Raw genomic sequence first — 57,671 nt, forward strand, 5'->3', positions numbered from 1 at the left:
AGTCCCAAGATTTATTCCTGACCGATCACACTTTTTAAATTATTTCCACTCTAGGTATAAGCATTCTAAACAACGTGAATCAGGTATTGTAATAGTAGGGATTCATACTGACAAGAACGGGGAAGTAACTAAGATTGAGTGTCTCAATTACGGAGAAGCTCCAAATTATATGGCAAAGGAAGTCTTAGCTATTTTCAATTCCTATGATTTCAAATTCGAGCCTGCTCTTGACATTAAAGGCAATCCAAAATCATCGATTTTGCGATATCCAATTCGGATTAACTACAATTGAGAAATTTTGACTTCTCCATTAAAGGAAACGCAAAACCCGCCAGAAATTGCGGGTTTTGCTTATATGATTAGATCCAGAACTAAAACGAGGTAAGTCAACTTCAACGGAAGGTCACTTCGGTCTTCCAGCTCATGAATCCTTCAGGAAATCCCTTAGTACGTAATTCAAAATCCCCCCATGCTTATAGTAAGCAATCTCTACCTCAGAATCCAGTCTGGAAAGCACCTCGATTTTCTTCTCCTGAGCTTCTGATTTCACGATCACCTCAAATTTCTGGGAAGGCCATAAGCCTGCTTCAATTCCTAGAATGCTGAATTCTTCTTTTCCGGTAAGGCCAAGGCTTTCCGCATTTTCACCAGGTAAATACTGAAGAGGGAGTACACCCATGCCCACCAGATTGCTTCTGTGAATACGCTCGTAGCTTTCAGCAATCACTGCTTTGATACCCAATAAATTGGTGCCTTTTGCAGCCCAGTCACGGGAAGATCCCGATCCATACTCTTTCCCTGCCAGAACTACGAGCGGTACGTTTGCAGCTTGATATTTCTCAGAAGCTTCAAACACACTCATTTCCTCATTGCCAGGAATATAAGTCGTAAAACCTCCCTCCTGTGTACTGAGTTGGTTTTTAATACGGACATTGGCGAAGGTACCTCTCACCATCACCTCATCATTTCCCCGTCGTGAACCGTATGAGTTGAAGTTTGGTCGCTCCACTCCTCTTCCGTTCAGGTACTTTCCGGCTGGGGTATCAGGTCTGAATGATCCAGCTGGAGATATATGGTCTGTAGTAATAGAATCCCCCAGTTTCAACAATACCCGGGCATTTACAATATCCCGTGCCTCTGGCACTTCAATGGAGATTCCCTTGAAAAATGGTGCCTCTTTGATATATGTACTGCTGTCATCCCAAGGATAAATTTCTCCTTCGCCAGACTGGAGTTCTTTCCAGATTTCATTTCCTTCGAAAATCTCTCCGTAATTCTTCTGATAATCACCGGGGGAAAGTACTTTTCTGGAAATTTCAGCAATTTCTTCCTGTGTTGGCCATATATCTTTCATGTAAACAGGCTCCAGATTGGGATCATACCCGATTGGCTCATTATACAAATCCACATCCACACGACCAACAAGAGCATACACAACCACGAGCATTGGTGACATCAGGTAATTCATTTTCACCTGTGGATGTACTCTTGCCTCAAAATTCCTATTTCCGGAAAGTACCGATGCTACCACCAGGTCATTATCCTCCACAGCCTGCGCAATATGTCTGGGAAGAGGCCCAGAATTACCGATGCAGGAAGTACAGCCATAACCAACTGTGTGAAATTTCAATGCTTCCAGATCTTCCAATAAATTGGATTTCTCAAGATAGTCCGTTACTACTTTTGATCCCGGAGCCAGGGAAGTTTTCACCCATGGCTTTACATCCAAACCTCTTTCTCTGGCTTTGCGGGCAACTAACCCAGCACCTAACATTACAGATGGATTGGAAGTATTGGTACAGGAAGTAATCGCTGCGATGACAACCGAGCCATCGTAAAGTTCAAATTTCTCATTGTGCAGTTTTACCGAAACAGTCTTTAAACCATTCTTGATCTTGGTTTTGATCTCTGTCTCAGCAGGGGCTTTCACATCAGACTGATCTTCCGTCTGCCCGCCGCCCTCTTCTACGAAGCGGGAAATTTCCTCCCTTTTATCAATTGGAATATATTCTCTACCATGAACAGAATGGAGCAGTTGCTCAAATTTGGGTTTGAAATCTTTCACCAAAATCTTATCCTGCGGCCTCTTCGGACCAGAGACCGTTGCTTCCACTGTTCCAAGATCAAGCTCAACCACTGAACTATATTGGATCAATTCCTCATCTTTCCTCCACAGCAAGTTCGCTTTGCAGTACTTCTCTACCAAACTAATCTGATCCTGAGATCGATTGGTTTTGGCCATATAGTCCAACGTACGGGCGTCAATTGGGAAATAGGACACGGTACAGCCAAACTCCGGGGACATATTGGAAATCGTAGCACGATCGGGCACAGACAAGTGATCCAGCCCCGGACCATATACCTCCACGAACTTTCCTACCACTCCATGACTTCTCAGCAATTCAGTAATTGTCAAAACCATATCTGTCGCTGTAGTGCCAGCCGGCAGTTCTCCGGTAAGTTTCAAGCCGACTACCTCCGGCATGATAAAGTAAATCGGTTGCCCGAGCAGAGCAGCCTCGGCCTCGATTCCACCGACTCCCCATCCGAGTACGCCAATTCCGTTTACCATAGGTGTATGCGAATCCGTTCCTACCAAGGTATCAGGAAAGACCAGCCCATCTCTTTCGATCACTCCATGGGCTAAATACTCTAGGTTTACCTGATGGCAAATCCCCATTCCAGGCGGCACTACAGAGAAATTATCGAAGGTTTTTTGTGCCCACTTCAGAAACTTGTAGCGCTCAGAGTTTCGTTCATACTCCACTTCTACGTTCTTCTGATAGCTATAATTTGTTCCAAAGTAATCAACCTGTACTGAATGGTCAATCACTAAATCAACCGGAATCAATGGATTGATTGCGCTGGGGTTCTTTCCTTTCCGTTTGGCTTCGGATCTCAGGGAGGCTATATCCACTACTGCGGGTACCCCCGTAAAATCCTGCATCAATACACGGGCAGGTTTGAATGGAATATCTTTATCCGATGCTTGCGGCGACCAATTCAGTAACGTATCCAAATGCGCTCTGGTAATCGCAAAGTCATCGAAATTCCTTAAGGCATTTTCCAATAAGATCCTGATAGAAAAGGGTAAATGCTTAATTGGGTGACCACTTGCTTCAAGTTTTTCCAAACTCCAATAGGTGTGCTCTCCAGTTGAAGTTTGCAAAGATGTTTTAATCTGGAATGGGTCTGGACTCATGTTTTATATGGGCTTTGGTTAAAAAAGGATTCATGCTAATAACCCGAAACGGGCAATTGAAATTCCATTAAGTACTAATAGAAGTCCAAAGTCTTGCCAAAAATCAGCTTATTTGCACATCTTTAAGTTAACACAAGAAATCAATTTTTCATGGAAATCATAGCGTTACGCGTTTTCAGTGCCTTCTTTATTTTGGCTACATTTTTTCCTCTGATCAAATTAGACTATTGGTGGATAAGGATTTTTGACTATCCCCGGCTGCAGAAAATGGTTATTATTCTGGTTTTGGGGCTATTGTGGCTAATTCCCTTTAATCATTCTTTGGGAAGGGAAGCGTATATCTGGGCCATTTGTCTCACTGTCTGCGCCGTTTATCTGGCGGGTAAAGTGCTCCCATTCACGCTGTTGGGCAAAAAAATGATCGATACGGTGCCTTATCACGAATCCAATGGAATTCACATTTTGGTGGGAAATGTCTATCAATACAATACCAATTATCAAAAAGCAGTAGAGTTGGTAAGGAAAACAAATCCGGATGTGGTATTCTTTGTGGAAACAGATAAAACCTGGGAAAGCAACCTAACTGAAATTGAGAAAAGCTATCCTTTCCAGATCAAAATCCCCTTGGATAACACCTACGGATTACTGTTCTATTCGAGATTGGAAATTATCAGACAGGAGATCAATTACCTTATCGATGAGGAAATCCCCTCTTTGGAATTGGATTTGAAGTTGCGAAATGGGGAAATCATTACTGTATATGCGATTCACCCCACACCTCCGGTGCCTGGCGAAAACCCAGAAAGTACAGACCGGGATGCGGAAATACTCCTTGTAGGAAAGAAGTCAAAGGAAAACAAGCGCCCAACATTAGTCATCGGGGACCTCAACGATGTCGCCTGGAGCTATACCACTGAGTTGTTCCTGAAAAACTCTGAAATGGCTGATCCACGTCGTGGCCGGGGGCTTTTCAATACTTTCCATGCTGACGTCCCTTTGTTCCGCTGGCCATTGGATCATATTTTTCTCAGTAAGCACTTTGGTTTGGCCTCACTGAAAGTAGAAAAGGGTATTGGTTCGGATCACTTCCCTATTTCCATGAGAGCTGTGCTGACAAAACAAGACAATACCAACATCATGAAGGCAAATGGGGAGGAGAAAAAAGAAGCCCGCGAAAAGATTTCCCGCGGGCTAAGTGACGATGATTAGCAGTGACTAGTTGTTTACTTTTTCTTCGGCCTTTTTCTTACGCTTGAAGCCTTTATTGAATGGCCAGGTATACTCCAAAGCTTCCATACCACGGTTCAGGTTATAAGTAGCTGAGTCGGCATTTTCCATAGTGCTTTTAAGGGTCTCGGCAAATTCAGGATCGTTCAGAAGCATTCCCATGGAATTACTGGAATCGTTAAACTTATCTGTAATAGCGCTTAACTTTTGAGTCATTTCTTCTGAGTTAGCCGCAGCTTCTTTCAGGCTTTCCATGGATTGTCTCAGATCGGTGGCCATCGTAGTATCTGTGACAAGATCATTGAAGAGATTGCCTTTCTGATTCAATTTGGAAGTGAAGCTGTTCAATTCATTGATCATGCGATTACTATTGATGGAAGCCTGATCAAGGTTTCTTACAATGGCACGAAAACTTTCTGCAAGCAGTGAATCAGTAAGTGCCGCACCCACCATTCCTTCTCCTTCAGCCAGTTTACTGGTCAGATTTTTAAGATTTCCGGTTATTTCTACCAGGTTTTCATTGTTTACCTGAAGCGTCTCCATCATCTGGTCGGTATCCAGAGGCATTACCGATTCCAATCTATCCCCGTCTTCCACAGGTGGTGCCACCGTAGTCCCACCGTAGATCACAATAATCTTATTTCCGATCAACCCATCTGAGCTGATGGTAGCTTTAGAATCTTTCCGGATAAAATCCACTACTTTCTCTTCCACATTCATTTCTATCTCGACCTGTGAATCTCCGTAGAAGTTGATTTTGCGGACTGTACCGATTTTCACGCCGGAAAACCAGACGTTGTTCCCAGTCTGTAAGCCCCCGATGTCATCGAATACGGCTTTGAGGTGGATTGCCTTTACAAATTTTTTCTGTTGACCTCCCAGGGTCAGAATTCCTGCCACCAGGATAGCTATGCCTACAAAGACAAATATCCCTACTATGACTGATCTTTTATTTTCGCCTCTCATGAGTTGATGAAATTATAATCGTAAAATGATTTTATACGTTGATCTTCCGCATTTGGAAAAACCTCTTCAAATGTCCCTACTGCGTCAAACTGTCCATCCAAAAGAACTGCCATTCGATCTCCGGTCACTTTGGCGCAGGTCAGATCGTGCGTGATCACAATGGATGAGGTATTATATTCTTCGCGTACCTGAACGATCAGGTTGTTGATATCCATACAAGTGATGGGGTCAAGTCCTGCAGTAGGTTCATCGTAAAGCATTATTTCAGGTTCAAGTATTAAAGTCCTCGCTACACCGATCCGTTTCTTCTGTCCTCCTGATAGCTCAGAAGGCATTTGATTGATAGATTGTGGTAAGCCTACACTTTCCAAAAGTCCTTCTATTTTTTTGTCCTTCTCTTTTCTTGTCAGATTCTTAATATTTCTGACTAATGGAAATTCCAGATTTTCCTTCACGGTCATGCTGTCATAAAGTGCAGAGTTTTGAAAAGAAAAACCAATTTTCAACCGCAACTCATTCAACTCCTTTGTACCCAAATTAGCGACTTCCTTTCCCAAGACTTTCAATGTCCCTTCATCTTGTTTTAAGAGCCCTACCATGATTTTGATCAGAACAGACTTACCTGAGCCTGATTTTCCCAAAACTACTAAGTTCTCCCCTTTGTATAGATCCAGATCCACTCCTTTGAGCACATCCAAATCTCCAAATGACTTTATTAATCCCCGTATTTCTACTACTTTTTCTTCCATGGCTTACATCATTCGGATTGCGTTCACAATCTGAAGAACCAAAAGCTCTTCAATAAATATCAAGAACATCGCCATTACTACAGCGGCATTTGCGGCACGACCTACCCCCTCAGTTCCTTTGGAAGAATTATACCCTTTATAACAGCCTACAATACCAATAGTAAAGCCAAAGAGCAAGGCTTTCAGTACTGAGGAAATTATATCAAGAAAACTAATCGCTTCGAAAACCTGCACAAAGAAAGTTGTCAAACTCACGCTTTCATTTGCATTTACGCTCAAAAATGATCCCATTAGCGCAACAAAATCCGTGAACATCACCAGTACAGGGATCATAAATGTGGTCGCCAGTACACGGGTAACTACTAAGAATTTGAATGGATTGGTAGCTGACACCTCCATGGCATCAATTTGCTCTGTCACTTTCATAGACCCGATCTCCGCTCCTATACTCGACCCCACCTTACCGGCAGCGATCAATGCCGTCACCAAAGGCCCCATAGCCCGAACAACCGCAATGGAAATAAGGGAAGGCAGCCATGAGGTAGCACCAAACTCAGACAGTGAAGGTCTGGATTGGTTGGTAAACACGATCCCGACGATGAAGCCAGTCAATGCGATCAACGGAAGAGATTCCACACCTATGCGGTAACACTGATGAACCACTTCCTTAAATTCATAGGGAGGGATAAATACCTCTTTGAAGAATCGCCTTACAAAGTTCCAAGCGTTCGCCAGTCCAGTAAAAAACTTATCTATTTTCTTTGAAAGCAGGGGCTTTCTGTCTTCTGCTTTTTCAGTCATACAATCTTTCTGATGGCTCGAAATTAATTAATTTATTCTAAAGGATCATTTTAAATACTTCAAAGTCCAAGGATTGAAATCAAGTCAGATTCACTCAATGGTTTTTCAAAAATTTTACTGATCCTTTTATCGGAAATTGCTCTATGAAACTCCTCAGTCTCTACGGATCCTGACTGTAAAATTACCATTGAATCTGGACTTACCTTCTCTGCTTCATTTATAAATTCCCATCCGCTCATTTCAGGTAAATTCAAATCCACCAACAACAAGTCCACAGACTCACTTTTCAGATACATCAGGGCCTTGCTGGGAGTATCGAAATAAACAAATTCAATTCCCGGATTGATTCTCATAAGTCTTTTCTCAACCAGAATTTTCTGGATCTTATCGTCGTCAATTAAAAGGATTTTTTTAATACCGAAAGGTTTCATTCTGCAAATCGAAAGGAGGTGGTTTAAATGATTTGGTAATGCTAAGATTAAAAAATCTGGTCGGAATATTAACTCTTAAACGAATGCTCTTCTGAAAATCACAGTTCGTTCATGTGCAGACATAGCACCTCGTTTCATCGACAGCGAATGAAAAGTCCTACAAAGGAAATTACTTGGTTTTCTTGCTCAGTCAATATTTTTAGACATGGCTAATTTTTTTAGCCACGGCAAATTATGTGTTACCTAAATCATATTTAAACCACAAATAATCAGTCAGTTACATTAATATTGATTAAGAAAAACTTACTGACTGTAGCTACGTTTTAGAATCAGGCTGAGACAAGGGAAATTTCATCCTCTAACCGACAGCCATAGAAAATTCTGTAAATAATTAACCCGTATCTATCCCAATTACGGGGTGAATTTTACTTATTTTGTCAAGATTTATTTTTAGAAAAAGTATGGAAGAAGCTAAACCAAGAAAAAAACGAAGTAATCAGTTTATCAGATTTCTACTTTATATCAAAGATAGATTTGATCTTCAGGAAGGCAAAGAAGACGAGCTGGAGACCATAGAATATATCAGCAAAAATGTGGAATTCAAGGGGGCAAATCTTTGGATTTTGATCTTCGCAATATTTGTAGCCTCGGTAGGATTGAATGTAAATTCTACGGCAGTGGTCATTGGAGCTATGCTCATTTCGCCCCTGATGGGTCCCATTATGGGGATCGGGATGGCAGCGGGGATCAACGATTTTGACCTGCTCAAACGCTCCCTTCGCAACCTCGGGGTGGCTGTATTTATTGCAATTTTAACCTCTTCAATTTACTTCACTTTTACCCCGCTGGATGATGCCCAGTCGGAGCTTCTCGCCCGCACCGAACCCACGATTTGGGATGTGCTGATTGCACTCTTCGGAGGACTCGCCGGGATCATTGCCGGCTCCCGAAAAGAGAAGAGCAATGCCATACCCGGAGTGGCTATAGCCACGGCATTGATGCCTCCGCTTTGCACCGCTGGATATGGACTCGCCACCATGAATCTTTACTACTTCATCGGTGCCTTTTATCTCTTTTTTATCAACTCGGTTTTCATCTCCTTATCGACTTACCTGATCGTACGGTTTATGAAATATCCCAAGAAGGAGTTTCTGGATGAGAAGAAGGAAAAGCGGGTTCAGACATACATCACAGTTTTCACCATTCTGACAATTGTACCGAGCGTCTATCTTGCCTATGGGATTGTAGTCCGATCAATTTGGGAAGAGCAAGCAAAGACCTTTATCCAGAATGAATTTGTATATCCAAAAACCCAGGTATTGAGTTCTGAATATTTTTATAATGAAGAGCCAAAAACCATCCAAATCAACTTGATTGGTGAACGGCTTCCTGATTCGGAAATCACCAAACTTCAGGAACAGGCGAAAGCTCAGGGTTTTGAAGGTACTGAGCTAAAAATCAATCAAAGCGGGAGTGGACAGACAGATATGAACTTACTGAGATCAGATATCCTCAAAGATCTCTATGAGCGAAATGAGCGATTGATTCAGAATAAAGATGAAAGGATAGCGCTGCTTGAAAATGAGGTGGCCAATTATGGGCAGGTGCGGGTACTGGGCAATGAAATAGCCAAAGAAGCCAAAATCAACCATCCAGGCTTACGAAAGTTCACACTGAACCGCTCTATGGTAAATGACCTGGAAAAGGAAACTACAGATACCCTACTGGTAGCCTATGCTGAATTTACAAAAAAGCCTTCTTTAGAAGAAACCAATAAATTAACCGAATGGCTAAAGCTCAGAACCAAATCTGATACTGTGGCAGTAATTCTGCATTGAAAATACGCATCTAAAAAGCCAGTCAATACGAGGATCTCCCTATTAGCTGGCTTTTCATATTAATTGTCACATTGCTTTCATCTTTTGGATTTTTTCCAATTTCTACTGTTGAAACCATAGCCAGCAAAGACACCCAAATAACTCCCTCTTGTAACTTCCGTGACTGTCCCTACCTTACTTGAATCATAAATCAGTGGATTAGTGTAACGGTTCATCTCTGTCAGTCCCTGCTGATACCTCAGTCCCAACACAAAGTAATTATCATTCTTGGTCATAAACTTAGTGCCTACATCCACCCTAAAAGCTACTGCCACCTTATTTGTCTGCTCAAGCAAAGAAGATCCTGCGGGATTATTGAATTCATTAGCCGTACCCAGAGAAGTGCTGGTTGAAAGTACCAAACCAGGCTGAATGAAGAAGGGCTGATTCTTAACTTCGAAATTATACCTGGTCCCTAAGGAAAATGAAGGTAACACCGAAGGGATCTGAGCCGGACGAGGATAATACACACCAAAATCAGTTTTCGAAGTTTTAACACCATTTCGAAGTGCGTTTGGATAAAACCCCACTTCCGAATACAATTGCCAATTTTCAGAAAGTGGAAACAAAAAACTTAAGCCGGCATTCATACCGATATTGGATTGCATCGGTATATTGCCACCATCAACCGAGCTGGTTGCTTTGGAGAAGGAGCTTGCTGCACCTGCGGTAACTTCTATGGAAAATTTTTGTTGTGCCATCACTGCGGCTGAGAGGCAAAAGAAAAAGGCGAGAAATAGACCTGCTTTCATAATCAGAGGGATAAAGTTAAAACAGAAAGAACTAATAGATCAAAAATAACTAAGAGAGTCTTGGAGCGATAAATCCGTATCTAAATTTTTATTAATCAGATAGTTAAAAAATCTTATTCCGGATTCTGGTAATTATACATACTTTCGTATACATCTATAATTTCCAGATTTATGAAATCGAGCATGTCGAAAACGACACACACTGGGATGACTATAATTCATGCGAGATTCCATATGTCCCTTAAAAGACAAATTATAATCATATGAAAAAGCTAATTCTTTCCTTAGTTACTCTTTTTGCCATGATTTCGCTTAGTCAGGCACAAAACGACTTATATGACCCAGAACTGGCAGCAGAAGTCGGAGCTGACAAATACGGCATGAAAAAGTATGTGATCGCCTTTTTACACCGAGGTGACCGCGTGAGTGAATATACCGAACAACAACGAAGCGATATTCAGGCAGGACATATGGCAAATATCAACCGGATGTCTGAAGAAGGTCAACTCGTCATGGCAGGTCCTTTCTTCGGGAATGAGGATCTGAGAGGTCTTTACATATTTGCGGTGGAAACGCTGGAGGAAGCTGAAGAACTTACCTCCAGCGATCCTGCGATCAAGGCAGGCGTACTCAAAATGGAACTGAAAGAATGGTATGGCTCTGCCGCATTGATGCTGATGACTGAGCTTCATATGAAAGTCGCAGAAGAGGTCATTTAGGTCAATTACCATTATGACAAGAGGTTTCCCATCCTCAGTTTAAAAGAATGCGCAATCAGGGGTGTTTGAAGCCAATCGCTTTTAAAATAAAGAGAAGGCCAGTTTATCCGTTAAAAGCTCCAAAGCCCGAATAGATTTAACAGAGTTCCCTTTGGCATTCAGCTCAGGACTCCAGACAGCGATACTAAATTTATGTGGCATGACAGCTGCCACTCCTCCTCCTACCCCGCTTTTTCCAGGCAAGCCTACTTTAAATGCAAATTCCCCTGCTTCATCATAAAAGCCGCAAGTCAACATCACTGCATTGACACGTCTGGCATGGCTTTCTGAAAGAATCTGCCGGTCGGCAAAAATGGAGAAACCGTCATTGGCCAAAAAGGAGAAGGATTTGGCTAGATCCACGCAGCTCATCTCCATTGCGCAATGGGAGAAATACACTTCCAATACTTCATTTATGGGGTTGTTAAAGTTCTTGAAAGATTTCAGAAAATAGGCCAATGCGGTATTGCGTTCCCCGTGGTTCATTTCTGAATTCTTGACTTCTGGATTGATTTTCACACAGGTTGCTCCAGCAAGCTCATTGATAAACCCCAATATCTGATCTATTGGAGTTTCAAATTTGCTACATAAAGCATCAGTAATCACCAAGGCCCCTGCGTTGATAAAGGGGTTTCTGGGAATACCCTTTTCATATTCCAGCTGGGCGATAGAATTAAAAGGATCACCACTCGGTTCCACATTAACCCTTGCCCAAAGCTTGGAGCTGAACACATTAAAAACCATCGTAAGCGTGTGTACCTTGCTGATACTTTGGATAGAAAATGGTACCTGGTAATCTCCGATCCCATAAACGTTCCCCTTGAGATCCACCAAAGCGATACCGAATTGATTCGGATCTACTTTGGCAATTTCAGGGATGTAATCGGCGACCTTGCCTTTGAGATTCTCCGCCTGAACCTCATGATACACATCTTCTATAAGTTGTTGGTAGTCCATTCTGGAAAAGTGTGGAAAATTGAAAAAGATTAAAAGGTTTCCTTAAAATAAATGGCACATGATCTAAATTTTATTCAAGATTCACACCATACTATTTCAATTTTCGTGACCTGTGCTACACGGGCCATTTTTATTTTGTCTCCAATACAATCATTCCGCCTTTTCTGAACAAGTCATGGCCAACATAATATCCGTTTACAGTCTCTCCATTGACCTTGATCCCTTTTAGATTTCTACCCCCATTAGGGTTCAGAATCACAAGATCATTTCCGTTGTCCACCTTCCAGCTCACCTCATCAAAAAGCGGTACGGTCACCAAGTAATCAGCATCCGCTGGCGACATGGGATACAAACCTACCGCCGCACAAACAAACCAGGAGGACATCTCCCCAGCATCGTCCATGCCAGACAATGCCAAGCCATCTGGACCAATCCCATAGAGCTCGGTCATGATTTTATCCAATATCGCCTGGGATTTCTCAGGCTTGCCCACATAATAATAGGCAAAAGGTGCTTCGTGATCAGGCTGGTTCCCTTGGCAATATTGCCCTATAAAGGTTGAGATATTTCTTGCAATATGATTTGGATTCCAAGGTTTGGTGAAAAACTCATCCAGTTTAGCTTCAAACTTTTCCGCTCCCCCGTACAATCTTACCAGACCAGGCATATCGTGAGGGGCATAGAAGGAAACCTGCCAAGCATTTGCCTCACGGAACATATATTCATAGTAAGGATATTCCGAATCAAAAGGAGTGATCCAATCGCCGTTTGCCAGCCTTCCCCGCATGAAGTTCACCGAAGGATCAAAGACATTCCTATAGTTTTGCGAGCGCTTCATCAGGTCCTGATAATGCTCCTTATCATCCAGTGTATCCGCCAAAATCGCCAGAGAGTAATCATCATAAGCATATTCCAGCGTTTTGGATACGCCTGCTCTTGCTTTAGTTTCCACATGTGGGCTTTTTATATCGGGGTCAGAGATGTAGCCCTTCTCCATATATTCATCCACAAAGGCTCTGGGCCCTTCGTCGTTGTAGGCATTATTCAACAGATATGCATAAGCCTTTCTCATATTAAAATTTGTGACTCCCCTCCGGTAAGATCCCGCGATAAATGGTGCTCCATGGTCTCCATGGAAAAACGTCGGAACAAATCCTGTAATTTCAGCTCTACTAATCAAGGAGGAAATCACATCCCCAGTTACCTCAGGAGACAAAATACTCAAGAGCACCAGCTTGTTTCTATAGGTGTCCCACAGTGACGGAATCGTGTAATAACTGAAGTTCTGCTGCTGGGTCTTTCCTGCCTCATCTGTAAACTCCCCATTCACATCGCTGCGCAAGGCCGGCCACAGGAAAGTTCTGTACAGTGAGGTATAAAACATCTCCTTATCCCGTTGCGATTCACTTTTCACCGAAATCTTCGAAAGCAGTTCATTCCATTCTAAGACTGCCGCCTTCTGAACTTCCTCAAAAGTCGTATCAATTGATTCTTTTTCCAGGTTCTCCTTTGCATTGACGATGCTCACGTAGGAAATTCCGATTTTCATGGTCACCGTTCCGGCACCCTGATCTGAAACCGTGAGGATAGCATACCCATCGTTCTCGCCTTTGGCCTGCAATTGCAAATCCGAGATTTTATGGCTCAGAATTGCATAAAAATGCACTTTATCCCTCCCTACTCTTTGAAATCCCCCGACTGCGTTTTCTCCTACTTTCTCTATTTCCCAGTCTGACACCTCATTATTCGCTTTTCCCAGACCGAACAGTATTCTCCGCCCTTTTGGACTGTCAAATTTATACTCGTGAATTCCAGTGCGTAGTGTTGAAGTCAGCTTCACCGCCACTTTATAATCATCAAGATACACATCATAATATCCCGGGCTCGCATGTTCCTTATCATGGGAAAAAGAAGATTTGAACGGAGCGACGGCTGCCGGGGAAATTGGCAATACAGGAAGATTACAAAGGTTCCAATGGCCTTTATTTGTATGGGCAAAGCCCAAAATTTCTGTATCCTCATATTCATATCCTGCACCTGAACCCCACTTCGTAATCGGGCTCAATTGTACCATAGCATTGGGAAGTGCACTTCCCGGAAAAGTCAATCCCGCCCAAACCCGCCAATCCTTTGGCGGAGTATAACCAATAACAACAGGATCAGTCAAAGGGGCAGTCCCTATAAACGGATTGACCAGATCTGACGGTTTCTCCTGAGAAAAAGAAAAGTGAAATGAAAAAACGAATAAAAGAAGACATATGGATTTGAGTTTCAATTTCATAGATTCCAGTACTTAGGATATTTAAATATTTACAATTCAGATAATTAGGATTTCACAAGTATGCGGTCACAAGTCTACCTAAACTATCACTGTATTCAAATGAGATTTTTATATAAGAAAAGCATTGCTAAATGGTAAAAAGTCAAATTTTAAGCCTCAACATCCTATAATTCAGTCAAACTTCACGAAGTCATAACCTTACTGCAAAATATTATTTGTACTTTTGCGCCTTCAATCAGGCAAACCATGCAGAATATTCGGAATATCGCGATTATCGCACACGTTGACCACGGCAAGACTACACTCGTGGACAAAATCATTCACGCTTCTCAGATTTTCAGAGAAAACCAACAGTTTCAGGATTTGATCCTTGATAACAACGACCTGGAACGTGAAAGAGGAATCACCATTCTTTCAAAGAACGTATCCGTTCGTTATAAAGACGCCAAAATAAATATTATCGACACCCCAGGTCACGCCGATTTCGGTGGTGAAGTGGAGCGTGTATTGAAGATGGCTGATGGCGTGATCCTTTTGGTAGATGCTTTCGAAGGCCCTATGCCTCAGACCCGATTTGTTTTGGGCAAAGCGCTGGATCTTGGATTGACCCCAATTGTAGTAGTAAATAAGGTAGATAAAGAAAACTGCCGTCCTGACGAAGTCCATGAGTCAGTTTTTGAATTGATGTTCAACTTAGACGCTACTGAAGAGCAACTGGAATTCCAGACGCTTTACGGATCAGCCAAGAACAACTGGATGGGTCCTGATTGGAAAAACCCTACTGATACAATTTTCCCTCTTCTGGATGCTATTTTAGAACATATCCCAGCTCCGAAAATCGAAGAGGGTACGTTACAGATGCAGATCACCTCACTGGATTACTCTAGCTTCGTAGGTAGGATTGCAATCGGTCGCGTGAAAAGAGGTACCATCAAGGAAAATCAGCAGATCGCGCTGATGAAAGCTGATGGCAGCATCAAAAAAATGAAGGTAAAAGAACTTCATACCTTCGAAGGCCTAGGTAAACTTAGAGTATCTGAAGTAGGTGCAGGTGATATCTGTGCTGTGACTGGTATAGAAGATTTTGAAATCGGTGATACCATTGCTGACGCAGAGAACCCTGAAGCACTTGCCAGGATCTCTATAGATGAGCCTACAATGAACATGCTCTTCACCATCAACAACTCCCCTTTCTTTGGCAAAGAAGGAAAATTCGTGACTTCCCGTCACCTGAGAGACCGTCTGATGAAGGAAACTGAGAAAAATCTGGCACTTCGTGTAGAATCAACAGATTCTGAAGACAAATTCTTGGTTTATGGCCGTGGGATCCTTCACTTGTCTGTTTTGATCGAAACGATGAGAAGAGAAGGCTACGAACTTCAGGTAGGGCAGCCTCAGGTAATCTACAAAGAAATCGATGGGGTAAAATGTGAGCCTATCGAAACCCTGGTAGTAGATGTGCCACAGGAAACTGCAGGTAAAGTAATTGAACTGGCAACCCAGCGTAAAGGTGAATTGCTGATCATGGAGCCAAAAGGAGATTTACAGCACCTGGAATTCAACATTCCTTCCAGAGGTCTGATCGGTTTGAGAAACAACATGCTTACCGCTACCCAAGGTGAAGCGATCATGAACCACAGGTTTACTTCATACGAGCCATTCAAAGGCCCTATGCCCGGACGTACCAACGGTTCGCTGATTTCAATGGAAGGAGGGCAGTGTACTGCTTATGCTATTGACAAACTTCAGGACAGGGGTACTTTCTTCGTAGATCCGGGAGATGAGCTTTATACAGGTCAGGTGATCGGAGAAAACTCCCGTGATAATGACATCGTGGTAAACGTGCAGAAAGGCAAGAAATTGACTAACATGCGTGCTTCAGGTTCAGATGACAACGTAAGAATCGTCCCTGCCAAGAAGTTCTCCCTAGAAGAGTCTATGGAATACATCCAAAAGGATGAATACCTGGAGATCACTCCTAAATCTATCCGGATGAGAAAAATTTATTTGGACGAAGGCGAAAGAACAAGAATGGCGAAAAAAGAAGCTTAAACAGGCTTTTAGCACCAAGATTCTAGTATATACAGCTAATTAAATCCCCCAGATGAAAGTTTGGGGGATTTTTTTTTTGCTACCAAAGATCATGAACCTGCGCCCTGATATATGTATCATATACCTCTTTCACTTTCTTCATTTGGGAGTCCGTTATCGGGGGCAATTTTCCTGCCTCTACATTTGCTTCCAACTGGGACAAGCGGGATGCGCCAGGTATCACCACACTTACTTGCTCAAACATAAGTATCCAGCGAAGTGCTACCGCCGCCAACGCCCCGTCACCCTTAAAAACCTCTCTTAACTCATCAATTGCAGGAAAAGCTGCTTCCAAAGGAACTCCTGCAAAGGTCTCTCCCTTATCAAAAGCCTTTCCCTCCCTGTTGAAATAGCGGTGATCATCTTTGGAAAAAGTAGTGTCTTCTGTGATCTTACCGGTAAGTAAACCGCTAGCCAATGGCACACGGATTATTAATCCCACGTTTTTTGCGGCAGCAAGGCTTAACAGTTCCTCGGCTGGCTTTTGCCTAAACATATTGAAGATCACCTGAACACTTGAAACAATATCATATTCCATAGCAAGTTTTGCCTCTTCAACTTTCTCCACACTCACTCCCATGGCAGCTATTTTACCTTCCGATTTCATCTTTTCGAATAAATGGAAAATTTCGTCTCTCCCATAAACCGCAGTCGGCGGGCAATGTAGCTGAATCAGATCCAATCTATTCAATCCGGTATTTCGCAAACTATCTTCTACATGGCGACGTAGCTTTTCTGCAGTATAGGTTTCATTGATATGGGGCTGGATTCTTCTGCCACACTTCGTGGCCACATAGATTTTCTCGGATCTTTGCCTTACCGCTTCCCCTACTGCCGCCTCACTTAACCCCGCATCATAGACATCAGCAGTATCCACAAAATTCACTCCCTTGTCAAAAGCTGCATGAATAATTTCCTCTGCCACTTTCGGATTAAAAGCCGAGCCCCAGCCACCCCCTACTTGCCAAGTGCCAAGTCCTATTTCAGAAATTGCCCAACCCGTTTTTCCTAAAGTTCTGTAATTCATACCACTACTGATTTAAGTTTGATCAAAAAGGAGTAATTGTTTAATAGGATGGCTAAAAATCGCCGAATTATCTAAAAGTAATTTAAATTTTTATCTTTAGAATCACGGTTAATCCTGATTTTTGTTGCTAAGAAAAAACCAAGAATACACTCAAACCTAAAAACACCATAAATGAAAACACGTAGAAAATTTATCAAAACTATCAGCGCGGCAAGTGCTGCTGCTGTCTTACCTATAACCTCAATCGCTCAAAAAATGGCAAAACAAAAGATGATACACCAGGTTTATTTTTGGCTTCATGATGAAGCAAATACCCAGGAATTCCTTACCGAGGCAGTTCCCATGCTCGGCAGATGTAAAACTGTAGGCAAATTCATCGCGGGTACTCCCGCTGCTACCGAAGACCGGGATGTAGTTGACCATAGCTTTCAGGTCGCCTGTACGGCTTTCTTTGACAGCTTAGAAGATCAATTGGTTTATCAGTCAGACCCTACCCATTTGGAGTTTATCGAAAAGTATTCCCACATGTGGAAAAAAGTCCAGGTGTACGACATCGCAATCTAGTCAAAGACTAAAAAGCATCTCTCACTTGTAGATAAATGATAGCTAAGCAAGATCATATGAACAGGTTAAAATTGATTTTCGGGGTTTTCATTTTGTCCATTTGGTCCTGCGACTCAAAGGATGACATAATCCCCGACCCGCAATCAGACAAAGTGAGAGGTGCTATTCTAGAATCCATGGAGGAATGGTATTACTGGAACGAAGAACTACCAGCTGCCATCAATACTGCAGATTATACTACCAATGAGGAGCTTTTGGATGCACTTATTGTTAAACCTCTGGATCGCTTCTCTTATTTGACTACTCAGGAAGCATTTAACAATGCATTTGTGGGCAAGAATGCCGGTCATGGATTTGGCTTTGCCTTTGATGCCAATGAAAAATTGTTTCTCACTTTTGTCTTCGAAGACTCCCCAGCTGGCTTGGACGGTTGGCAGAGAGGTTGGGAAATCATAGAAATAAATGACAAAACAATTTCCGAATATAAAAATGCTTCAGGAGGATATGACTTTCAGTTAGGACCTTCAGATCCCGGAGTTACCAATAGCTTCACTTTTAGATTACCTGATGGCACTACCACTACCCGCACAAACATAAAAGCTGAATATCAATCAAACTCAGTGCTCCATCAGGAAGTAATTGATCTTAATGGTAAAAAAGTAGGCTATTGGGTGTATCAAAGTTTCAAGGCTACCGCAGGCCAATCACCAACAAAAAGCCTGGAAGTTGACGAATCTATGAAATTCTTCGAAGAGGCTGGAATAGATGAATTGATTATAGATCTTCGATATAATGGAGGAGGGTCAGTGGCAGTGGCAGAGCAAATCAATAATTACTTGATCCAAGCATCAAATACCGACAAACTGATGTACACTAATCAGTTGAATTCTCTCAAGAAGGAGTTGGAAAAAATTGTCAATTTTAAAAAACAGGGCGGCCTGAATCTATCGAAAATTCTATTTATAACTTCCAGAGGATCTGCCTCTGCATCAGAATTGGTGATCAATTCCCTAAATCCTTATCTTGACATTACACTGGTCGGTGATAATACCTACGGCAAGCCAGTAGGTTCATTCCCTCTTTCCGGCTACAATAAAATCCTAAAGCAAAACAATGTAGAGCTGGTCCCTATCACTTTTGCTACGGCAAACGCAGAAGGGTACACAGAATATTTTGATGGATTTCCTGCAGACTTCGCTGTCGGGGATACGCCACAGTTCAACTGGGGAGACCCGAATGACCTTAGATTGGCCGCCGCTCTAGCTGTCATTGAAAATGGTTCTGTCAGCGGAAGGCTTTTGAATACGTTCTATAGGCCCACCTGGGAAATGATCGACCAGTTCAACGGACTGGAGCAGGAATTCCCAGCCTATTGATCTTTCTTTACAATTAATACAGGGATTTTCCGATCAATAGAAATCATCCTGTCGGTCACACTTCCTACCAGTAAATCATCTTCATCCGATTTGCCCTTATTTCCCATCACGATCAGATTGGCTTTGTGCTTCAATGCCGTATCGTATAGGCTTTTACTAATATGGTTGCCGGTATCTTCTACACAAATCAGCTCTTCATGAAGGCCTGTCTTCTTCTGGACTTTTTTATACGAACTTTCAGCTGTTATCCGTAAGTTCTTTTGGAATTTCTCCTGGTTTTTGAAGTAGGGAAAATACTGGAAACCCGCTTTCACAATGTGAACTGGGAGAAGTTTGGAGGATAGGTTCTTCGCCAGATTTAACCCACGACGGATGACTTTCTGCGAATAATCCGAAAAATCCAATGCCAGAACTATGCTTTCAAATTCTGTTTTGGCATCCTCGGGCACAAATAGACAATCCGAATCGGTCAGCCGAATCACCTTGCTGCTGAATACCCCGGTACCATATTCCTTCATTTTTTTTCCCAACACTACTAAGTTGAACTGCTCCGCATCCACCCATTTGATCAACCCGTCAAGTCTTCCCCCCAAGGCGATCTTCACATGAATGCTGGATTTTTTTGCACCGAATACTTTCTCCACCAACTCCATTACCTCATCTTCTATTACTTCTTCCAGGGGCTTGGGAAGCTGCTCACTCAGGCTTGCCAAATCCGCGGAATCACTCTCCAAGGCCACAAAATGAACCAATGTCAGGGAATCAAAATCAAACACGTCATCCATTTTCTTAAAATACCTAAGCAAAAACTCGTCAGTTTCACTTAGATCCAGGAAAATCCCGATCTTCTTCAATGGTTTCATGGCTTCTTGTTTTTATCTAGTTGCTTCATGATCACTTTTGTCAATCGATTTGTATAGGATTTTTGATCCACATCATCAGTCAATTGCTTATCCCGTGCATATTCTTTTTTTACTCCTTTCAGAAGTGAATAGCACATAATCGTAAGAATTACCAAAAATGGAAGGCCTGTAGAAATAGTCGCAGTCTGCAAAGCTGTAAGCCCCCCTCCAATCAACAAGACTGCTGCTACCGCCCCCTCCGTAGTTGCCCAAAATACCCGTTGCGCAGTAGGTGTATTTAATTTTCCTCCGGAAGTAATACTGTCTATCACCAAAGATCCTGAATCTGCTGAAGTCACGAAAAAGCTCGCCACCAGTAAAATCCCCAAAATCGATCCGACCATCCGAAGCGGAAATTTCTCCAAAAAGACAAAAAGTGCAGTTGACTCATCCTCGACTATTGCCTTGGCAAACTCGTGATTCCCCCCGGCAAGGGTATCCTGCATATCCAGAAAAATAGCTGACCCTCCCAATGTCGTCATCCAGAAAAAAGTCAGGACACTTGGCGCCAGAAGCACGCCAAAGATAAATTCCCGAATAGTTCTCCCCTTCGATATCCGGGCGATAAACATCCCTACAAAGGGTGACCAGGAGATCCACCAAGCCCAGTAAAACACAGTCCAGTCCCCTTGCCATCCCTTATTTACAAAAGCTTCAGTCCAGGTGGATACTTCTATAAGTTCATTCAAATAAACACCCATATTCTGGATGAAGGACTTGAACACAAATAGTGTAGGCCCGAAAATCAACACAAATACCAGCAGTAAGCCAGCGATCCGCACGTTCCATTCAGATAGGATTTTCACGCCTTTGTCTACTCCAGATATGACTGAGATGGTGGCTATTGCGGTAATCCCTGCAATCAGTGCCACCTGAATCCAGACGTTGTTAGGAGTATCAAAAACATGATGCAGTCCCCCACTGACTTGCCTGACCCCTACTCCCAAAGAAGTAGCCAAGCCGAAAATTGTAGCCATCACTGAAAACACATCAATTACATCTCCCATCCACCCATGGATTTTATCTCCAAGAATTGGATAAAAAACTGAGCGGATAGTGAGTGGCATATTTCTATTAAAAGCAAAAAATGCCAATGAAAGCGCAACAACGGCATAAACCGCCCAAGCGTGAATTCCCCAATGCAAAAAAGTAAAATTCATAGCATCCTGAGCGGATTCTACTGAAAACGGAGCTGCTACAGGTGGTTTAGCGTAATGGGAGACAGGCTCCGCCACCCCATAAAAAAGCAAACCAATCCCCATACCTGCACTGAACAGCATCGCAAACCACGCGCTGGTAGAGAAATCCGGTGTGGCATCTTTCCCCCCTAGCCTTACCGAGCCATATTTACTAAAGCCCAAAAAGAGGCAGAATATGATAAATACATTCACTGCCAAAATGAATAACCAACCTGTCTTTTCGGTAACAAAATTTTTAAAGGAATCAAACAGAACCACCATTGGCTCTCCTACAATTATGGTGACCACCATAAATACAACCAGTAAAACAACTGCTGGAAAAAATACAGGATTGTGAATATCTACATATTTATTTTTCATTGGCTAAAATCAATAAGTAAATCATGCATAGTCAATCAAAACCAAGCTGAAAAGGTGTCCATGATTATAAGAATGAGATAAAAAGTTAAGAAATTCTCCTTGGACAAATATAAAAGGGTTGAATTTCTTCAACCCTGGATATTTTATTGCTTTTCATTCACCGAAATCTGTATTCCAGCGCATTCACTTTTTCTTGTGTCTATCGATCAGCACATCCATCACTTCATCCAGCTCATACCCTTTTGCCTCAAGCAGAACTAAATAATGGTACAACAAATCTGCTGCCTCCCCCATAAATAATTCTTTGTTGTCGTCCTTGGCCTCTATTACGATTTCCACAGCTTCTTCTCCTACTTTTTGCGCTACTTTATTAATGCCTTTGGCAAAAAGCGAAGCTGTATAGGACTTATCCGTGGGATTGTTTTTGCGGTCCTTGATAATAGCTCTCAGCTGATCGATGAATCCTGTTTTCGAAGTGTTCACTTCTTCGAAACAAGTATCTGCCCCGGTGTGGCAAACCGGGCCTCTAGGATTGGCTTTCACCAAAATAGCATCTCCATCACAATCTGAAGCCATACTTACCAATTCCATAAAGTTACCGGAAGTCTCGCCTTTGGTCCAGAGTCTGTTTTTGCTGCGGCTGAAAAAAGTCACCATTCCCGATTCTTTGGTTTTAGCAATCGCTTCCTCATTCATGTATCCCTGCATCAGGACTTTTCCGCTTATAGCATCCTGCACAATTGCCGGAACCAAACCATCCATTTTCTTAAAATCTATATTCATTTCTATTCTAATCTAAACATTGGGATCTTCAAAACCCTAAAAGCTTTGATTTTTATCTATTGTTTCGTTTCTCTAAAGAGTTCAGAAATTCTTTAGAGAAACTATTAACCACTCGTTAAACCTTCGTTGAAATTTGTCAATTGTTCCTTCTTACAAATAACACCTCAAAAGCTCCTTCACCTTCTGATACTTATTCCCTCACTTCCCAAAAACCCTTTCAAATCAGGGATAGTTATTTCTTTAAAGTGAAAGATACTTGCTGCCAGCGCAGCATCTGCTTTGCCAAAGGTAAACACATCTTTGAAATGTGTCATCGTGCCTGCTCCCCCTGAGGCTATCACCGGAATGGAAAGCGCAGATGATACCTCTGCCAACAGTTCATTTGAAAAGCCAGCTTTCGTGCCATCGTGATCCATGGAGGTCAATAAGATCTCTCCGGCACCTCGATCACAAACCTCCTGAGCCCAGGCTTGAGTCTTCAGTAAAGTCGCTTTTCGTCCACCGTGTGTATGCACAAAGTCAATCCCATCCACATTTCGGGTATCTATGGCCACCACGATACATTGAGAACCAAACTCAGCAGCCATGTCGTTGATGATTTGGGGGTTTTTCACTGCTGAAGAATTAATGGAAATCTTGTCCGCCCCGGCATTTAACAAAACTTTCACATCTTCCACGGTAGAAATCCCTCCTCCCACAGTAAATGGAATGTTGATGGCTTTGGCCACTTTCGTAACCAGCTCTGCCAATGTTTTACGCTTATCCACGGTGGCGGAAATGTCCAAAAACACCAGTTCATCCGCTCCTTCGTCAGAGTAGATCTTCGCCAACTCCACCGGATCCCCCGCATCCCGAAGCTCCACAAAGTTGACACCTTTGACTGTGCGCCCTTCTTTGATGTCCAGGCAAGGGATTATTCTCTTTGTTAGCATTTTGAATTAGAATATTTTAAAATTGAACGATTGGAAAATTAGGTTGTACTGTGGCAAAATTGGAATGTTTGAGATTTCAAATTTTAGCTTTCTGACTCAGACAAAAGCCGCCATTTCCTCCAGCGTCACCCTTCCCTCATAATAGGCCTTCCCCACTATTGTCCCATAGACACCGATTTTCTCCAACTCCTCTAAATCTTTGACCGAAGAAACACCTCCACTGGCAATCAATTTCACACCGGGAATCTCTTTCAGAATATCCTTGTATAAGTCGATTGACGGCCCTTGTAACAAACCATCCTTCGCAACATCGGTACAGATCACATAGCTGATTCCTTTGGCGACATAGTCTTTAATAAAAGGAATCAAATCTACCGACGTAGTCTCTTCCCAACCTCCAACAGCGATTTTCCTATCCTTTGCATCAGCCCCTAAGATGATCTTTTCCGAACCGTAAGTTTTTATCCAGGCATGAAACAAGGCAGCATTTTTCACTGCAATACTTCCCCCTGTCACTTGCTTTGCTCCTAATTCAAAAGCCTTTTCAATCTCTTCGTCAGCCTGGATTCCTCCACCAAAGTCAACCTGCAAGCTCGTACCTGAGCTGATTCGCTGAAGCACATCTGCATTTACGATTTTCTTGGCTTTTGCCCCATCCAAATCCACCAGGTGCAATTGTTGAATTCCAACGCCTTCAAAACGCCTGGCCATTTCCAACGGGTCATCATGGTATTCTTTTTTGCTGCTGTAATCGCCCTGACTGAGCCGGACACATTTCCCTCCGATGAGGTCGATAGCTGGGATAATTTGCATTTGGATTGAAAGATTGGAAAATTGAAAGGTTTGGAAAATTGTGTGGGAAAGTAGTAAAGTTTTAAAGTTGTATTGTCTTCAAATTGAACTAACCTAAATTCTACTAAAGACCCTGTATTTCGTAAATTGTACTTCCCTCTTACTGAGCGAAGCTGACGTGAGTATTAGTATAGCAATTTAAATAGAAAGAAAATTCTGCAGCAGCTTCTCCCCCACCAGTCCACTTTTCTCCGGATGTGCCTGGATGGCATAATAATTATCCCGATGGAGAATAGCGGAAAAATCATGGATGTAATGCGTCTGGGCAATCGTCAAATCACTCAACTCGGCATAGAAACTATGCACATAATATACAAATGGTTCAACAGGCATATCCTTCAAAAGCGCGTTGTCTGCCAGGTTTTCCAGCTCATTCCAACCCACATGCGGCACTTTGAATTCCTGGGAATTCTCCGGCACAAAGCGCTTCACTTTCACCGGAAACACACCCAAACACTCCGTGTCATTTTCTTCAGAATGTTCACAGAGCAACTGCAACCCTAGACAAACTCCCAAAAACGGTTGTTTGATCTCAGAAATCAACTGATCGAGTTTTCGCTCTTTTAGGTATCTCATGGCAGAACTTGCCTCTCCCTGCCCTGGAAAGATCACTTTATCTGCTGCCCGAATTTTTTCAGGATCATCCGTCAGTTCAGCTTCCACTCCCAATCGCTCCAAGGCATAGAGCACCGACTGCACATTGCCGGAATTATATTTTATTACTGCTATTTTCATTTTTTAGTATCAAGCTATTAGACACAAGAATGGAAAATCTAATGTCTAGGGGTCTTATATCTATTGTCTTTTTCCCAAAAGCATTTCTTCAAGTGCTTTCTCAATCTCTGGAAGAGACTCATAAAGCTGCTCGTAATTCTCGATCACAAAGTATTTATCCTGAAAGCGATCTTTCCAGTATTCCTGATTCAAAATCTTCCGGACATCGTAATCAAAATGCTCCGGCTCATTTGAAAGGCTGAATTTAGTCTCTCCTGCGGAACTTAAGATCCCTGCGCCGTATATTTTTAACTCCCCATCCTCATTTATCAGCCCAAACTCTATCGTAAACCAGTAAATCCTACTCAGCAACTGGATCGCCCAGGGATTATCAATGTGTTTCAAGGCAATTCCGGAGAGGTTTTCCAGAAAGTCCACATACGGCTGATTGGTCAGCAAAGGCATGTGGGCAAAAGCATCATGAAACATATCGGGTTCCTCCAAATAATCCAGTTGCTCCATAGAGCGAAGCCAGGTAGATGAAGGAAATCGTCGATTATTCAGCAAACCAAAAAACAAATCATCGTCAATCAGTCCAGGGACTACCTGTACTTCCCAGCCGGTACTTTTCGCCAAAATCTGGTTCAACTCTTCAAAGTCGGCAATTCTATCAGCAGTAAACTTCACTATCTCCACTCCTTCCAGATAAGCTTTGGATGCGGCTTTAGGCAGATTCGGCATCTGTCGCTCGAAGAGAATCTTCCAGACTTTAAAGTCTTCAGGAGTGTAGGACTCATATTCCTGCCGGAGTTTTTGCAATCGAGGATCGCTAAAGACCCAGTTTTTCGGTTTTGTATTCATGTTCATGCTATTTGGGTATATTCTGTATTTTATTATTCAGTTGTCCTGCCTCTCCAGAAGCTGACAACCGTCTTAAAATCAAAAAAGCCCATTCCGCGGGGAATAGGCCTCTATCTATTTTTTTGCCAAAAATCCATAGTCATCCTATCCCTTCATTGAGAATGGTGGTAAGAATGATGTACGAAAGTTCTTGGTGTCGGATTCATGTGGCTAATTTAAGCAATGTATTTGCAATATCAACTTATTTGCTCTCCGTGTAAGATTCTGTGACCATTGTGGTAAATTCCGTTAGGTAAAAAAACAGAGCCCCCGAACGCTCGGAGGCTCCTGCAAGCAAAGAGTGAAGATTAAATTTATACCCAAAATTACCAATTCCTACGAACGATGAAAGTTCTCTACGCAATATTTACTTCGTTAAACAATCCTGATTTGGACTGCTTCTGTAAAAGTGTTCCTATTCGGTACCAGCATCCGTTCTGTGCGCATAATTAACCGAATCCATTGTTTAGGCTTGCTGTTTTTCCAGAGAAATAACCAAATAAGTCATGGAAACCCACGAGTCTTACAACAAATACTGCTGGCTAAGGATCAGGTATCCAATTAGTTATTTCTATATATAAACAAAACTGGGTTTTCAACAATTTGCTTTTCCACCTCCCTGATCCTATCAGAATATTTTGTAGGGTTTTCCAAAACTGCATTTAAAGAAAATAAATCGTCTGGTGCCATATCAAGGACCATTTGATTTGCATTGGCGTTAGCAGGAAAAATCCCAGGAATATTTGCGATTAACCCATCCATGTCATTTTCCAACTTATCTATAAACCTAGCCTCTGAAGTCAATTTATTCATTGCTAATATCTTCCAACTTTTCCCATGCCATACATTAAATAGTGTATAATCCTCTATGTCTATTATTTGATCAGAAAATGCGTAAAAATTATTGAACCATATTTCATTAATTACATTGTCATGATGAATAACTTCGGACCCATTATTCCAAGGTATATCGAGCGTATTAAATTCATTTTTATCAAAGGAAAATTCCACATAAGTGCTCGAATCATTTTCATTGATATAGCTCATCGTGTTATCAACCCATCTCTTAAAGAGAACTTCTCCATTGGATCCCCTGTAAAAATATTGATCTTTATATTCAGCTTCAATTTTAATATCACTTTCTTTAATTGGAACCGTTACGCCTGTAGATTTCAAATCGGCATCTAAGATATCAATCTTAACCCCTATATTATTATCAGCAGGTAGAACTGCATAGAATCCACCTTTAAATGGGTATAAATCATAATAACCTATCCCTTCCGAGAAAGAAAGATCTCTTATGACTCCTCCATTTAAATCAAGTTCCAAAATTTTTCCTAAGGAATGATCCTTAATAAAAACAGATTTCTCATCATGTGAAAGAAAAAAGTTTGAAACACGAATATACTCCCCAGGTCCACTTCCAGTACCTTGAAACGAATTTATAATCCGTCCATCATAATCAAAGATGAATAAGGACTCCGCAATGGAATTATCAAGCACGAAAATATACTGATTTGTAGTGATTACTTTTGAAATACGTCCGATGAACGATTTTTCCGTAGCCTCTAACGGTACAATTAAAAGTGTATCAAAAAGTTCCGATAGTTTAAGGTCAATACTTTCATTAGTATCAATAGTCAAAAAATTGCTTTTGGTCATTTTTTTCTCGTTGGAACATGAAACACACATAAAAAGAGTTACAACAGCAAAATTGAAAAGTATAGTTTTAATATATTTCATAGTTAAATCAATAAACGGGATCTATCTAAGTTGATTTAGCCGGATTCCATTGGATAATTTTAAAATTTAACGCACATCCTTCTTCTCCCACTGAGGAACAAAGACGCTTGATCTCTAGCATATTCACAAGTTTGGCAAAAGGTAAAATATGAACCACAGCTTTTTGTCTGGCCAACAGACTTAAAATGTTCTTTAAAAGGGGCTTCACAGGATTGAACATTCACAATAGGCTTGTCTATTAAAAAAGAAACCCCGATAACCAAAACTAAGCTAGTACCAATTATTTCATTTTTGTTTTCATAATACAGTTTATTTTAGTTTAAACTAAAATACAAAGAGAGAGGAAAAATCCAATTAAAAAAGAGAAATAGTTTGACTATTTTGGGCATACCACCATTTCGCCAAGTAGATTTCTTGTTTTTTGAGAAAAAATAAAACTCCTTACCAATAACAAAACAGAGCCCCCGAACGCTCGGAGGCTCCTGCAAGCAAAGAGTGAAGATTAAATTTATACCCAAAATTACCATTTCCTCTGAATGATAAAAATCCTCCAGACAATATTTACTATTTACTCCATTTTCCTTTTCTTCGCACTGCTTCTGATGCTAGGGCTTTTTATCGTAATCCCAGTGAGTATCAATCCAGCAGGAGGTAACCTATCATTTTTATTTATTCGGATTTGGGCCAGAATCTGGTCTTTCGGCTCAGGAATCCGCTATGAGTTCCATGGCCGGGAAATTATTGACCGCAGACAGCCATACATTTATATTTTTAACCATCGTTCTTTTTTAGATGCAGCGATAATCCCGCTTGCTATTCCTCAGCAGGTAAGAGCGTTGGGAAAGAAAGAATTATCCCAAATCCCCTTCTTTGGATGGGTAGTAGGGAAAGTAGCCATCTGGGTCGATAGAACAGATGCCGAATCACGAAGGAAAAGCATAGATCTGTTGGTAACTTTCCTTAATCAGGGAATCTCGGCCGTGGTGGCTCCAGAAGGAACCCGAAATGACAGCGATGCTCCTCTGTTACCATTCAAAACAGGAGCATTTCGACTTGCTATAGACACGGGCATTCCTATCCTGCCAATAGCTGTGATAGGAGCGAATAAAATCATGAAAAAAGGATCGCTCTTGATCAGTCCCGGGAAGATCAAAATCTACTATTCCAAGCCCATTTATCCACCTTCACCATCTGACACTGCAATAAGTGAACTTGCAGACAAATGCCGACGCAGGTTAGAAGCAATGCTTCTTACGTATGAATAAACGTATCCTTGGACTCATCCACTGCATCTATAGTCAGTTCTTCGAAAAGGATGTATACAGCTAAATATGTCATTGGAATAGTAATAAATAACCCTACTAACAAACACAGAAAGCCAAAGATGTTCAGGGCAATCAATGCCAGTACGAATAGGAAAAACTTCAACCAGTTTGTATGGATCAATTTGCGACTGAGTTCCATGGATGTCCAGAAATCAAAGCCTCCGAATATCACAAACAAGAGGCTAAACATATAGCCAACTAGCAAATAAATCCCTGGTACCACAAAACAAATAATACCGAGTACTATCGCAATACTACTAATCAGATTAGTAGTTATTAGATTCCACCAGTACTTGAATCCATCGAAGTAATTCTGGAAATCTACGTATTCTCTTTGACTCTGGCGGTTAGCCACCAGGTAAAACCCACAGACAAGCGGTGGTGCCAAAAAAATGGAATATAGAAAAGTGAAGTCTGCGAGATAAAGCGTAAATATCGCCTGGACTGCCACTACCAAAATCATAAACCCAATATGGTAAAAAGCCCGGGATTTAAACATTTCCCAGGCTTTACCTACTATTTCTTCAATACTAAAATCTACTCCCGAATCAATGATCCGTTGAATTTTACCTTGATCCATTTAGTTAATCTACTTCGTGAAAGCTTCCAAGATATCGTGCTTGGTAATGATGTGAATCTGATTTTGCGCATCGCGGACAAGTACCGCTTTTTCTTTTTCTACCATAGATGATAGCACATCTAAGGTGCTGTCCAGCGCTACAAAATGCATGGAATCCTCCATCACGTCGGCTACTGAAGCATCTTTCAATGCAGGGTTATCGATGATTCTGGCCAGCAGCTTATTATCGGTCAGGCTGCCTACGACTTCCCCATTCTCCATCACGGGGATCTGAGATACACTGGTCTTGTTCATCAACCCGATGGCATCACGCACAGAATCGGTTTTCAGAGAGGAAACCAACGTATAAGCCCCATTCCGCTGCGCTATGATGTCCCTGGCTGTCGAGAAGATCTTATCTTCCAGGAAGCCGTGGTTTCTCATCCACTCGTCGTTATAGACTTTGCCTAAGTACCGGGTTCCGTGATCCGGAAGAATTATCACCATCTGGTCCCCTTCTTTCAGATTTTCTCTTGCCCATTCCAATGCTCCATGCACTGCCGATCCGCAAGACCATCCTACAAATAGACCTTCTTCTCTGGCCAGCCTCCGGGTCATCACAGCAGAATCCTTGTCCGTCACTTTAACGAAATGATCGATCACATCGAAATTTACATTCTTTGGGAGAATATCCTCTCCGATCCCTTCTGTCAGGTAGGGATAGACTTCCTTCTCATCAAAAATGCCTGTCTCTTTATATTTTTTGAATACGGAACCATAGGTATCAATCCCTACCGTTATTATATCGGGGTTTTGCTCTTTGAGGTATTGGGCAGCTCCACACATCGATCCGCCAGTTCCTACTCCAGCTGCATAGTGTGTGACCTTGCCATCTGTATCATTCCAGATCTCAGGTCCTGTAGTCTCATAATGTGCAGCTGTATTCGATAGATTATCGTATTGATTTGGGTAAAAAGAATTAGGAATATCCTGATTCAATTTCCTTGCTATGGAATAATAGGAACGTGGATCATCCGGAGAAACATTTGTAGGACAAACAATCACTTCTGCCCCTACAGCCTTGAGGATGTCGATTTTCTCTTTTGACTGCTTGTCCGCCATAGTAAAAATACACTTGTAGCCTTTGGCAACTGCCGCCAGTGCAAGCCCCATTCCTGTATTCCCGCTTGTACCTTCGATGATTGTTCCCCCTGGCTTCAGCAAACCTGCTTTTTCGGCATCCTCGACCATTTTGATCGCCATACGATCCTTCATGGAATTCCCTGGATTGAAGTACTCTACTTTCACCAAGACCTCTCCTTTAATGTGCTTGGCAAGCTTATTCAGACGGATCATCGGAGTATTCCCGATGGTGTCGATTATTGAGTTATAGATCATAGTCGGTAAGATTTGGTAGTCAAAATTACAGGAATTTTCTTGGCGAAGCGACTGAGAGAAAGTTAAAACAGAATAAAATTCGGCCTATCACGGCCACTGATGTGACTGAATACTATAAACTACGTCTTGTTGCTGTGGTAGTGAGTGCCTGTATAGACTTGGACCCATGTTTCCAAAAGTGAGACTCACAGAGGCTTTGCTCTGATCTATTAAATTAGGTGGACTTCCTTGGCGAGCGAGCGTGGCACAAATTCAAATTGCATCCAGCTTCTGAAGAAGCAGAATAACGTGGCCTAACCCTATACACTGCGACTGAATACTGTCAACCGTGACTTTTTCTACATCTCTTTGAATTCCAATCGCTTCAATATATCCAGCGTCACGTGCATCAAAATAGCTGCGACAAAAAGCATTCCGAAAGTGCCTCCAAACAGCGCCCAGACAAATTGCTTTGAAACTATAATGGCTATAACACTAAATGCAAAAGCAGGTACAAAACCGAACAATATGGTTCCTCCAATCATAAATGGTTTGATCAGTTTCCTGTCCCAGCCTTCATCCAAAGAAATCTGAGGGATAATATTGATCCCAAAACCGATTAGGTACATTTCTATAGTAGCAAATAAAAAAAGAGGAATGATGTACCAGTTCAATCCTGCAATCAATACCGAGGGGATAATCAAAGCCATGCAAAACAGAGAAATCTGCAAAATATCGAGCTTGATCATATTCCAGAACTTAGCCCCCCAAGTCGCGGGAACCAGAATAAAAAAAGGCTTCTTCAGGTCACCTACATTCGCTCTTCCTATTCCAGCAAAGAAATATATAAACAGCATCATCAGGAGGTATCCATACAAGAAATAATGCGAAAACCACTCGAACAGAGAAAGTACCGCCAGCACAATTCCTATAGCCACCATGATCAGGGAATACAATCCAAACAGTGGATGGAAATCCTGCCTGGAGCTATGGACATAATTCCTCCAGTAAAAAGCCTTTGCTCCGGTGCCAAAATCGGGAAGAGCCAATTTCTTTTTGGTGTTTAGGCTGTATGAACTCTCGCCTACCTGTTTTTTGCCTTTTACTTTCTCCAGCTTTTCCTCGTTGGACTTAGTCGCCTCCAGCACATCCTCGTAATAATATCCGGCAAAGTTTATTACCAGCTTAAGAATAACGAAAAAGGCAATTCCGTAAAGAACTATAAAGGCAATCGATATAACCATGTTTTCATGGAAGAGATAGCTCCCTATCCCTCGGCTCCATCCCACTAAAGGGAAAAAATCAAACCATGGTGAGCTAATCCATGCAAACATACCCTGCCAGAATTTCTCAGCCATCAACCCCGGTATAACGATCATTCCGGTGAGCAAAACTGCCAACACAATCACCCCTGTCCGGATGTACTCCATCACATCGTACTTGGTATTCAGGGTGTAAACCAGAAATTTTATAGGAGAAAGAATGAAAAAAAATAAGGCTACAGCAAAGATCAGAAAGACAAAATTCGCAAAGGTCAAATCGAAGGTTTCGTATGCCTGGCTTGATGCATAAGCCACAAAGATAATAGCTCCTCCCAAGGAAGGCAATATGGACCTTCCCATATAGTAAATCAGGATATTTTCAGGCTTGACCGGTGCGGTAAAAAGTAAATTGACATCTGCCATCTTAAAAAAGCTGACATTGTTTTTAGTAGCGCTATACAGTTGGTAAATGAGAAAAACCAAGGCCAGGATTGTCACACCGCCAACAATGTTCTGCATCGCAAAATTCACTTCCGGAATGCCGTTCATATCCAGTTCCGGCATTTCTTGGGCAGAGTTATCCTCATCTCTATTTACAAGACGGAGATAATACATAAATACTATGTAGGCCAAAATCCCTGCGTATGGCAAAAGTCGAAGGGGATTTCTGAGTATGAGCTTGAGATTGTTGATCAGGATAAGAATATCCTTCCTGAAAAGCAGCCGGATTTCATTCATCTTTGGTCATTTCTAAAAACAGATCTTCGAGTGAAGTTCCTTCTTCCTGCACAAATTGCTGCTTAAGGTTGGAAATCGTGTCATTTCCCACAATGTTACCATTCTTCAGAATCATCACCCTATCTGCAATAGACTCTACGCTGTCAATTAGGTGTGTACTGACTAGAATGGTCTTTCCTGCCTCTTTCAGTTCTTTAAAAATCTTTTTGGTGTTTTTGATTGCCTTTGGATCCAGCCCTATCATCGGCTCATCAAAAAACAAAACCTGGGGATCTGGTAGCAAAGCACAGCAAATTGACACCTTTTGGCGCATGCCTTTAGAAAGATCCCGGCCCAGTTTATCTCTTTTGTCTGCCAACTCAAACAGTTCCAAATACTCATCTGCCTGCCCTTTCCAGTCTTTCACACCATACGCCTGCGCGACGAACTGCATGTGTTCGTATACTGTAAGTAAGTCATAGACATAAGGTGTTTCCGGAATGTAGCTAAAAAGCCGTTTTGCATCTACGCTCAAATGATCGTATCCCCCCAAGGTAATCTCTCCCGAGGTTTTGCGGAGAAGTCCCACAATACACTTCATCGTCGTACTTTTCCCCGCCCCATTAGGCCCTAGAAGCCCTACTACCTCACCTCCCTGAAGCTCAAATGAAATATCATTGACAGCATTCTGCTTGCCATACGTCTTTACAAGATTGATTACACTTAGCATAAAAGTGATTTGAGGTTATATTGTAAGCTGGCCCGGATTTCAAATCCAAATCCTTTTTCACCCTTTTGTTCCGGCCAGCAAATAGAGTACAGCCATTCTTACAGCCACTCCGTTTTGCACTTGCTCCAGGATAATCGAATGCTCGGAATCCGCTACATCCGAACTCAATTCCACTCCCCGATTGATCGGTCCCGGATGCATGATAACGATTTCCTTATCCAGCTGACTCAATAGTTTCTTATTGATTCCGTAATAAAGGGAATATTCGCGCAAACTCGGAAAATACTTGATCTGCTGTCTTTCGAGTTGAATTCGAAGGACGTTTGCCACATCGCACCATTGTAGTGCTTTTTTCACATCCAGCTCTACTTTCACGCCAAGACTGGCAATATGCTTCGGTAATAAGGTAGATGGACCGCAGACCATGACTTCGGCCCCCAGTTTCTGAAGACAAAAAATATTGGAAAGCGCTACCCGCGAATGCAGAATGTCCCCAATGATGGCGATTTTTTTCCCTGCCACATCTCCAAGCTTTTCCTTGATAGAAAATGAATCGAGCAAAGCCTGGGTCGGATGTTCATGTGTCCCATCTCCCGCATTGACGATGTTCGCTTTTACATTCCGGGAAAGGAAATGCGGAGCTCCCGGACTCGAATGTCTCATGACCACCATATCCACTTTCATGGAAAGAATGTTATTCACTGTATCTACCAGTGTCTCCCCTTTCTTTACAGAACTATTTGAAGAGGAAAAATTCACTACATCGGCAGAAAGTCTTTTTTCAGCCAGCTCAAACGAAAGCCTGGTACGGGTGGAATTTTCGAAAAAAACATTGGCTATCGTGATATCCCGCAGAGAAGGTACTTTTTTGATCGGGCGATTGATCACTTCTTTGAAATTTGCCGCTGTGTCAAGAATAAGCTGGAGATCATCCTCTGTGAGGTTTTTGATTCCAAGTAAGTGTTTTGTACTGAGTTGCGACATGGTTAAGGGTTAACTTTCTCTGTGATCCAAATTGCGTCTTTTTCATTCCCTTTTTCGGCCCATTCCACCAGCACATACTGACTTTCAAGCGTATGTACGCGAACGCCATAGTAATCAGGCATGATGGGATAATCCCGGGTGAGTTTGCGATCTACAAGCACCATGAGCTCCACTTTCTGCGGTCTGCCAAAAGCAATCATGGCATCCATTGCAGCACGCACAGATCTGCCTTTGTACAGGACATCATCAACCAAGATTACCTTTTTGCCTTCCACCAGAAAGCTGATTTTGGTTTCATTTGCTTTGAGAGGGAAATCTCTCCTGCGAAAATCATCTCTGTGAAATGTAGCATCCAGATATCCTGAAAGAACTTTCACTCCAGAAATTTCTTCCAAAAGCTTAACGAGCTTATCCAATAAAATCGGCCCTCTAGGTTGCAAACCCAGAAGAACGGTATTGTCAAAATCGTCGTGATTTTCGATCAGTTGATGACAGAATCGTCTGAGTATGATCTCAATCTGTCCTTCGTCTAAGACTAGCCTTTTTTGCATGGGGTAGATTTGCGGGTAAATATAAAAATAAAATCTAGTCTGGGAGTTCTTCCGGCCGATACAAATCCCCGTCCACCACTATTTTGGTAAGAAAGTAGACTTCTCTGACCTGGTCCGAACCATTCTCGTTCAAGTATCGAATCCGCTGTGTGCCCGAAAGTAAATAATACCGGTCGTACCAATGGATCAATCGCAGGCTTTCCAGATTTGTATCCTGTATCCGTTCCTTTTCATTCACCAATCCCAGTTCGAATTCAAGGTTTTCGAAAATCTTTTCCCCGTTTCTGAAAAAACTCAATTTGATAGTTTCGTCCTCTACAAACATGTGGTACAAGTCCTCTCCCACCACTGCCACTTCACCAAAAGCTTCGGGATAGGTAGTTACCATTTCATTATAGGAACTTGAATTGTCCCAAAACACTTGCCCTTCCTTTGCTATTTTAGCAAAATGAGCTGAGACATACCGATACTCGGGAACTGTCTGATAATTACCGGACATTGGGAAACGGTTAGTCAAGTACGGATCGTTGATGGGATTCATCCCCATTCGGCTCCATCGGTCATAGCGGTAACCTCCCATAGGGGAATATATCCCATTTTGATAACCCGACCTATTATTGCTTACGGTATACTGATCAAAGTAAACGTAATATGCTGTAGGGGACTGGTATATGCTGCGGATTGCATAGATGCTACTTATTGTTGGAATCTTTTCCTTGTCTAGCTCTTTTTTAACATCATTATCTCTTTTGGCTTTTGCTTTTTCGTCAAGGTAGTTGTAGAAATTAGGAAAATCTTCAAGCGTGTAAAGTTTGAAGTCAAATTCTCCAAACTCATTGATATCCATAATGTACATGCCTTGGTAGGAATTTCTTCTCTCCAGCCCGTAAGCGCCTATCATTGTTTCTTGGTAATTACCTGTAGAAATTAAGATCCCATCCATAATCTCCTGATCCCGATCGGCAAACCGGTCTACCTTGACCTCTTGGATGACATTGCCCTCCATATCATAGGTGTTGATGAATATGTCCCTGTTTCTGGAAGGTCTCTTCTTGCTCAAAACTACTTCCAGCGACCGGGTTTCAGGTGTTTTTCGGATTTGAAGAATTTGGGTGTTATTTCCATAAATCCCCTGCAGTGTATGGACACTTTTAGTCAGCAAATCATGAATCTGTATTACGGGTCTACTGTCCGAAGTCCCCATGAAAATTGCTTTTTGATCCTGAACTAAAAACTCCATCAATTCCATGTTCAATACATTATCAACGGTGGCTTCTAACCCTTTTTTTGTCTTCAAATCTACCTGAAGGACGTACTTGTCCGAGTTCGTAACATATCCTTTTGTAAAAAGTATAAATAGCTGATTCTTATCTGTATCATACCCCAACATATCGTAGCCTTCCTTCACAGGAAACTCGATCAGTCCATCTGCTGTATTCAGGGAAGAGTCGGAGATAAAATACTGAAAATTCCTCTTCAGATTCAGCCCTTTTTCCGGTAGAGTCCGAAAGGAAACCAATCCTGACTCTGAATCAATCATCTCAAACAAAGGATCATCCATATCAGAAACAATTTCATACCGCTCAATAAACCGAAGCTGAGCAAATCCCTGCTGGGCGAGGATAACCAGAAAAAAGAGCAAAATGGATTTTTTCATGAACTCATTTTAAGAAGTACATCAAATTCCTCTTTCCCGACAGGCAGCACTGATAATCTGGATTGCTTCAGCATAGGTAAACCGGACAAGCTATCCTCGGCTTTGATTGCCGACAAGGGAATACTTTTTTTCAAAGGCCTTTTCACTTTCAATTTTACCGATGTCCAGGCTTCATCGGTAGGGTCTGGAAATTGCTCCTGGCTCACTTCAGCTATGCCTACGATTGCCTTTTCTTTGCCGCTATGATAAAAAAACACCAAATCACCCAGCTGCATTTCCCGAAGAAAATTCCTTGCCTGATAATTTCTCACTCCATCCCATATCTCTTCTTTCTTTGCGACAAAATCATTCCAGGAATACGATTCCGGCTCAGATTTGACTATCCAGTAGTTCATACTTTTCTTGGTTAAAAGATAAAAAGCTATTGATTCACATAAGATAAATACATTCTTCCCAATTCAATAGCATTGGAAATGAGAATAAATACTGCTCCATTCCAAATGCGCTGGGCAGAGAAGACCACGGAAAATCAATTTTCAGTTTTAAGTTAAGCCATAGCCCCTTAAATTGAAACTTTATTTCAAGACATTTGGCTAAATACATTCACGTAACCCCGGAAATTTTGGATCACAAGACACTTCTGAAAAAAATAAAGCTCAGCATTCAACTGATGGAACTTCATGATGAAAATCCTTTCAAAATCCGCAGCTACCAAAGTGCGCTGATTTCTTTGGAGCGTGGAGACCAGGACATCATGGAGCTAAATGAAGCTGCACTTGCCAAACTTCAAGGTGTGGGAAAAAGCATGATAGAGGCGATCCAACAGCTAAAAACAACAGATACATTCCCCCTGCTCGAAGAGCTGATAAACAAAACTCCAGAGGGGATCCTGGAAGTGCTTCAGATCAAAGGCCTAGGGCCAAAGAAAGTAAAAGTACTCTGGGAGGAATTAGGCATCACCTCCTCCCATGAATTGATGGAAGCCTGTCAATCCGGAAAAGTTGCCAAAATCAAAGGTTTTGGAGATAAAACCCAGAATACAATCATCCAGAACCTTGAATTTAAAGCTTCCAATTCTGGCAAATGGCTCTATGCTGACATAGCAGAAATGATCGGGCAGCTAGAGGAAACTTTTAAGGTTTTTGCCCCGGAAGCCGCTCTGGCAATTGTAGGGGATTTTGCACGGCAGATGGAAATCATCACAGAAGCAGAATTTCTAATCGCATCAGCTGAACTGGCTTCTGTAAAATCCAAAATTAAATCAATGGAATCCATTGAGTGGAATTTACCCGAATCCGGGCCAAGAACATTCCGGGGAAAACTGAAGGAAATTGACTTACGGGTAACTATCCACTTTTGCTCAAAGGAAGATTTCCTCTGGAAAAAGCTTTCTCTTATAGCGGCTCCTCTTCACTTGGAATCCCTGGTAAATGATCAAGAAAGCATAGCCCTAAGGCTTCAAAAAAGGGATTATTCAAGCGAAGATGAGTTTTTCAGCATTAATAAGCTCCAATACATCCCTACTGAAATGCGGGAGGGTTTTGGAGAAGTAGCACTTGCCTTAGAGAACAAAATCCCTGAATTGTTAACTGACAAAGACCTTAAGGGGATTCTTCACAATCACTCTACTTACAGCGATGGCAAGCATAGCCTGAGACAAATGGCCGAATATTGCAAAGAACTGGGCTATGAGTATCTGGGAATTTCCGACCACAGCAAAACGGCTTTTTATGCAGGGGGGCTGGAAGTGGAAAAAATCCTAAAGCAACATCAGGAAATCGATGAGTTGAATAGAGAAATGGCCCCATTTCGAATTTTTAAAGGGATAGAAAGTGACATACTTTCCGATGGAAAACTGGATTATGAGGATGAGGTGCTGGCAAGCTTCGATTTTATCGTCGCCTCTGTACACTCCATCCTGAATATGGATATCAATCGTGCCACAAGCAGGCTGATCACTGCTATTGAGAATCCTTATACCACTATTTTGGGACATCCAACAGGCAGGCTTCTTCTACGCCGTCAAGGATACCCTATTGACCATAAAGCCGTCATTGATGCCTGCGCGGCCAATAATGTGGTAATAGAAATCAATGCAAATCCATGGAGACTGGACCTGGATTGGAGATGGGTCCACTACGCAATGGACCAGGGGGTGATGCTTTCCATCAACCCCGATGCACACGAAATGGACGGCTATGCCGACATGAAATACGGAGTGCTTGTGGGCAGGAAAGGCGGATTAACTAAAGAAATGACGCTGAATGCGATGACAGCCGATGAAATAGGCAGCTACTTCGATGCCAGACTAGAGAAGCTAAAAATAAATCAATAGGTGGTTGCGTAACCAAAACAGGCAATAAGGGAGAAGTCTTGTAACTTGCGCGTTAATTCTTAAATCTGAAAAAATGAAATGGACTGACCATTCTGAAACAACTTTACTTCAGCGTTCCTTTTTGTTTGGGATCACAGGCATTGTCCTATGCATTCTTGCTCTTTTGAATAGTTATTTTCAGGTACTCGATGCTCCAATGGGACCGTTGAACGGTGTAGGACTGGCATTGCAATTAGTCGGTTTGAGCTTGGCAGTATTGGTGATACGCAAACGAAAACTAACTCCCGAGATAAAGGAAAAGGCTAAAAAGATGATTTTGATCCTTGGTGTAGGGTTGTTGTTTTTTATCCTTTCAATCTAGTCCTTATGAGCACGAGCCCGATCCGATTGGTAGCATTTTTGGCTTATTTCCTGATTTTTCAGGTAGCCTGTCAGCCTCAGGCTGACTTTGTTTGGCAGGAAGGGGACATTCTCTTTCAGGATGGAGATTGTGGTGATTTCTGTGATGCGATCCGTGCAGTGACTTCAGGGTATGATGGGAGAGATTTTTCCCATAATGGATTTTTGATGCAGGAAAATAACAAATGGTACGTATTGGAAGCAATCTCCAAGGGTGTATCAAAGACCCCTATCGATAGTTTTCTCAACCGTCACGTAGATAGCAGCCAAAAGCCAAAAGTTATGGTAGGCAGACTGAAACCTGAGTTCCGGCATCTGCTGTCACCCGCACTACTGCAAGCAAAAAAGCTACTTGGCCGACCCTATGATTCAGGGTTTGATTTATTGAATGATTCTTATTATTGTTCAGAACTTATCCATCTATCACTCCAAAAGGCAAACCATGGGCAGCCTGTATTCGAAATCCAGCCAATGACATTCAAAGATCCGGATTCAAAGAAGTTCTTTTCGGTTTGGGAAGTATATTTTGATAAACTGGGAATGGAAATCCCTGAAGGTAAGCCCGGGTTGAATCCGGGTGGGATGTCCCTGGACCCCGCTATAGAAATGATTTATGATTTTCAGCAGTAATTGTCTGTCACCTTATTCAAAAAGCTCAGTTGGCTCTGCCATTTACATTCATCAGTAATGTCATTAATACATTTAACCCACCAATAAATCATGCACAAAAAAGCACTATTTATCTTTCTTGTAGGTTTGTCCCTGGTAGGACTGTCTACTACATCCCAAGTGAGAGCGCAGGAAACATCCCCGGCTTCCCAACAGGAATTTAAAATTGTCACTGTGGTAGAATCCATCGTGCCTATGGGAATTGGCAGATCACGGATCATTGACTCCCAAACCCATGTTGATGCCTCCGCTTTCGCGACTGAGAGAACAGACGGCACCAAAAGCGACCAAAAAGAAATCAACCGGAAAGACATCAAAATCGACGAGCTGGAGGAGACAAAGCTGCTGAATTTCTTTTCCGCAACCGGAATTAATTTTCAAAACATTGCGTCCAATGATGCCATGATAGCATCAAAGATCAACAGTATGATCAGCGAAGGCTGGAGCCTTACTTATGTCACCTCAGGTGTAGAAAGCAATGCCGGAGTAGACGATGGTCAGGGGATTTTCATTACCCGGCTATTCTTTTCCCGCAATCAACCTCAAAAATAGAAAAAAGAGCAATCCCTGAAAACACAGACCATAACAACCTGTGTTTTCAGGGATTCATCTTATACCAGTACGGATTTTTATTCCCGTGACAGAGACTGGCTAGGAGGTCATTATTTGTCAGCTGAAATCTGAAAGTTGTATCCTACTGAAAATAAGACAGGAAAGGCTTTTATAAAGTTTTCTACTCGTGGGCTTTTCGCATAAAAATCCTGATCTTCCTTAAACTCTTTATTGCGCGCAGGTACCAATAGTGCAAAATCCCAATATGACCCATTGAATTTTCTTGATTTAAGTTTAAGGCCAGCGCCAAAACTTGGACCATAATAGGATTTTTCCGATGATTCCAAGTTTTTTATTTTAATCACTGCATTGTAGCCGTACATCCCGTTAAGAAAAAATTGTGCTCTACGCTCGCTGGGTATATTAATTTGCAGCCCCACATTATACCCCACTCCTACCAAATTATACCCTACTCCCCCGAATACATCCAATCCTTGGGTAAGCTGCTGGGTAAGCTTCATCCCAAATCCGCCGTAAGGTAATCCGCCACCAAGGCCGATGAATGTTCTAAGGTAAGCATTGGAATCTTGGGGAGTTGCGGTTGATTCTTGAGCAATCAATGGATGATGGGCACACAAAGCAAACAGGAGGCAGAAAAACAGAGTTTTGGACATGGAGAAATAAGTAGGTATGATTTTTTGACAGTACATTACTACGATTTTGTCCGAATTAACAGCTGGATTAAGAATGTTACATTCCGGCTGAAAACCGCAAAATCAATTCTGTTTTTTTCTCAATAGTTATATCTCGAATAATTAAATAATACAGCCAAGCTTCTTCTGGTTTAGAAATTAAAAGCTTAGATTCTCACAAAAATAAGAGTGATTCTTAATTCTACTAAAAAATTAAAATCTATTTTACCCTCTGGAAAGGCAGCATAGTATGCAATAGTTTATCCAACAGGGCAACTGTAGTCTACGGCAAAACCGCTGTGCCTGCCATGGTTTTTAAAACTGTCATAAAAAAAAGCCCCGGATTCATCGTCCAGGGCTTTCAAACATATCAGCTAACTTTTTACTCTTCAGCTTTTTCTTTCTTTTTCACAGCTATGGTCAATTCTGTACCCTCGCCGAGATAATCAGCTGTGATTACATCACCTTCAGACAGATCCCCTTTCAGGATTTCCTCTGCAATTGCATCTTCGAGATACTTTTGGATAGCTCTATTTAGCGGTCTTGCACCATATTGCTGATCATACCCTTTTTCTGCCAAGAACTCCTTCGCCTTTTCGGTCAGTTCAATTTTGTATCCCAGATCAGTTATTCTTGCAAACAACTTGCCCAAGCTGATATCGATAATTTTGAAGATGTGTTCCCTGGTAAGTGAATTGAAGACAACTACATCATCCAACCTATTCAGGAATTCAGGACTGAAAGCCTTTTTCAAGGCAGACTGAATCGTTGATTTCATCACTTCATCCATGTTATCTGATTTGGCCTGACTGGCAAAACCAATACCCGCGCCGAAATCCTTCAGATCACGAACCCCAATGTTCGAAGTCATGATGATGATCGTGTTTCTGAAATCAACTTTCCTTCCCAAACCGTCCGTCAAGACACCGTCATCCAACACCTGAAGGAGAATATTGAATACATCCGGGTGTGCTTTTTCAATCTCATCCAGTAAGACTACGGAGTAAGGCTTTCTTCTGACCTTCTCGGTCAACTGTCCACCTTCTTCATAACCTACATAGCCCGGAGGCGCTCCTACCAATCTTGATACAGAGAATTTCTCCATGTACTCAGACATATCAATTCTGATCAGAGAATCATCTTTGTCAAAAAGATAAGTAGCAAGCATCTTGGCCAATTCTGTCTTTCCCACACCTGTAGGACCTAAGAAAATAAAGGAGCCAATCGGCTTTTTCGGATCTTTCAGCCCAACTCTCGTTCTCTGAATTGCCTTGGTCAATTTCTTAATCGCCTCATCCTGGCCGATTACTTTACCCGAAAGCTCAGTATTCATTCCCAGCAATTTCACGCCTTCGTTCTGCGCTATTCTCTTTGCAGGCACTCCGGTCATCATGGCGATTACCTCAGCTACATGGTCCTCATCTACGGTATATCTCTTGGATTTACTTTCCTCTTCCCACTTATTTTTGGCTGTTTCCAGTTGCTCAAGAAGTTTTTTCTCCTTGTCTCTAAGCTGGGCAGCTTCTTCATATTTCTGGGATTTCACCACCCGGTTTTTTTCCGTCTTGATGTCCTCTACCTCTGCTTCAAGTTTCAGAATTTCTTCCGGAACATGAATATTGTTGATATGGACTCTTGCACCTGCCTCATCCAGGATATCTATGGCTTTGTCCGGAAGGAACCTATCGGAAATGTATCTGTCGGAAAGTTTCACACAGGCAACTATAGCCTCATCGGTATAGTTGACATTATGGTGATCCTCGTATTTATCCTTAATATTATTCAGAATCTGTACGGTTTCTTCCGGGGTAGTAGCATCTACCATTACCATCTGGAATCTACGTGCCAAAGCACCATCCTTCTCAATATACTGACGGTATTCATCCAGGGTAGTAGCCCCTATACATTGGATTTCTCCACGTGCCAAAGCCGGTTTAAACATATTGGACGCATCCAAGGACCCTGATGCTCCACCTGCCCCTACTATTGTATGCAGCTCATCGATGAAAAGGATCACATTCGGAGATTTCTCCAACTCGTTCATCACGGCTTTCATCCGCTCTTCAAACTGACCTCTATATTTCGTGCCGGCCACTAAAGAAGCCAGATCCAATGTCACCACACGCTTATTGAACAGCACACGGGACACTTTCTTCTGGATAATCCGAAGTGCCAGGCCTTCCGCAATAGCTGTCTTACCTACTCCCGGCTCACCGATCAAAATAGGGTTGTTTTTCTTTCTTCTGGAAAGAATCTGGGCTACACGTTCGATTTCCTTCTCACGGCCAATGATAGGATCAAGCTTATCATCCTCGGCCATTTTGGTCAGGTCCCTTCCGAAATTATCCAATACCGGAGTTCTGGACTTCTCTGCTCCGGGCTTAGAAGCACCCGATCCACTACTTGAAGATCCAAAAAGCTTAGATCCGTCATCATCTCCATCTTCAGCCTCCGCTTTCGAGCGAGGTGTACTGTCTGAGGACATTTCCAGCATTTCCTTAACCGAATCGTAGTTGATTTCAAATTTGTTAAGTATCTGGGTAGCAATATTGTCCTCATCCCTCAAGATGGAAAGAAGCAGGTGCTCCGTACCGATCAGTTGACTTTTGAAGATTTTTGCCTCCAGATATGTGATTTTCAACACCTTCTCTGACTGTCTGGTCAGAGGGATATTGGCCATATTCTTTACGTTGTGATTTGCGGTGCCTTTTACAGCGCGTTCGATCGCATTACGCAATTCGTCCATTGGCACTCCCAATTTCTTAAGAATGGAAACAGCAACACCTTCTCCTTCACGAATCATCCCCAGCAAGAGGTGCTCTGTGCCAATGTAATCATGTCCCAGGCGAAGAGCTTCTTCGCGGCTAAGAGAGATCACCTCTTTGACTCTGTTCGAAAATTTTGCTTCCATTTAATTCCTATCTGATTGTTTAATAATCCTGTACGTATGTTACCGAATTTGTTTCAAAAACACAATCCTTTTACAGATTGTTCAATGTTTTTTTACAGACTTTAAGACTATGCCTTTAGAAGCAGGTCCCTCGCAAAACAACAAATCCAGAATGCTGAGATTAGGATCAAAGTCTAAGCCAAAAAGTTGAAAATAAAGAGCCGGAGAATAGTAATTCCGCTCCGAAAAAGGCACTGAGGGCATCAGTTGCTCCCTTATGTCCTGTTCCCAAGTCTGATCCTGGCTTTTATCATATGCCCGCATTTTGACAGGCATCCCGAGAAGCTTGAGACAGATTGTCAGCATTTCCCAGTTCAGCTCCCACAAATTATCGTGGCTCTGCCGGAAAACCTTTTCAAAATAAGGAAAATAATATTCATAAAAAGGGGCTTTGCCATAGGCGCTCTGAATTCCCCGCTGATGGACGGCTAACCAGTTTTGGGAATTATCGATCTTAATTTCTTTCTGCGAAACTCTTGGCCTCCTACCCTGAATAGGCACGCTTAGTGTCCCCACTTTATTGGCTAAACGAATTTGGGTGCGATTGAAGAAGGACTGCCTTTTGTAAATTGCGTCAGGAAAAAAGACCAGTTCCTCTGCTTCTGCAATAGCGGCAAAAAATTCAAGATTGGGAAAATAATGCAGATCCACTGCAATGCTCTTTGTCATTTTATTCCAAATCTTCCAGTTTTCCCAAGCCTTCCCTGACCACTTCCACTTCATCACCGGTACAATCCAGCACAGTGGATGCAATATTTTGCCCATACCCTCCATCGATCACAATATCGACAAGGTGTTGGTATTTTTCGAAAATCAATTCCGGGTCAGTGCTATATTCTATCACTTCGTCTTCATCATTAATGGAGGTAGTGAGTATAGGATGTCCCAGTTCTTCCACTATCATACGCGGTACATTATGATCAGGCACTCTTATTCCAAGTGTTTTCTTGTTACTGTGCAAAATCTTTGGCACCTGGTTACTTGCTTCCAGAATAAAGGTAAACGGTCCGGGCAGCCCTTTTTTCATCATCTTGAAGACAGGCTTGGTGATTACTCTGGTGAATTGGGAAATATTACTCAAATCAGCGCAAATGATGGAAAAATTATGTTTTCGAGGATTGATGCCTTTGATTTTACAGATCCGCTCCACTGCCCGCAAATTCATAATATCGCATCCCATGCCATATACTGTATCGGTAGGATAAATCACAACGCCACCATCACGAAGCGTTGCGGCGATTTGTCTGACCTTAGCAGGATCAGGATTTTCCTCATATAATCGAATCAATTCAGCAGCCATATCTTAATTTCCTCTGGTATAATCAACTAGTTCTTTCTGAATATTGTTCCAATTCTCGATTAGATCCACTACGATAGGCCAATCAGCAGCAGCCCATCCCAGCGAATTCAGTTCTTCTTTTATCAGCCATTTTACCGCTTGATGCTCGAGTAAGGAGATATCGCCACTTTCCCAACTGCAGACGAATGGCAGCAACCGGATTTTTTTTCCTGCCGCATAGGAATGCTCAGTGGGTTTTAACGGGCCAATTATGCCAACGTCAATTGCCAATTCCTCTCTGAGTTCACGAATAAGGCAGGCTTCAGGGCTTTCTCCTTTTTCAACTTTCCCACCGGGGAATTCCCAGAACCCAGGCAGTGGCATCGTATCAGATCGCTGCGCACACAGGACTTTGCTGTCTGAAAATATTACAGCGCAAGTGACTAAAACTACTTCCATGAAAAACTTTTTTGTGCAGAAAGGTATAATTCCCTTGCCTCTGACACAAACTCCTACTTAGATTTTTCCCTATTTTTGCCATTAGTATGCAAAGTGATAAAAGAAAAAACGTCTATCTGGTCCTGGTCATTGCCTTCTCGGTAATAACTATATCCATGAGCTTCTATTTCTACCAGGTTTTTTTCAGCCCTAATACGCTGATAGAGTCCGACCAAAATTACATGTTAAAAATTGGTAGCAATGATGCCTACAAGACCGTTGCCAATAGATTATATGATGATAAGGTCGTAAATGATTTGGTAAGCTTTGGCTTCGTTTCCAAAATCCTGGACTATCAAGAAAGCGTGAAACCGGGACTTTACACTATTACCCCCAAAATGACTAATCTCGAATTGGTCAAATTACTTCGCTCAGGCAAGCAAACTCCGATCCGGGTCACATTCAATAATGTAAGAACAAAGGAAGATCTAGCCGAAAAAATCACGGCAAATATGGAGATTTCCGAAGATCAATTTTTAAATCTAATACAAGACTCGGTCTATATCCGCAAGTTTGATTTTAATGAGGAGACCATTATGAGCATGTTCATCCCAAATACCTACGAACTGTGGTGGAACACCAGTGCCGAAGCACTTTTTGACAGAATGTATAGGGAATATAACAGCTTCTGGACGGATGCCAGGAAGGAAAAGGCAAGTTTACTCAGTCTTTCCCAAAAAGAAGTGAGCACTCTGGCAAGTATCGTGCAGGCTGAGAGCCAAAAAGCAGACGAACGGCCGAGAATCGCAGGCGTTTATCTTAACAGACTACGGTCAGGCATACCGCTTCAGGCTGACCCAACCTTGGTTTTTGCTTTGGGAGACTTTGAACTGAAAAGAGTGTTGAATGTCCATAAAGAAACCGACAGTCCGTATAATACCTATATGTATGCCGGACTTCCTCCTGGCCCGATTAACCTTCCGGACATAAATTCCTTGGATGCCGTGCTGGATGCCGAAAATCACGGGTATCTATACTTCTGCGCCAAAGAAGATTTCTCCGGTTACCATACTTTTGCCACCACTCTGGCTCAGCACAATGCAAATGCCAGACGGTATCAGGCCGCGCTTAATGCCGCGAAGATCTATTAATAATGTACACTGCCGAAACCCAAATCAGAGTTCGCTATGCAGAAACGGACCAGATGAGTTACGTCTATTATGGCAACTATGCCATGTATTTTGAAGTGGCAAGAGTAGAAGCGCTGCGAAGCATAGGTTTTTCATACAGGGAAATGGAAGAGGAAGGAGTAATGATGCCGGTGCTGGAAAGCCATTTCCGCTACCTAAAACCTGGTAAATACGATGAATTGCTTACAATCAAAACCACCATTCCTACCTTACCGGGGGTGAGAATAAGGTTTGAATATCAAGTATTCAATGAGCAAAAGGATCTGATCACTGAAGGCTGGACATCTCTCACATTCCTTAAAAAAGACAGTCATCGTCCCACCAGACCTCCACAGAATTTATTAGCTTTATTGAAAGGATATTTTCAAGAAGCAGGGTAAAGTGATTAAAACAAAACTCCTTAGGTTAGAAGTCAGGCTACTTTGGCAGGCAAGAAAGCTCAAGAAAATCCATTTCGGGGATCCGGATAAAAACCTATATGATGTTGGAAGGATTTTTTTGGTCCAGCTGCAAAAGGACGATATCCTCGAACGTGCCGGATCCATGGCGTTCAGTTTTACAATTGCGCTTTTCCCGTTGATTCTCTTCCTGTTGAACCTTATTCCTTATCTACAGGATATTTTCCCTTATATCACTACTCAGAATATTTTAAACTTTATCCAGGAAATCCTACCCGAAGAAGTCTATATCCAATCTGAGAATACGATTATGGATATTGTCTCCAAGCCTAGGCAGAGTATGCTATCATTGGGTTTTTTCTTTGCACTGTATGCTTCCACGCAGGGAGTGATGTCTATGATGAGTTCCTTCAATTCAGTCTATCAGACTAAAGATAACCGGGGATTTCTTCAGAGTCGGGGCATAGCGGTGAGTATTGTGATAGTCCTGGCATTCACGGTGATCACAGCCAGCATTGTTATGATCCTGGGAGGGGTTCTGATCCGCAGGTTGGATGAGTTACAGGTGTTCAACTCCGGATTTATGTTTTTCTTATTTTCCAGCCTGAAATTCCTGATTTTGCTCTTTATGTTTTACATCGCCACTGCATTCATTTTCAGGTTTGCCCCTGCGGTCCATGATAAATGGATTTTTTTCTCCACCGGGGCCAAATTAGCCGGTCTATTGATCACCTTCGGCTTTTACGGTTTCTCATTTTATCTGAACAATTTCGCCAGCTATAATAAACTGTATGGCTCAATAGGTACTTTAATTGCCCTTATGCTTTGGTTATTGATTACTTCTATCATCGTGCTTGTTTGTTTTGAGGTAAATGTGAGTCTGGATCTGCTGGAGGAAAAGAAAAAAAGAAAATTAGGCACGAAGGTGGAGGAACTGTTGCAGGAAGAGAAAAAAACGATTGCATAATAGGCAAGGATTCTATTTTTATCCATTAAAAAGACCATTAGGCTGAACCTTTTGTATTAGGGTATGGCTTATTTCCCGATGAAAGATTGTAGAAACGTACTATTCAGGGCAGGATAATTGAAAAATTAATCCCAAAACAATCAGAAGGTTAACAGAAAAAGGCAAGATCTGTTTTGTAAAAGTTTACTTTTATCCTACTTTTGCAAACCTAATCGGCGCAACAACCGATTACGACCCAGAGGAATGGCAGAGCGGTCGAATGCGGCGGTCTTGAAAACCGTTGTACCGAGAGGTACCGGGGGTTCGAATCCCTCTTCCTCTGCTGAGTACCTTGTTGAACAAGTCAACAAGCTTCTTGAAAAAAGATTTATAAAGTCACTTCAAGAAAGAATAAAAATACAAAACACTGAAAATCAGTATATTAAAAATCAGTTTTTCGCTTTATTCAGCTCAACAGATTCAAAAAAAGCCTGTAAAGAAATTCTTTACAGGCTTTTTTTATGGTCAAAAACCCCTAAAATCTTCACAATTGCCTGTAATTCCAGGGCGTCATTCGTGTAGTCCTCTACCTGAAAAAAAAGACGCAAATTCTCCTGCACTAATTACGTGAAAAACACTTACAAATTGATTTTTTCACTTAAAAATCACATTAATTCATGAAAAACACTTACAAAAGTAAACTCATTTCCCCAAAGACAAACACATAGTGGCATGATGAAGCGCTAAACTTCATCATGTCCAAAACATAATAGAACTTTCTCCCTCACATCCTGGATGGTGGTGAAGATTGATCCCGTCTGACGTATGGTATAGTAGTGCGAATGCTGATCTGGACTAAACAAATTAGCCTACAAGGAAAGTTGTCTGGTGGTAAACAGCAAACCAATAGTATTACCAAAATCACAAGCACTCATGGTTCAAGATGAGTAAATAAGGATTGTTAGTCTTCGCAGGAAGCTGGGTGCCGATCAATTGACTCAAAGGACTGGGGTAAGGAGAAGGACTATTTATAGCATAGATAAAGGTTCAACAAACGTAAGCACAGGATATTATTTAATCGTGCACAAAGTCTTTGGACTTGAAAAGGATATCCTGAAATTGGCTAATAACGATGGACTGGCGGAAAGCTACAAGATGCCGGATTGGTAATAAAAAAAAGGGCACCAAAAAAGTACTAGTTGAGGCAAAAAGAGCTACAAGCCTTGGTTTTTAGCCAGTCAGACGAATGAGATTGTAATCCCCCACCCTTCAACTGTCAAAATATTTGGCTAGAATCGGAGAAATTCCGATTATCCACTCATTAAACAACAACATAACATATGGTGATATAATCATTCATATCCTCATGCAGGTTGTAATGAAGTATTTACTTGAGTCAATACTTTCAGTCCGACTTTTAAGTTCTGGTTAAGGAACTTCTAATACCTTATTTCATAAAAAACAAACATGGATGCTTTGGAAAGTATATTTATCCACTGCGGATCAGGGGCTGCAAAGCTAATCAACTCACTATTACAGTGAATTAGTACATCATTATTTTAGTGGACCAGCAATCTCTTGCCTATTCTAAAATTTCTCACTGTTTTTTGTATATTTAACTTGGAATAAAGTTCATTCAAATAATAGAAATAGTACAGGTTCTAAATAGGAAGATTTCATGCAACTAACTATAAAATCAATAATTTAAAAACCTAGCGTTAATCGTGTAGTTCTTAAAAATTTTCAATTATAAAGCATTGAAAACCAAACATATAAGACATAAGCTCACTTCCCTCTTCCTCTGCACTACAGAACCCTAACTACCTGAAATATTGGTAGTTAGGGTTTTTATTTTTAGATCAGTAGCGAACTCGTCAAAATTTTTGAATCCAGCCCTGAGTTAATTCAATATCTGATGAGAAATTCACTATAGATCGAACAATTCGTACTGTACGAGGGGTACTAAACGCACAAGGTGTACACTAAATCCGGTCTAGAATTTATAGATTTCCCTTATACTGGATTTTATTGGATCAGATTCATAAATCAAAAAATATTTAAGTTTATAGTTTTTGATTGTGTCAGTGAACCATCCTCTCTATTTTCAAAAGATCACATTCACAGGTTTTTCGAAAATTTGTGAGGAGTGTAAGCCGAGTTGCAATTTGGCCACTCTCTTAAACGCATAAAATTTATTTCAATCCACTTTCAAGTTAACCCATGTCCAAAAAACGGGCTCTTCCAGGTAGCACATTAATCCAATTGGATAATCTGCTCAGCTAATTCTGCCTTTCCTGTTACAGAAACCAGTATCTGATCCTCCGTCAATTGAATCAACCGCCAATTTTGCACACTATTCACTAAGGCAGCAGTTTGTACCTGCACAAATCCCGAAAGATTCCCAGGAAACTTCCTGATGATGTTTTTGTGATGATGACCTGCCACAACCAGCTTTAAAGATGGATATTTCTCCAACACCCGATAAAAGTTATTATCATCTGCCACTTTAGCACCAAAAGGAATATGCATAAAAATGATTTCCACATCAGTATCTGAAGCACTCAGCTCCTGATCCAACCAATATTCCTGAGGCTTGCTGATGTACGGAATGTCAGTAGGATCATCCGGTCGAAATTCATAAAAGCTATCATCCAAAAAGATTAACTTATAATCAATCTTTCCCACTTTGACATTTTTACTATAGTAAGTTCCATTTTTAAAGACCTCCAAGTTCCTAATCCATAATGCTCTGGCCTTTTCAGTATTGTATTGATGATGAAGCAACTTGTAATCCAGTGAATCATCCCAGTCAAAGGTAAAGGTCTCATGATTTCCCATAGTCAGGTAGATGGGCAAATCATATTCATCCAACAATTTCGAAAACTGACTGGTCTGAATATCAAGCATGGAACCGTCATCCACTACAGATTCAAAGAAATCTATTAAGTCTCCTGTTGCCACTACCATATCACTTTTGGTTTGTCTAGGAACGGTGGACAGAAACTCCCTAAAACGTGATTCCCCCAGATGATAGTCCTTCTTCTGTCTGTATGCCATCATCTCATCAATGTAAGCCTCTTGATTAGTGATGACATGCAAATCGGAAATATGGAGGATGTTTAACGTGTCTTTCTGAGCCATAGTAGCTTCAGAAACAAGTACAAGCAGCAGTAGTATTAGTACTTTAGCGTGAGGTATAACCTTATCAGTCTTCATCGACAGGTTAGCAATCCCATGATATTGGTTTTTCAGAAAACACATCATACTAGTATCCAGGGTTTTGTGATAGATTGGAATTGATGTCTATTTCCTGCTGGGGAATCGGCCAAACCTCATCTTTGTTGTTTTTATATACCACTTCCTGGGTTGTGAAGTAATTCAAAGCCTCGGCTTGATTGTAAATGGGGGTATAATTTTCATCAATATCCACCAGCACATTTTTGCTCCAAGTGTTTCCATTTCTATTAAGATAAAGAACACCGTTCATCACTTGATCGGCTATACCCCATCTTCTGATATCATACCAGCGCATACCGTCATTGGCCAATTCAATTTTCCGCTCATAACGAACGATTGATCTTAATTGTGACTGGGACAGATTTTTAGAAATGGCAGGCATCCCTGCTCTGGTTCTAATCTGATCAATTGCTTCATATACAGAGAGATCAATACGATTGGCCTCTACCTTAGCTTCTGCATAAATCAGCAGTAATTCCGCATAGCGAAAGATCCCCAGGTTCAGATCTGAAACACCCCGAGAAGAATTGGTTTGGTAATCCATATTGTCGGTATGTTTTCTCCATAGATAGCCACTGAAGGTTCTATAGGCATTTTTCGCATCTGTATTGGAAACCAATACCGGCTTAGATCCTTCACCGCTTAAAACAGGCCAATAATTATTCACCTGATCAAATGAAACATTTGTTTCAAACTGGAATCCCATTAAACGGGCATTGGGTCTGGCACAATACATATCCAAGCGGGGATCCCTATTTTCAAAAGGAGCATTTGCATCGTACAAGGGAGACTCATCAATCGGCAATCCGTCAATACACTGGAAGGAGTCGATTAGATTCTGGGTAGGGCCCCAATAGCTACTTCCTTTGCCCAGCCTAGAGGCAAAATAATACCCTTGGTTATGCGTGTTCCCTGAAATATTCTGGTTGTATTCTGCTACCCAAATCCATTCCTTACTGGATCGATAGCCTTCATAGCCAAAAATATTGGAGCATGCAGGTTCACCCTCTAAATGACTTTGATTGCAAAAGGCTTTAGAATCATCAAAAGGAGTAAGCGTATAATTACCATTGGCAAGCAGTATTGCTTTTTCAGCTGCAGATGAAGCTACATCAAATTGCTCACTATAGAGAGCCACTCTAGCTTTCAGCATATAAGCAGCCACACTCCCAACTCGCACATTTCCGTAAGTAGCTTGCGACGCGGGAAGATGGTCGGCCACCTCTGTCATTTCATCGATAATCCACTGCTGAATTTCCAATTTTGCTGTACGTGGTAGGTCCGAATCAGTTAAACCCAGGGAATTCAAAACCAGGGGTACATCACCATACAATTCTATCAGCTTAGAATAGGCGTAGGCACGAATCACCCGCAGTTCCGCATCAATCTGTTTGTACTGTTCTTCGGAAATCGACTCCCGGATATTTTCCAGGTTATCCAGTACCGTATGACATCGGGCAATAGTTTTGTAATGATATTCCCATGGCTTGGTAGCCAGCGCGTTATCTGTGGTCAGGGAACTGGTGATTGGGGACGTATAGTTATTACTGGGCCTGGCATAACCAATGTCTGTAATATTATCCATGACATGTAAAAAAGGAGTATTAGCAGCATCCAAGAGTGTTAACCCTTTGTAGGCAGCCAAAAGCCCCATGACGGCTTCTTCTTCCGTGGCTGGAAATGTCCCAGTAGTAGGGCCATCCATCGGAAATCGGTCCAGATCACAAGCAGTAAACAATGCCAGCGTGATCATCCATATTTTTATAGTAGTTCTTTTCATCTTTAAATTTGATTTTTATTGACCGAACACCCTGTCCCCTACTTCATCCGAGAGAAGCTTGCATGTCTACTGGTCATCTTCCTTGATTGTATCATCAACAAGCTTGTCTTCCTGAGGCAGGCATGAGTTCAGGTCCATTTAGAAATTTATATCTAGTCCGATGGAATACATCTTCACTTGGGGATAATAGGCGCCACTTCCCAGTGAAACCCCTGAATCGGCACCAGCATTGAAATTGACTTCAGGATCATATCCCTGCCAAAAGTCCGTTTTGGTAAATAAATTTTGGCCATTGGCATAAATAAACGCCTTTCTCAATTTGATTTTCTCGAGCAATCTGCTTGGGATATTGTAACCCAACTGAATGTTTTTCAACCGTAAATAAGAAGCGCTCTTCATCCAGTAAGTGGAGTTTTGGGTATTGTTGGTAGAAGTGGTTGAAAGTCTTGGAAAGGCTGCGTCAGTATTTTCCGCTGTCCAATAATCCAATTGCCAGGTTTTAACGGCGCTTGAATTCACAGCAGGGATAACATAATGGGAATTCAAATAACCATCTACCTTGCCTACTCCCTGAAAAAATGCATTCAGCTGAATACCCTTCCAACCTAGATTAAGATTCATGGCATAGGTCAATCTAGGAATGGTACTTCCAATCATCACTTTATCTTCATCATTGATTTTCCCGTCTGGAATAGGGTTGTTGTTGTCATCAAAATCCCCCGCAATATCCTTAAACCTAATATCTCCGGGCTGAAGTGTACCGAATTGTGTAGGGCCTGCATCAATTTCTTCCTGTGACTGATACAACCCATCAGCCAGGTAGCCATAGATGGAATTAATGGCATATCCTTCCTCCTGTCTCAATAAGGTACCGGAGGTTTGCCCTTTCATATCCGTTATTTCATTTTTCACATCGGAAAGATTGAAACCTACTCCCAACTCAAAATCACCCCACTTGTCTTCGTAGTTGGTTCCCAATTCCCATCCCGTGTTGGTTACCACTGCTGCATTCTGAAAAGGGGCATTCAATCCCGTCAGCTGGGAGGTGTATAAAGTCAACAATATCCCATCCGTGTCCTTTTTATACCAGTCGGCGGTAAGGGAGAATTTACCATCAAACATGCCTATATCCACGCCAAAATCTGTGACGGTAGTTTCTTCCCAGCGCAAATCAGGGTTGGACATGGTGTTCAACGTTACCAGCTGATGGATTTGCTCAGCCATGGAAATACTTCCTACAGTTAGGGTCTCCATGTAGGGATAATAGGTATTTCCCAAATTTTGGTTACCCAGCTTCCCCCAGGACCCCCTGATTTTCAACTGATCAAGAAAGCCTTTGGTATTCGCCATGAAAGGCTCGTCGGATAGTAACCATCCTGCAGAAAAGGATGGAAAAGCTGCCCAACGGTTGGCTGAACTAAACCGGGAAGATCCGTCGTACCTGAAATTGGCTTCAAAAAAATACCGGTCCTTGAAATCATAGTTCAACCTTCCAAAACCAGACACCAAAATCCATTGTGCATGGGTGCCGTTATTGTCTTTGGTTGCATCATCTGCCCCCGCTGTCAAAACCTCATAGGTATCGTAGGTATAGTCTCTACGATAACCCATCAAGTATTTTTGGTCATAGGTTTCCTGAGAGGTTCCCAGCAAAAGCTTAAAATGATGGTTTCTCCACCACTGCTCCGCCTGTGTCAGGAATTGATAGTTCTCGTAATAGTAGCGATAGGCAGTTTCCGTAAGACTGGTATAGGTGTAGGCAGCTCCTGATTCTGAACCGTCATCATTATACGTCATGATACTTTTGGAGAACTCGTGCGTATTGCGGGTTCTATACCTGGGTGCTATTTTTCCGGTAAGGGTTAACCATTGCCAGGGCTTAACATCAACAGTCAGATTACCGATCATCTCAATCGTATTTGTCCTGTCGTTTCCACCCTCCGCTATCTGCGCTACAGGATTAACATTCACCCATCCTTCAGACCATTGCCCATTTCTTTTGATGGGAATGTTGGTGGGCATCCGCCCAAGGTAATTCCATACATCACCTTCGTGGGCAATCTGTGAGCGGTCACTGTTATTTAAGGACATATCAAACTTAATAGCCAGCTTTTCGCTAGGTTTTATATCCATGTTGTTCCTTACAATAATCCTTTTGAAACCTGTGTTTTCAATTACCCCCTGTTGATCAGTATAGCTGACAGAAGGCATTACATAGATCTTTTCAGAATTTGCCATCAAGGAAATAAAATGATTTTGGGTCAACCCTGATCCATTTAAGATGGCTTTTTGCCAATCGTAATTCGAAGGGTCCTGTTCGAATTCTTGCTGGAATTCCGCCAGCTCTTCATCACTGTATAGAGGATACCCATAGTCATTGTCATTAGCTTCATTGAATACGTTCATGAAGGTTAACCCATCTGTGACTTCGGGAATAAAGGTAGCTTCGCTTTTTCCGATGAAGGTTTTGTAATTGATAGAAAAATTATCTGCAGAAGCCCTTTTCGTTGTCACCAACACTACACCATTTGCAGCTCTGGACCCATAAATAGCTGCAGAAGCGGCATCTTTTAACACAGATATCGTCTCGATCTGGTTGACATCAATCATATTCAGATCCCCTGCCACCCCATCTATCAAAACTAAAGGAGAACTGTCTGAACCACCAAAGGAATTGATTCCGCGAATTCTGATTTGAGTCCCCTCTCCGCCCGGGGCTCCGGTTTGTTGTGTAACGGTCACTCCCGGAGCCATCCCCTGCAGCGCAGAAGTAGTGGAAACTACCGGTCTTTTTTCCAATTGCACTGACCCGACTTCAGAAATTGCTCCGGTTACTTGTTCTTGGAGCTGCTTCCCATAACCGACCACCACAAATTCATTAAGCCCTGTGGCTTCCATGACCAAACTCACCGAAAGGTTTTGATCATTGCCTATAAGCTGTTCTTGCTTTTGATAGCCAATATAGCTGAACAGTAAAGTCGATCCCGGTGAAGCATTCAGCTCAAAATTTCCGTTTGCATCAGTTGTAGTTCCAGAGGTGGTCCCTTTTATAAGTACGGTAACCCCGATGAGTGCTTCACCTGTTTCCTGGTCATAAACTTTGCCTTTTATCAATTCAGGTATGGCTACATCCTTAGTAAGAATTATATGATTGTTCTGAATTTTGTGAGTGATGCCTGTCCCATAAAATATACTGTCAAGGGTATTGGTTAGTGGCTTTTCCCTGCCTTCAATAACCACCTGTTGGTTAAGGTCAAGTTGAGAAGCGTTGTAGACAAAATCCATTTCGGTTTGGGCATCCAATTCCTGAATAATTTCATAGAGTGGACGGGAGCCTGTTTTGAGCTGAATTTGCTGGGACCAGGATTGCTGGCTATATAGAAAGTATGCCAACAGGATAAGCCAGAAGACTTTCCATTGAATTAGGCATCGCATTCTAAAGCAAGTAGTATTTTGTGAAATACTATTATTCTTCATAATTTTAGATGTTTTTAAATGATCAAAAGAGGAGATTTTAGAAATCAGCTAGAGGGAGTGTTAGAGCACTTCCTCTTTTGCCTTAAGCGGAATTAAGGGGAGTTGTTTTTCATTGTGAAGTGGTTTGAGGTAATAGTGTTTAATAGATCTATTGTTTCTTTTGGACTTTCGTTATCAAGTGTCATATTGATGAGATCCTGATCACCGATCACCTGGCTGGATTGCAGTTGGATTCCGTAAAAATTCTCAATCTCCTGTATTGCAATTTTTAAAGGTGCATTTTTCAGCAGCAGTTTGTTACTTCTCCACGCTGCATAATCCTTGCTGTTAAAAGATTTAAGGGAACTGCTTTGCTCAAGTTTGTTATAGCTGACCTGTTCCCCTGGTTTTAAAAAAATCAAAGGAGCTTTTCCATCCGAATAGCTGATTTCCCCTTCTTCCAGACTTGTCACTATTTGAGGGTTCCATTCATATGCATTGACATTAAACTGAGTCCCTAGCACCTGGATGCTCACTTCCCCGACACTTACACCGAAGGGTTGGTTTGGATTCGATGCTACATCGAACCAGGCTTCTCCTTCAAGCTTAACATCCCGATCAGAAATCCCAAAGGAATTGGATACAACCAACTTACTGTTGGCATTGAGCCAGATGGATGTCCCATCCGCGAGTAATACGGACTTGCGCTCACCCCCATTTGTCTGGTAGATGGTTTCAGGTAAC

The 57,671-nt window shown here is 41.9% G+C and carries 49 protein-coding genes and 1 tRNA gene (2 of these 50 only partly in view); 16 read left to right on the plus strand and 34 right to left on the minus strand.

The features are described 5' to 3' along the window. On the plus strand, positions 1-292 hold the 3' end of the coding sequence (locus AS141_RS09960; protein ID WP_198293522.1) for a hypothetical protein. 344 nt of this gene lie to the left of the window's left edge; only the last 292 of its 636 coding nucleotides appear in the window; its start codon lies off the left edge, out of view; it ends in the stop codon at positions 290-292. Between the two features lie 129 nt (positions 293-421). Here the strand turns inward: AS141_RS09960 and acnA are convergent, their stop codons facing one another. Further along, on the minus strand, positions 422-3,202 hold the full coding sequence (gene acnA / locus AS141_RS09965) for an aconitate hydratase AcnA (RefSeq protein ID WP_057937494.1): 2,781 nt from the start codon (positions 3,200-3,202) through the stop codon (positions 422-424). A 150-nt stretch (positions 3,203-3,352) separates the two neighbouring features. Between acnA and AS141_RS09970 the strand changes: the two genes are divergently transcribed. Further along, complete coding sequence (locus AS141_RS09970; protein WP_057937495.1) at positions 3,353-4,411, plus strand: endonuclease/exonuclease/phosphatase family protein; 1,059 nt, start codon at positions 3,353-3,355, stop codon at positions 4,409-4,411. Positions 4,412-4,417: 6 nt separating this feature from the next. Here the strand turns inward: AS141_RS09970 and AS141_RS09975 are convergent, their stop codons facing one another. The 4 genes from AS141_RS09975 to AS141_RS09990 are packed head-to-tail and all read right to left on the minus strand — an operon-like array spanning position 4,418 to position 7,376. After that, complete coding sequence (locus AS141_RS09975; protein WP_057937496.1) at positions 4,418-5,395, minus strand: MlaD family protein; 978 nt, start codon at positions 5,393-5,395, stop codon at positions 4,418-4,420. Then, a complete protein-coding gene (locus AS141_RS09980; protein ID WP_057937497.1) occupies positions 5,392-6,144 on the minus strand; it encodes an ABC transporter ATP-binding protein in 753 nt (250 codons plus the stop codon). The genes AS141_RS09975 and AS141_RS09980 overlap by 4 nt, the downstream gene beginning before the upstream one ends. Before the next feature lie 3 nt (positions 6,145-6,147). Then, the gene (locus AS141_RS09985; RefSeq protein WP_057937498.1) at positions 6,148-6,945 is read right to left on the minus strand and encodes an MlaE family ABC transporter permease; all 798 of its coding nucleotides are present in this window, start codon (positions 6,943-6,945) and stop codon (positions 6,148-6,150) included. Positions 6,946-7,004: 59 nt separating this feature from the next. Continuing rightward, positions 7,005-7,376, minus strand: coding sequence for a response regulator (locus AS141_RS09990; RefSeq protein WP_057937499.1), 372 nt, complete (start codon positions 7,374-7,376; stop codon positions 7,005-7,007). 461 nt (positions 7,377-7,837) lie between these two features. On the opposite strand from AS141_RS09990, the gene AS141_RS09995 reads away from it, so the two are divergent. Then, on the plus strand, positions 7,838-9,214 hold the full coding sequence (locus AS141_RS09995) for a TIGR00341 family protein (protein WP_057937500.1): 1,377 nt from the start codon (positions 7,838-7,840) through the stop codon (positions 9,212-9,214). Between the two features lie 77 nt (positions 9,215-9,291). Here AS141_RS09995 and AS141_RS10000 read toward each other — a convergent pair whose 3' ends face one another. Next, the gene (locus AS141_RS10000; protein WP_057937501.1) at positions 9,292-10,005 is read right to left on the minus strand and encodes an outer membrane beta-barrel protein; all 714 of its coding nucleotides are present in this window, start codon (positions 10,003-10,005) and stop codon (positions 9,292-9,294) included. Positions 10,006-10,268: 263 nt separating this feature from the next. Between AS141_RS10000 and AS141_RS10005 the strand changes: the two genes are divergently transcribed. Next, positions 10,269-10,724: a YciI family protein gene (locus AS141_RS10005; protein ID WP_057937502.1), complete on the plus strand. Its 456-nt coding sequence runs from the start codon at positions 10,269-10,271 to the stop codon at positions 10,722-10,724. A gap of 81 nt (positions 10,725-10,805) precedes the next feature. Here AS141_RS10005 and AS141_RS10010 read toward each other — a convergent pair whose 3' ends face one another. Both AS141_RS10010 and AS141_RS10015 read right to left on the minus strand, forming a co-directional pair. Further along, positions 10,806-11,720 (minus strand): glutaminase, encoded by a 915-nt coding sequence (locus AS141_RS10010; RefSeq protein WP_057937503.1) that lies wholly within the window; start codon positions 11,718-11,720, stop codon positions 10,806-10,808. A gap of 130 nt (positions 11,721-11,850) precedes the next feature. Beyond that, positions 11,851-14,001, minus strand: a complete 2,151-nt coding sequence (locus AS141_RS10015; protein WP_057937504.1) for a GH92 family glycosyl hydrolase — start codon at positions 13,999-14,001, stop codon at positions 11,851-11,853. 246 nt (positions 14,002-14,247) lie between these two features. Here AS141_RS10015 and typA point away from each other — a divergent pair, with 246 nt between their 5' ends. Next, positions 14,248-16,053, plus strand: a complete 1,806-nt coding sequence (gene typA, locus AS141_RS10020) for a translational GTPase TypA (protein WP_057937505.1) — start codon at positions 14,248-14,250, stop codon at positions 16,051-16,053. A gap of 79 nt (positions 16,054-16,132) precedes the next feature. On the opposite strand, the gene AS141_RS10025 is transcribed toward typA, so the two are convergent. Next, positions 16,133-17,119, minus strand: coding sequence for an aldo/keto reductase (locus AS141_RS10025; protein ID WP_057937506.1), 987 nt, complete (start codon positions 17,117-17,119; stop codon positions 16,133-16,135). 171 nt (positions 17,120-17,290) lie between these two features. Here AS141_RS10025 and AS141_RS10030 point away from each other — a divergent pair, with 171 nt between their 5' ends. Continuing rightward, positions 17,291-17,683 (plus strand): Dabb family protein, encoded by a 393-nt coding sequence (locus AS141_RS10030; RefSeq protein WP_057937507.1) that lies wholly within the window; start codon positions 17,291-17,293, stop codon positions 17,681-17,683. 56 nt (positions 17,684-17,739) lie between these two features. Beyond that, complete coding sequence (locus AS141_RS10035) at positions 17,740-19,059, plus strand: S41 family peptidase (protein ID WP_057937634.1); 1,320 nt, start codon at positions 17,740-17,742, stop codon at positions 19,057-19,059. On the opposite strand, the gene AS141_RS10040 is transcribed toward AS141_RS10035, so the two are convergent. The 8 genes from AS141_RS10040 to AS141_RS10075 form a co-directional block, all read right to left on the minus strand. After that, entirely contained in the window at positions 19,053-19,922 is an 870-nt protein-coding gene (locus tag AS141_RS10040; RefSeq protein ID WP_057937508.1) for a universal stress protein, read from the minus strand. The genes AS141_RS10035 and AS141_RS10040 overlap by 7 nt on opposite strands. Next, positions 19,919-21,520, minus strand: coding sequence for a BCCT family transporter (locus tag AS141_RS10045; RefSeq protein ID WP_057937509.1), 1,602 nt, complete (start codon positions 21,518-21,520; stop codon positions 19,919-19,921). Before AS141_RS10045 ends, AS141_RS10040 begins: the two co-directional genes overlap by 4 nt. Before the next feature lie 183 nt (positions 21,521-21,703). Continuing rightward, entirely contained in the window at positions 21,704-22,303 is a 600-nt protein-coding gene (hisIE, locus tag AS141_RS10050) for a bifunctional phosphoribosyl-AMP cyclohydrolase/phosphoribosyl-ATP diphosphatase HisIE (RefSeq protein ID WP_057937510.1), read from the minus strand. Positions 22,304-22,479: 176 nt separating this feature from the next. After that, positions 22,480-23,235, minus strand: coding sequence for an imidazole glycerol phosphate synthase subunit HisF (hisF, locus tag AS141_RS10055; RefSeq protein WP_057937511.1), 756 nt, complete (start codon positions 23,233-23,235; stop codon positions 22,480-22,482). 96 nt (positions 23,236-23,331) lie between these two features. Continuing rightward, entirely contained in the window at positions 23,332-24,048 is a 717-nt protein-coding gene (gene hisA / locus AS141_RS10060) for a 1-(5-phosphoribosyl)-5-[(5-phosphoribosylamino)methylideneamino]imidazole-4-carboxamide isomerase (RefSeq protein ID WP_057937512.1), read from the minus strand. Positions 24,049-24,225: 177 nt separating this feature from the next. Further along, a complete protein-coding gene (gene hisH / locus AS141_RS10065) occupies positions 24,226-24,822 on the minus strand; it encodes an imidazole glycerol phosphate synthase subunit HisH (protein ID WP_057937513.1) in 597 nt (198 codons plus the stop codon). Between the two features lie 60 nt (positions 24,823-24,882). Next, positions 24,883-25,662 (minus strand): phenylalanine 4-monooxygenase, encoded by a 780-nt coding sequence (locus AS141_RS10070; protein WP_057937514.1) that lies wholly within the window; start codon positions 25,660-25,662, stop codon positions 24,883-24,885. A 600-nt stretch (positions 25,663-26,262) separates the two neighbouring features. Continuing rightward, positions 26,263-27,444, minus strand: a complete 1,182-nt coding sequence (locus AS141_RS10075) for a 6-bladed beta-propeller (protein WP_057937515.1) — start codon at positions 27,442-27,444, stop codon at positions 26,263-26,265. A gap of 536 nt (positions 27,445-27,980) precedes the next feature. Here AS141_RS10075 and AS141_RS10085 point away from each other — a divergent pair. After that, positions 27,981-28,709 (plus strand): lysophospholipid acyltransferase family protein, encoded by a 729-nt coding sequence (locus AS141_RS10085; protein WP_317043029.1) that lies wholly within the window; start codon positions 27,981-27,983, stop codon positions 28,707-28,709. On the opposite strand, the gene AS141_RS10090 is transcribed toward AS141_RS10085, so the two are convergent. From AS141_RS10090 to AS141_RS10125, 8 genes are all read right to left on the minus strand, one after another. Beyond that, positions 28,696-29,349 (minus strand): hypothetical protein, encoded by a 654-nt coding sequence (locus AS141_RS10090; protein ID WP_057937517.1) that lies wholly within the window; start codon positions 29,347-29,349, stop codon positions 28,696-28,698. The genes AS141_RS10085 and AS141_RS10090 overlap by 14 nt on opposite strands. A 9-nt stretch (positions 29,350-29,358) precedes the next feature. Continuing rightward, entirely contained in the window at positions 29,359-30,726 is a 1,368-nt protein-coding gene (locus tag AS141_RS10095) for a pyridoxal-phosphate dependent enzyme (protein ID WP_057937518.1), read from the minus strand. Between the two features lie 338 nt (positions 30,727-31,064). Further along, positions 31,065-32,705: a putative ABC exporter domain-containing protein gene (locus tag AS141_RS10100; protein ID WP_057937519.1), complete on the minus strand. Its 1,641-nt coding sequence runs from the start codon at positions 32,703-32,705 to the stop codon at positions 31,065-31,067. Then, complete coding sequence (locus AS141_RS10105) at positions 32,698-33,414, minus strand: ABC transporter ATP-binding protein (RefSeq protein WP_057937520.1); 717 nt, start codon at positions 33,412-33,414, stop codon at positions 32,698-32,700. Before AS141_RS10105 ends, AS141_RS10100 begins: the two co-directional genes overlap by 8 nt. 57 nt (positions 33,415-33,471) lie before the next feature. Further along, positions 33,472-34,398, minus strand: coding sequence for an aspartate carbamoyltransferase catalytic subunit (locus tag AS141_RS10110; RefSeq protein WP_057937521.1), 927 nt, complete (start codon positions 34,396-34,398; stop codon positions 33,472-33,474). A gap of 2 nt (positions 34,399-34,400) precedes the next feature. After that, positions 34,401-34,949: a bifunctional pyr operon transcriptional regulator/uracil phosphoribosyltransferase PyrR gene (pyrR, locus tag AS141_RS10115; protein ID WP_057937522.1), complete on the minus strand. Its 549-nt coding sequence runs from the start codon at positions 34,947-34,949 to the stop codon at positions 34,401-34,403. 34 nt (positions 34,950-34,983) lie between these two features. Then, the gene (locus AS141_RS10120) at positions 34,984-36,606 is read right to left on the minus strand and encodes a hypothetical protein (RefSeq protein ID WP_057937523.1); all 1,623 of its coding nucleotides are present in this window, start codon (positions 36,604-36,606) and stop codon (positions 34,984-34,986) included. After that, positions 36,603-37,001 carry an EVE domain-containing protein gene (locus AS141_RS10125; RefSeq protein ID WP_057937524.1) on the minus strand — a complete coding sequence of 133 codons (399 nt, stop codon included), beginning with the start codon at positions 36,999-37,001 and terminating at the stop codon, positions 36,603-36,605. Before AS141_RS10125 ends, AS141_RS10120 begins: the two co-directional genes overlap by 4 nt. Before the next feature lie 275 nt (positions 37,002-37,276). Here AS141_RS10125 and AS141_RS10130 point away from each other — a divergent pair, with 275 nt between their 5' ends. The 4 genes from AS141_RS10130 to AS141_RS10145 all read left to right on the plus strand — a co-directional run bounded on the left by AS141_RS10130 (position 37,277) and on the right by AS141_RS10145 (position 40,561). After that, positions 37,277-38,941 (plus strand): helix-hairpin-helix domain-containing protein, encoded by a 1,665-nt coding sequence (locus AS141_RS10130; protein ID WP_082632256.1) that lies wholly within the window; start codon positions 37,277-37,279, stop codon positions 38,939-38,941. 73 nt (positions 38,942-39,014) lie between these two features. Then, positions 39,015-39,302 (plus strand): hypothetical protein, encoded by a 288-nt coding sequence (locus tag AS141_RS10135; protein WP_057937525.1) that lies wholly within the window; start codon positions 39,015-39,017, stop codon positions 39,300-39,302. 5 nt (positions 39,303-39,307) lie between these two features. Continuing rightward, positions 39,308-39,970, plus strand: coding sequence for a YiiX/YebB-like N1pC/P60 family cysteine hydrolase (locus AS141_RS10140; RefSeq protein WP_057937526.1), 663 nt, complete (start codon positions 39,308-39,310; stop codon positions 39,968-39,970). Positions 39,971-40,060: 90 nt separating this feature from the next. Continuing rightward, positions 40,061-40,561 carry a hypothetical protein gene (locus tag AS141_RS10145; RefSeq protein WP_057937527.1) on the plus strand — a complete coding sequence of 167 codons (501 nt, stop codon included), beginning with the start codon at positions 40,061-40,063 and terminating at the stop codon, positions 40,559-40,561. A gap of 110 nt (positions 40,562-40,671) precedes the next feature. On the opposite strand, the gene AS141_RS10150 is transcribed toward AS141_RS10145, so the two are convergent. From AS141_RS10150 to AS141_RS26425, 5 genes are all read right to left on the minus strand, one after another. Next, positions 40,672-41,271, minus strand: a complete 600-nt coding sequence (locus AS141_RS10150; protein WP_157243427.1) for a hypothetical protein — start codon at positions 41,269-41,271, stop codon at positions 40,672-40,674. 364 nt (positions 41,272-41,635) lie between these two features. Further along, positions 41,636-44,164 (minus strand): ATP-dependent Clp protease ATP-binding subunit, encoded by a 2,529-nt coding sequence (locus AS141_RS10155; RefSeq protein ID WP_057937529.1) that lies wholly within the window; start codon positions 44,162-44,164, stop codon positions 41,636-41,638. 81 nt (positions 44,165-44,245) lie between these two features. Beyond that, positions 44,246-44,872, minus strand: a complete 627-nt coding sequence (locus AS141_RS10160) for a WbqC family protein (protein WP_057937530.1) — start codon at positions 44,870-44,872, stop codon at positions 44,246-44,248. Between the two features lies 1 nt (position 44,873). Further along, a complete protein-coding gene (locus tag AS141_RS26420; RefSeq protein ID WP_057937531.1) occupies positions 44,874-45,503 on the minus strand; it encodes an L-threonylcarbamoyladenylate synthase in 630 nt (209 codons plus the stop codon). 3 nt (positions 45,504-45,506) lie between these two features. Next, positions 45,507-45,941 carry a (deoxy)nucleoside triphosphate pyrophosphohydrolase gene (locus AS141_RS26425; RefSeq protein WP_057937532.1) on the minus strand — a complete coding sequence of 145 codons (435 nt, stop codon included), beginning with the start codon at positions 45,939-45,941 and terminating at the stop codon, positions 45,507-45,509. 86 nt (positions 45,942-46,027) lie between these two features. On the opposite strand from AS141_RS26425, the gene mltG reads away from it, so the two are divergent. From mltG to AS141_RS10190, 4 genes are all read left to right on the plus strand, one after another. Continuing rightward, positions 46,028-47,071, plus strand: coding sequence for an endolytic transglycosylase MltG (gene mltG, locus AS141_RS10175; RefSeq protein ID WP_057937533.1), 1,044 nt, complete (start codon positions 46,028-46,030; stop codon positions 47,069-47,071). Positions 47,072-47,073: 2 nt separating this feature from the next. Continuing rightward, entirely contained in the window at positions 47,074-47,490 is a 417-nt protein-coding gene (locus tag AS141_RS10180) for an acyl-CoA thioesterase (protein ID WP_057937534.1), read from the plus strand. Between the two features lies 1 nt (position 47,491). Then, positions 47,492-48,475, plus strand: a complete 984-nt coding sequence (locus AS141_RS10185; protein ID WP_082632246.1) for a YihY/virulence factor BrkB family protein — start codon at positions 47,492-47,494, stop codon at positions 48,473-48,475. A 237-nt stretch (positions 48,476-48,712) separates the two neighbouring features. Continuing rightward, positions 48,713-48,797 (plus strand) — tRNA-Ser (locus AS141_RS10190). A 1,910-nt stretch (positions 48,798-50,707) separates the two neighbouring features. Here AS141_RS10190 and AS141_RS10195 read toward each other — a convergent pair. The 4 genes from AS141_RS10195 to AS141_RS10210 all read right to left on the minus strand — a co-directional run. After that, on the minus strand, positions 50,708-51,670 hold the full coding sequence (locus AS141_RS10195) for a metallophosphoesterase family protein (protein ID WP_157243428.1): 963 nt from the start codon (positions 51,668-51,670) through the stop codon (positions 50,708-50,710). Positions 51,671-51,719: 49 nt separating this feature from the next. Then, positions 51,720-53,471 (minus strand): RagB/SusD family nutrient uptake outer membrane protein, encoded by a 1,752-nt coding sequence (locus tag AS141_RS10200; RefSeq protein ID WP_057937536.1) that lies wholly within the window; start codon positions 53,469-53,471, stop codon positions 51,720-51,722. 138 nt (positions 53,472-53,609) lie between these two features. Then, entirely contained in the window at positions 53,610-56,948 is a 3,339-nt protein-coding gene (locus tag AS141_RS10205; protein WP_057937537.1) for a TonB-dependent receptor, read from the minus strand. 92 nt (positions 56,949-57,040) lie between these two features. Beyond that, positions 57,041-57,671, minus strand: partial view of a FecR family protein gene (locus AS141_RS10210; protein ID WP_057937538.1) — the 3' portion only. 335 nt of this gene lie beyond the right edge of the window; 631 of the gene's 966 nt are visible here — the last part of the coding sequence; the start codon falls outside the window, past its right edge; its stop codon occupies positions 57,041-57,043.

Origin of the sequence: Algoriphagus resistens (assembly GCF_001442615.1) — a bacterium.
In the GTDB taxonomy this organism is placed as follows: Bacteria; Bacteroidota; Bacteroidia; order Cytophagales; family Cyclobacteriaceae; genus Algoriphagus; species Algoriphagus resistens.

Excerpts from the sequence above, each read along its gene's own strand:
- AS141_RS10125 (WP_057937524.1), bottom strand. The coding sequence starts at position 37,001 with ATGAACTACTGGATAGTCAAATCTGAGCCGGAATCGTATTCCTGGAAT.
- AS141_RS10195 (WP_157243428.1), bottom strand. The coding sequence starts at position 51,670 with ATGAAGACTGATAAGGTTATACCTCACGCTAAAGTACTAATACTACTG.
- AS141_RS10000 (WP_057937501.1), bottom strand. The coding sequence starts at position 10,005 with ATGAAAGCAGGTCTATTTCTCGCCTTTTTCTTTTGCCTCTCAGCCGCA.
- pyrR (WP_057937522.1), bottom strand. The coding sequence starts at position 34,949 with ATGCAAAAAAGGCTAGTCTTAGACGAAGGACAGATTGAGATCATACTC.
- AS141_RS10025 (WP_057937506.1), bottom strand. The coding sequence starts at position 17,119 with ATGAATTACAGAACTTTAGGAAAAACGGGTTGGGCAATTTCTGAAATA.
- AS141_RS10105 (WP_057937520.1), bottom strand. The coding sequence starts at position 33,414 with ATGCTAAGTGTAATCAATCTTGTAAAGACGTATGGCAAGCAGAATGCT.
- mltG (WP_057937533.1), top strand. The coding sequence starts at position 46,028 with ATGCAAAGTGATAAAAGAAAAAACGTCTATCTGGTCCTGGTCATTGCC.
- AS141_RS10160 (WP_057937530.1), bottom strand. The coding sequence starts at position 44,872 with ATGACAAAGAGCATTGCAGTGGATCTGCATTATTTTCCCAATCTTGAA.
- AS141_RS09990 (WP_057937499.1), bottom strand. The coding sequence starts at position 7,376 with ATGAAACCTTTCGGTATTAAAAAAATCCTTTTAATTGACGACGATAAG.
- AS141_RS09985 (WP_057937498.1), bottom strand. The coding sequence starts at position 6,945 with ATGACTGAAAAAGCAGAAGACAGAAAGCCCCTGCTTTCAAAGAAAATA.
- AS141_RS26425 (WP_057937532.1), bottom strand. The coding sequence starts at position 45,941 with ATGGAAGTAGTTTTAGTCACTTGCGCTGTAATATTTTCAGACAGCAAA.
- hisIE (WP_057937510.1), bottom strand. The coding sequence starts at position 22,303 with ATGAATATAGATTTTAAGAAAATGGATGGTTTGGTTCCGGCAATTGTG.
- AS141_RS09975 (WP_057937496.1), bottom strand. The coding sequence starts at position 5,395 with ATGAGAGGCGAAAATAAAAGATCAGTCATAGTAGGGATATTTGTCTTT.
- AS141_RS10110 (WP_057937521.1), bottom strand. The coding sequence starts at position 34,398 with ATGTCGCAACTCAGTACAAAACACTTACTTGGAATCAAAAACCTCACA.
- AS141_RS10095 (WP_057937518.1), bottom strand. The coding sequence starts at position 30,726 with ATGATCTATAACTCAATAATCGACACCATCGGGAATACTCCGATGATC.
- hisH (WP_057937513.1), bottom strand. The coding sequence starts at position 24,822 with ATGAAAATAGCAGTAATAAAATATAATTCCGGCAATGTGCAGTCGGTG.
- AS141_RS10130 (WP_082632256.1), top strand. The coding sequence starts at position 37,277 with ATGGAACTTCATGATGAAAATCCTTTCAAAATCCGCAGCTACCAAAGT.
- AS141_RS09970 (WP_057937495.1), top strand. The coding sequence starts at position 3,353 with ATGGAAATCATAGCGTTACGCGTTTTCAGTGCCTTCTTTATTTTGGCT.
- AS141_RS10100 (WP_057937519.1), bottom strand. The coding sequence starts at position 32,705 with ATGAATGAAATCCGGCTGCTTTTCAGGAAGGATATTCTTATCCTGATC.
- AS141_RS10045 (WP_057937509.1), bottom strand. The coding sequence starts at position 21,520 with ATGAAAAATAAATATGTAGATATTCACAATCCTGTATTTTTTCCAGCA.
- AS141_RS10005 (WP_057937502.1), top strand. The coding sequence starts at position 10,269 with ATGAAAAAGCTAATTCTTTCCTTAGTTACTCTTTTTGCCATGATTTCG.
- AS141_RS26420 (WP_057937531.1), bottom strand. The coding sequence starts at position 45,503 with ATGGCTGCTGAATTGATTCGATTATATGAGGAAAATCCTGATCCTGCT.
- AS141_RS10200 (WP_057937536.1), bottom strand. The coding sequence starts at position 53,471 with ATGAAAAGAACTACTATAAAAATATGGATGATCACGCTGGCATTGTTT.
- AS141_RS10155 (WP_057937529.1), bottom strand. The coding sequence starts at position 44,164 with ATGGAAGCAAAATTTTCGAACAGAGTCAAAGAGGTGATCTCTCTTAGC.
- AS141_RS10040 (WP_057937508.1), bottom strand. The coding sequence starts at position 19,922 with ATGAAACCATTGAAGAAGATCGGGATTTTCCTGGATCTAAGTGAAACT.
- typA (WP_057937505.1), top strand. The coding sequence starts at position 14,248 with ATGCAGAATATTCGGAATATCGCGATTATCGCACACGTTGACCACGGC.
- AS141_RS10090 (WP_057937517.1), bottom strand. The coding sequence starts at position 29,349 with ATGGATCAAGGTAAAATTCAACGGATCATTGATTCGGGAGTAGATTTT.
- AS141_RS09980 (WP_057937497.1), bottom strand. The coding sequence starts at position 6,144 with ATGGAAGAAAAAGTAGTAGAAATACGGGGATTAATAAAGTCATTTGGA.
- AS141_RS10135 (WP_057937525.1), top strand. The coding sequence starts at position 39,015 with ATGAAATGGACTGACCATTCTGAAACAACTTTACTTCAGCGTTCCTTT.
- AS141_RS10015 (WP_057937504.1), bottom strand. The coding sequence starts at position 14,001 with ATGAAATTGAAACTCAAATCCATATGTCTTCTTTTATTCGTTTTTTCA.
- hisA (WP_057937512.1), bottom strand. The coding sequence starts at position 24,048 with ATGCAAATTATCCCAGCTATCGACCTCATCGGAGGGAAATGTGTCCGG.
- AS141_RS10085 (WP_317043029.1), top strand. The coding sequence starts at position 27,981 with ATGATAAAAATCCTCCAGACAATATTTACTATTTACTCCATTTTCCTT.
- AS141_RS10205 (WP_057937537.1), bottom strand. The coding sequence starts at position 56,948 with ATGAAGAATAATAGTATTTCACAAAATACTACTTGCTTTAGAATGCGA.
- hisF (WP_057937511.1), bottom strand. The coding sequence starts at position 23,235 with ATGCTAACAAAGAGAATAATCCCTTGCCTGGACATCAAAGAAGGGCGC.
- acnA (WP_057937494.1), bottom strand. The coding sequence starts at position 3,202 with ATGAGTCCAGACCCATTCCAGATTAAAACATCTTTGCAAACTTCAACT.
- AS141_RS09995 (WP_057937500.1), top strand. The coding sequence starts at position 7,838 with ATGGAAGAAGCTAAACCAAGAAAAAAACGAAGTAATCAGTTTATCAGA.
- AS141_RS10010 (WP_057937503.1), bottom strand. The coding sequence starts at position 11,720 with ATGGACTACCAACAACTTATAGAAGATGTGTATCATGAGGTTCAGGCG.
- AS141_RS10075 (WP_057937515.1), bottom strand. The coding sequence starts at position 27,444 with ATGAAATATATTAAAACTATACTTTTCAATTTTGCTGTTGTAACTCTT.
- AS141_RS10140 (WP_057937526.1), top strand. The coding sequence starts at position 39,308 with ATGAGCACGAGCCCGATCCGATTGGTAGCATTTTTGGCTTATTTCCTG.
- AS141_RS10180 (WP_057937534.1), top strand. The coding sequence starts at position 47,074 with ATGTACACTGCCGAAACCCAAATCAGAGTTCGCTATGCAGAAACGGAC.
- AS141_RS10120 (WP_057937523.1), bottom strand. The coding sequence starts at position 36,606 with ATGAAAAAATCCATTTTGCTCTTTTTTCTGGTTATCCTCGCCCAGCAG.
- AS141_RS10070 (WP_057937514.1), bottom strand. The coding sequence starts at position 25,662 with ATGAATACAAAACCGAAAAACTGGGTCTTTAGCGATCCTCGATTGCAA.
- AS141_RS10150 (WP_157243427.1), bottom strand. The coding sequence starts at position 41,271 with ATGTACTGTCAAAAAATCATACCTACTTATTTCTCCATGTCCAAAACT.
- AS141_RS10030 (WP_057937507.1), top strand. The coding sequence starts at position 17,291 with ATGAAAACACGTAGAAAATTTATCAAAACTATCAGCGCGGCAAGTGCT.
- AS141_RS10035 (WP_057937634.1), top strand. The coding sequence starts at position 17,740 with ATGAACAGGTTAAAATTGATTTTCGGGGTTTTCATTTTGTCCATTTGG.
- AS141_RS10145 (WP_057937527.1), top strand. The coding sequence starts at position 40,061 with ATGCACAAAAAAGCACTATTTATCTTTCTTGTAGGTTTGTCCCTGGTA.